Below are 57,331 nucleotides of genomic sequence, written 5' to 3' on the forward strand. Positions count from 1 at the left end.
CGCCTCACGCCTGACGCCTGACGCCTGACGCCTGACGCCTGACGCCTGACGCCTGACGCCTGACGCCTGACGCCTGACGCCTGACGCCTGACGCCTGACGCCGCGAGGTGATCGACGCTGCTCGCGGCGCGCGGACCCGCTACGCCTGCCGCGGCGCGCGCGCCGGGGCTTCGAGGAGGCCGTCGAGCACTCGCCCGAACATCCGCCGGCCCGCTGCCGCGAGCAGGGGATCGATCCAACGCCCCGGAAGGAACAGCCGGATGTCCTCCACCCACACCACGTGGGAACCGGTCTGCGCCGGCATCACGTCGATCGACGCCCGACCCCGGACCGTCCGCCCGCGTTTCTCCAGACGGCAGAGCCCCGCACGACCCGCCTCGGGCGGGGTCCAGCGGACCACTTCCATGGGGTCGTCGAACGTGAGCGGGCCGACTCCGGTCCGCGCGACGAAGACCGTGCCGACACCGGTCCGCGTGCCGGCCGGGACGAGGACCGAGGTGAGCGGCACATGCGCACCGTGCCGCTCCCAGTCGGTCACCCGGCGCCAGGCCTCGGTGGGGGGAAGGGACGTGAATCGTTCGATCCGGAAGACGGCCACCGTCCGATCCTAAGCAGGTGGGCCGCCGGATGCGACGCGTAACGGAATCCCCGGCGACGAGCCGCTGCCCCATTCGTACACTCTCCCGGTCCGCGACCTGCCGTACGAGCGGTCCCTGACGTGACTCGGCCGGGAAGCGCCACGATCCCCGACGGAGTCACGCTCGGATGCTGTCCGGCCCGTCGTCGGGATCCGTCGCTCCCGCCGGACCCGCGACCAGGAGGCGGCCCGGCAGCAGTTCCTCGATCTCCGCCCGTGCCTGCGCCGGCAGCCCGGCATCCGTCACGAAGGCGTCCACCTCGTCGAGCGTCGCGAAGGAACTCAGCCCGACCGTGCCCCACTTGGTGTGGTCGGCCACCACCACGACCCGGCGCGCGGCCGACACGAACCGCCGGTTCGTCTCGGCCTCCGCCAGATTCGGCGTGGAGAGCCCTGCCTCCTCGGAGATGCCGTGCACCCCGAGGAAGAGCACGTCGAAGTGGAGCGAACCGATGGCGCGGTCCGCCACCGGACCCACGAGCGAGTCGGAGGGGGTCCGCACCCCGCCCGTCAGCACCACCGTGGCCGCGCCCGCGCGGGTCGCGCCGGAGGAGGACGGGCGGTGGGCGTCGTGGAACACGTCGGCCACCCGCACCGAGTTGGTCACCACGGTCAGGTCCGGTACGTCGACCAGCCGCTGCGCCAGCGCGTAGGTCGTCGTGCCCCCCGAGAGCGCGATGGCGCTGCCCGGCGCGGCCAGCGCCGCCGCGGCGCGCGCGATGTCCTCCTTGGCGCCCGGCTCCAGGGCCGACTTCGCCTCGAAACCGGGCTCGTGAGTGCTCGTCCCGACGACCGGCACCGCGCCGCCGTGCACCTTCTCGATGACACCCTGGCGGGCCAGCGCGTCCAGATCACGCCGGATCGTCATGTCGGACACGTTGAGGCGGCGGGTCAGCTCGTTGACGCGGACACCGCCGCGTTTGCGGACCTCGTCGAGGATCAGGGCGCGGCGTTGCTCCGCGAGCAGATTCTGATTCTCGCTCAACGCGGTGTCCGTCCTCTCCTCCGGCCGTACGGGTCCGCGGCACAGCGGAACGCCCATCCAATCCTCCCACGCGCCGCACCGGCAGGTTCACCGAGGTCCGGACGTGGGGAGATTCGGTGAGAGCCCGTCACGCGACGCCGATCTCGGCGACTCTGTCGGCACGGGTGCCGGTCCTCTCCGAGCTGCCCGGTACCACCCCTTCCACGCCCGCCGGACGGCCGGGCAGACCGGAGAGCGAGTACTCCCTTGGCTCCTGCCCCCCAGGTTTCCCGGTCCACCGGGATCGCGCTCGAACTGCTCGTCCACGGAGTCGGCGGCACCACGCCGCAGGAGATGCTCGGCGATCCGCGTACGGTGCGTGTGACCGGCGACCTCACCGCCGCGATGTACCGGCGCCCCGAGGACCTGGACGCGGAGGAGCACCCGGAGCGCTACCGCGACCAGCCCGTCGCGGAGGCCTACTGCTGGTCCAACCTGACCTCCGGCAACGGCTCCCGCGCCCTGTGGCTGCTGCTCCTGCCGTTCATGGTCGTCAACCTCGCGCACTGGATGCGACCGGCCGCGAAGGGACGCACCCGTGCGGTCCGGTTCTACGGCGTGCTGGTCCGGGTCCTCGCGCTCAGCCTCACCGTGCTGCTGACGGCGGCGGCCTGCGAGGTGGCACTCGACCTCGTGGCCTGGCAGTGCGCCGGCGTGTCCGCCTGTTCGGACCGGCGGTCCTGGCTCGGTTTCCTCTCCGCCGAACAGGGCGGCTGGTGGTCCCAGCCCGGCAGGCGGCTCGCCCTCGCGGCCGTGCTGCCCACCGCCCTCGTCACCCTGCTCTGGTACCTGTCCAACCGCACCTGGAGCGCGTACGAGTCCCAGCGTCCCTTCCTCGGCACCGACTCGCGAGGAGACTCGCGCGGAGGCCCGGACGGCGACCTGGGCGGCGGTGATCCGGACGGCGACACGCCTGAGCCGAAGGCCCCCGCCCCCGACGACACGCCCGACGCCACGCCCGCCGCGCGCCCCGCTCTCGGCCGCCCCGGCTTCTGGTACGGGCGCCGCCTGGTCGCCCGGCTGCGCGCCGCGCACACCGCCGCGGGGCTCCTCACCGTCGCCGTCTTCGTCGAGCGGGCCGCCGCCGACTACGACTGGGCCCACTCCGGTCCCGGCCCCGTACTCCTCGGCCGCCTGCTGACCACCGCACTCGCGCTCTGCGCCCTCCTCGTCCTCGCCGTCGTCTGCCGCCGGGGCCGCAGCGAACGCCGGCTCGACCACCGCCTCGACGGCGCGGTCATCACCTTCCTCCCGTCCGCCGCCCTCGTCCTGCTGGCCCTGTCCCTCGTCCACGCGGCCTGGTCGAGGCCCGGCTGGAGCTCCTCGGGCGTGCTCGTCGCGGGCGAGGACACCTTCCGGGCGCTCACCGTCGGCCAGGGCTTCCTCGTGGTCGCGCTCGCCGCCGTCGCCCTGAGCCTCCACCGCCGCGCCCCCGACGCCCGCACCTCGCTGTACGGGCTGGGCGGCCCGGCGATCGCCATGCTGGCGTGCGCGCTGGGCGGGGTGATGACCGGCGGGCTCGCCCAGCGGGTCGCCGACTGGCTCGACGGTCCGGGCACCCCCGGCATGGGAGCGGGCTCGGCCATAGGGGGTCCTCCCGTCCTGCTGAGCTGGCAGGCCTCGGTGCTCCCGGTGCTGCTCCTCGTCCTCCTGGTGCCCGTGGGCGTGCTCCTCGTCCGTACCTCCCGCCTGGCCCGCCGCACCGAGCCGGTCGTCGCCGCCGAGTACGCGCCGGAGTACGGAGGCCGCACCCCCGAGCGCGGGCGCACCCGGCAGATCGCACGGGTACGGGCCACCGCCCGGCTCACCGATGAGGCGTCCTGGATCATCGGTCTGGTGGCCGGGTCCACCCTGCTGCTGGGCGCTGTTGCGCTGGCGGGCTCCTGGGCCGGCGGACAGGTGCCAGGCCGGGCCATGGACGGAACCGGACCCTTCGTCGAATCCGCCGCCGAGGCCGCGCAGTCGACGGGGTCGTGGATGGTCGGCTTCGGCTTCATACTGTTCGTCGCCTCCGGCCGGCGGGCGTACCGCGACGCCTCGGCCCGGCGGACCATCGGCATCCTCTGGGACGTCGGGACGTACTGGCCGCGCGCCGCTCATCCCTTCGCGCCGCCCTGCTACGCGGAGCGGGCCGTGCCCGACCTCGCGTCCCGGATGTCCGCCTGGACGGCCAGGACCGGCGGCCGGCTCGTCATCTCGGGCCACTCTCAGGGCAGTGTGCTCGCGGCCTCAGCGGTCTGGCAGCTCCCGGCCGCCACCCGCCGCCGGGTCGCCCTGCTGACCTACGGATCACCTGTCGAACGCCTGTACGGTCGCTGGTTCCCGGCCTACTTCGGTCCCGCCGCACTGCGCGGGCTGCACGGATCGGTCCACTGCTGGCGCAACCTGTGGCGGGCCACCGACCCGATAGGAGGACCCGTCCGGGTCGACGAGGGCCCCGGACGCCCCGAGGTCGACCGTGGACCGCTGAAGGACCCGCTGGTGCACGGCCGTACCGCCGAACTGCCCCTGCCCGAACCCATCCTGGGCCACGGCGACTACCAGGCCGACCCGGTGTTCGCCCGGGAACGCGCCGCGCTGCTCGCCGAACTCGGCCCCGTACTGCCCCGGCAGGGCGACGGGGCCGGGCACCCGAGCGCGGAGGATCAGGGGAGCTCGGGCAGATCCTCCGGGTAGAGCAGGGTCAGGTCGTCCGTGCTCGCGTCGGCGAACTGGGCGACCCGGCCCGCGTGCCGTTCCACCATCGACTCGAAGGTCTGGCGCGCGGTACGGCCGTTGCCGAAGGCGGGGCCCTTGGGCAGCTCCGTGAAGTACTTCGTGAGAGCCTCGCCCGTGCCCTCGGCGAGGGTGTACTCGTGCTCCTCGGCCTGCTGCTGGACGATCCGCAGGAGTTCGCCCGGCTGGTAGTCGCCGAACGTGATGGTCCGCGAGAAGCGCGACGCCACCCCGGGGTTGACGGTGAGGAACCGCTCCATCTCGTGGGTGTAGCCGGCCACGATCACCACCACGGCGTCGCGGTGGTCCTCCATCAGTTTCACCAGGGTGTCGATGGCCTCCCGGCCGAAGTCCCGGCCGGAGTCCTCGGGCGAGAGGGCGTACGCCTCGTCCACGAAAAGGACTCCGCCCCGGGCGCGGTCGAACGCCTCCTGGGTGCGGATGGCGGTCGAGCCGATGTGTTCGCCGACCAGGTCCACCCGGGAGACCTCGACCAGGTGGCCGCTCTCCAGTACGCCCAGAGAGGCCAGGATCTCGCCGTACAGCCGGGCCACCGTGGTCTTGCCGGTGCCGGGGGAGCCGGTGAAGACGAGGTGGCGGCGGACGGAGGCGGCCTTCAGGCCCGCCCGTTGCCGCCGGCGCCCCACCTCGATCATGTCGGTCAGCGCCCGGACCTCCCGCTTGACGCTCTCCAGCCCCACGAGTGCGTCCAGTTCGCCGAGGACGGCGGCGGAGTCGCGCGCCGGTTCGGCCGGAGCGTCGGGCACGGGCGCGGCGGAGGGCGCCGCGGCGCGCTGCGCGGGCAGCGAGCCGAGCAGCCCCGGCGCCGCCGCCTGGGTCGCGGTGAGCACGGGGGCGGCGGGCGCGGCCGGGGTCCCGCGCAGGGCGCTCTCGTCGCTGGTGCAGTCCTCCACGACCGGTCCGGCGCCGCCCGATCCGTCGTGGGAGACGCCCTCGGGGAACTCGTAACCGCCCCGCGCGCAACGCTCGGTACGGCACCGGGTGAGGGTGGTGCGGCATCCGTCCATCACATGGAAGCCGTACCCCTCGCTGCCGGTCACCCGGCAGTCGTGGAAGGTGCCCCGGCCCTCGGCGGAGACGTAGAACCCGGCTTCGGCCGGGGAGGTGACCGTGCAGCGCTCGATGGTGGGATCGGCGCCCTTGGTCACGATGACGCCGGTCTGCGCCGCGTCGATGGTGCAGTTGTTGAGAGTGCCGCCACTGCCGTGGTCGCGGAACCAGGCGCCGGTGGACGCCTCGCGGATACGGCAGTCGTCCAGCTGCGCGGTGGCCCCGTCGCTCACCGAGACGGCGGTGTTGCGGATCTGGGTGAGATCGCTGTCCACCACGTCGGCACGGGAGCCCCGGTCGAGAACGAAGAGGGCGTCGGGCACGTCGTGGACGCGGCAGGCGTCCAGTATCACTGTGGCGCCGTCGCTGACCCAGACGGCGGGGTAGTCGCCCGTGCTGTCGTGGATCTCGCACTGGTTGGCGTCGACCCGGGTGCCGGGGTCCCACACCGAGAGCCCGTTGCGGCCGAACCGGCGGACCGCCGAGCGGGTCAGCGTCAGCACCGAGCGGGAGCGCAGGTCGATCGCGTTCTCCGGGATGTCGTGGATGTCGCAGTCGGCGAGCGTCAGCACCGCGTCCGTGTCCAGCGTGATGCCGTCGCCGGAGGTGCGGTGCACCGTGCAGTCGGTGAGATGGGCCGAGGCACGCGCGGTCACCTGGACCCCACTGCCCTTGATCTCGTACACCTCGCAGCCCACGGCCTCCAGGCCGCTGCCCTCACCGGTCACGCTCAGCCCCGAACCGGAGGAGTGGTGGACGCGGCACCGGTCGAGCCGGGGGTGGGCACCGTCGCGCACCGACACGCCGGACTGCCCCGCCGACACGACCTCGCACTCCTCGAACACACCGCCCGCCCCGTCCAGTACGGCGATCCCGACTCCCGCCGGATTGTCGACGGTGCACCGGCGCACGGTGGGACGGCCGGCGCCGCGGACCTCGATCCCGGCGGCCGAACGCGTCACTATCCGCAGGTCCACGAGGTCGGGGGCACCGCCTTCCACCAGCACCGCCGGGGCTGCCGAGTCCTGGCCCTCCACGTGCAGGTCCCGGATGATCGCGGAAGCCCGGACGGTGAGCGGCACGCCGTCCACCGGGGCGATCCGCACCGAGCCGACGGCCCCCTCGGGACCGCGCAGGGTGACCGCCCGCTGGACGACGAGGTTCTCCCGGTACGTTCCCGGAGCGATCGTGAGGACGTCGCCCTCGGCCGCCGCTTCCAGGGCCGCGCCGAGCGAGGGGTACTCGCCCGTGCGGCGCCGCCATCGCGATGTGCCGGTGTGCGTCACCTGGACCGTGCCCTGTGCCATGGCGCTGTTCTGCCCCCACCTCGTGCTGTGTGCGATCCCTCGTACCCGTACGCACGGTCGTGCGACCGCGGGGTGCCGTCGGCCTTCCGACGACGGCGCGGGCGGGTCCGCCCTGCCGAGGGGAAGGGCGGGCCGGTCCACCGTAGCGCGCGCCGGGGGCGGGAGTTGACGACTCCCGCCCCGACCTCACCGGAGCGGGGCCCCGCACAAGGCCGTCGGCCCGCTCGGCGGCACCCTGGGGGACGCCCGGGAACCCGGTCCGGACCGGCCCCCGTGCGGCGTTCGCGATGGCGTTCAGGAACCCGTTCCGGTCCTGCCCCAGTCCGGGCCCACCGCCGCCCAGGCCCGGTCCAGCCGTTCGTGCCGCCGCCGCACCATGAACCGCACGCCGGCCCGCCGCACCACCTCCACGGCTCCGGCCGTCAGCAGGAACGTGCCCGCCCCGGCCAGGCCCGCGTGGATGCGGGCGGTCGTCGCGTCCATGGGGCGGGGGGTGAGAACACCCCGGTCGTCGGTCCATATCCGCACCCGCTCGCCGGTCTTGCGCCCGCTCGCCGCGGTCGGCACCGTGCCGTGCCGCTCGCGGCCGTCCGGAGCCTTCCATCTCGCCGTCACCGTCTGCAGGGTCGCGGGGTCGGCCCCGCCCTCGGGGTCACCCGGGAACGCCGCCGGGCGTGCGGACACGCTGACCACGACCGCGCTCACCCGGTGGCGGTGCTCCTGCTGCTTCCGGATCGCGTCGCGCAGGGCGGAGTCGGCGTACGAGCCGCAGAGACAGCCGACGGCGGGCGCGACGACCAGCACGAGGGCGAGTGCCCACAGAGCCAGCCACGCCTCGCGGCGGTCGGTGACCCGGCACAGAGGATTGTGCCGCCAGCGCCAGACCCCTACGACCGCTCGCACAGTTGCCGCCCCCTTGCCTCTCTCCCCCGCGCCGCCGCCCGTCCGGAGCGCACACACTCCCGCGAAGCGCCCCCGCCCCCGGGGGAGCGCGGAGAGCGGCCTCATCATCCCCAACGCCCGTCCGCCACCCGACCGTTCCCGGGCGGCTGCGGGCTGCCGCCGCGGGCGTGCGGCTCATTCCAGGACGCGAACCGGGTCCCCGACCCGGACGGCCCCCGTGCCCTCGGGCACGAGGTGCATGCCGAAGAGCAGCTTCGCCCCCGTCCTGCGATGCAGGGCGAGCGTGCGCAGCGGTTCCTTGCCGCGTCGTGCCGTCGACTGGTCGATGGTGGTGATCGCGCATCTCTGGCACGGCTTCGCCACCCGGAAGGCGACCGGTCCGATCGCGACCCGCCGCCAACCGTCCTCCTCCCACGCGCCGGTGCCGTCCACCACGGCGTTGGGCCGGAACCGGTTCATGGGCAGCGGGCCCTCCTGCGGGTGATCGCCGCCCGCGATCAGCGCGTTGAGGGCGTCCAGCGAAGCGACGGTGGTCAGCAGCAGCGGGTAACCGTCCGCAAGACTGACCGTCTCCCCGGGCCGCGCGTACGCCGGGTCGATGGGCCTCCGGAACGACGGCTCGTCCTGATGGACGAGCCGGACCTCCGTACCGAGAAACCCACTCAGCCAGACCCGCGCGGCCGATGCCGCCTCGACCGCCTCGAACCTCTTGCCGAACAGCTCCACCACGACCCTGTCCGCGGGCCCCGGCACCGCCACCCTCAGCGGCTGCCCCCCGAGGGCGGAGAGCTCCACCCCGCCGTCGGGCAGTGGTGTCGCGGAGATCCCTGCCAGGCGGGGTTCCTGACGCTGTGTGACCGCTGTGCCCGCCCCGTCCACCAGCATCCAGCGACGGTCGCCGGCGAGTCCCCACGGCTCGACGACGGCGCCGTCGACGGTCAGTGCCGCCAGCGACTTGACGGGATGGAGATGGAGGGAGCGCAGAACGGGATGGACCATACGCCCATTTTGTCAGCGACCTCCGAGGCCTCCCGCACGCACCCGTCCGCGGCCACGACCAGGGCCGTTCCCTCCGGACCGGGGGCGGTCAGTACCCCCGGCCCTGGTACGGCTGGTCGTACGGGTCCTCGTACGACGAAGGCGCCGGGGCGGGGCGTGGTGCCGCCGGCCGCATCGCCTCGTAACCCGTGGCGGGCGCGGGCCGCGGCGGCTGTTGCTGCTGCGGGTAGCCGCCGCGCCCCGGCGCCTGCTGCTGGGGGAAGCCGCGCGCCGGGGTCTGCTGCGCCGGGAACCCCCGTGCGGGCGTCTGCTGCTGCGGGTATCCCCGCGCGGGGGAGGGCTGCTGCGGGATGTACGGCGCGGGGGCGTGCTGCAGCTGTGCGGGCTGCATCTGCGCGGGGTGCATCGGAGCCTGCGGCTGGTACGGCTGAGCCATCGGCTGCTGGTAGCCATAAGAGCCGACGGGCTGGGAAGGAGCAGCGGGAAGGGCCGGCAGCGAGGAGGGCAGCGCGGGGAGGTAGCTGTTGCCGGTCTCGTAGGCGGCGGGCACCCGGATCGGCGCGATCTGAGGCGTGCCTCGCTCCGCGACCAGGGAGTCGTAGATCGGAGTGTCGGCGAACGACGGTGCGGCGTAGTAGCCGCTTCCGTAGCTGGAGCGGGGGGAGGTCATGCCACCTAAGTTAAGCCCACGATGTGCTAGTTGGGGAGGCCGCCCAGAAGGTTGTTTCCCGAGTTGTGTGTCGGCTGAGTTCACCAATGCGAGCGAACTTCCCATAAAGGGTCACCGTGGTGTGTAGTGATCGTGTAAAGGGCACAATGTCGGGCGGCCGTAAGGTCCTGTCGCGTCCCGGTTTGGGCGTGCGGGCAGGACGTGGTGCGAGTGGCGGGGAACGGGACGCCGGCCGTCCTCGGAACATGCCTCCGGCCACCGCCGCCCCCGCGAAGGACAGCCCGCGCCCCGCGCTGAAAGCCACATAGCCCCCGCCAGACGCCGTGCCGGGGCGAGGGCCAGCAGCTCATACGCCCGGTGTCCGGCGTCATGGCGCTCGGCGCACGGACTGGGGGTGGGCGAGGTCTGCGCCTTCGCCGTCGCTCCGAAGCAGCGGTTCAGGGGCGACGACACCGACGGTGTGCCGGGCGAGCTGCCTTCGTCCGCCTACTGCTCCGGTGCGGTCTCCGGCCGTGGATAGGTACGCCCCTTCCAGGCGGCGCCCCGACCCCGGTAGTGCTGGACCGCCGAGTCGACGGTCATCAGCAGATACAGAAGGGCGGTGAAGGGGAGCAGCGGCGCGAGCCAGAGCGACTGGCGGTAATAGGCCAGCATCGGCAGATACGTCACCGTCATCACCGTCCACGCCAGCCCCCCGGCCCACGAGGCCGCAGGATCGACCAGGGCCGAACCGGCCACCAGCGTCACCGGCGGCGCGAGATAGACGAGGGCGAGCCCCGGCACCGTCCCCGCGAGCAGCAGCGGACTGTGCCGCAACTGCGCGTACGCGCTCCGCGAGACCATTCGCCACAGCTCCCCGAGCCCCGGGTAGGGGCGGACACTGTCCACCCGTTCCGCGAGACCCAGCCAGATCCGGCCGCCGGTGCGCTTGACCACCCGCGCCAGCGACACGTCGTCGATCACCGCCTGCCGGATGGACTCCGGGATCCCGGCCCGCACCGCGGCCTCGTCGCGCAGCAGCACACAGCCCCCGGCCGCCGCGGCGGTCCGGGAACCCGGCCGGTTCACCCGGCGGAAGGGGAAGAGCTGCCCGAAGAAGTAGACGAAGGCCGGCACCACGAGCCGCTCCCAGCAGCTCTCCACCCGGAGCCGGGCCATCTGGGAGACCAGGGCGTAGCCGTCCGGGCCCCCCGGCCCGGCCGCCGCCACCAGCTCCCGCAGGCTGTCCGGCTCGTGGGCGATGTCCGCGTCGGTCAGCAGCAGGAACTCGGGGCCGCGCCGCCGCGCCACCGCGATCCCGTGCCGTACCGCCCACAGCTTGCCCGTCCACCCCGGCTCCGGTTCGCCCGGCGTGACGACCTGGAGCTCCAGCCCGCCGCACCGCTGTGCCAGCTCCCGCGCGAGCTCCCCGGTGCCGTCCGTACTGCAGTCGTCGACGAGGACCACGAAGACCTCCCCCGGATAGTCCTGCGCCAGCAGGGAGGGAAGGCTCACCGGAAGGATCGGGGCCTCGTCCCTGGCCGGCACGACGACGGCGACCGAGGGCCAGCGCGCCGGCTCGGACCGTACCGGCAACCGCTGGTCCGTACGCCAGTAGAACCCCTGGCCGAGAAGCAGCCACACCCACGCGATCAGGGAACCCACGGCGATCCAGGCGACTGCGCTCATCCGCCGAGTCTGCCCCACTCCGACCGGCCGCGGAGGGGGGTGGCATAAGGTGACCGGGTGAAGATCGCGCTCATGGATTCAGGAATCGGACTGCTGGCCGCCGCCGCCGAGGTGCGCAGACTGCGTCCCGACGCCGATCTGGTGCTCTCCTCCGACCCCGGCACCATGCCCTGGGGACCGCGCGGGCCCGAGGAGGTCACCGCGCTCGCGCTCGCGGTGGCCCGCGCCGCCGCGACACGGCGGCCGGACGCGCTGGTCGTCGCCTGCAACACGGCGTCCGTGCGCGCGCTGCCCGCGCTGCGCGCCGAGCTGGAGCCCGCGCTGCCGGTCATCGGCACCGTACCGGCGATCAAGCCCGCGGCCGCCGGTGGCGGTCCGTTCGCCATCTGGGCCACCCCCGCCACCACCGGCAGCCCCTACCAGCGGGGGCTGATCAGGGAGTTCGCTGCCGACGTGGACGTCACCGAGGTGCCCTGCCCGGGTCTGGCCGACGCGATCGAGTACGCGGACGAGACCGCGATCGACCGCGCCGTGGCCGCTGCCGCCGCCCTCACCCCCGCCGACGTCCGCACCGTGGTCCTCGGCTGCACCCACTACGAGCTGGTCGCCGACCGCGTCGCCGACGCCCTGCGGCGGCCGGGCCGCCCTCCGGTCGTCCTGCACGGCTCCGCCGGGGCCGTCGCCGCCCAGGCGCTCCGCCGCATCGGCGCCGAACCCGCTCCGTCGGCCGAACCGACCGGCACTCTCACCGTCCTCCTCGGCGGGCGCGAGGCCGAGCTTCCGGACGCCGCTCTCACCTACGCCGAAGGCAGGCTGCTGCGGGGCGTGGCCGCCTCCCGCTGACCTCGGCCACCGCCCGATCGGCCTTCCGGCAGCCGCCCCGCGGGTGCGGGTCATGGGTACGCTGCTGAGCATGACGGACCACCCCGGCCGTGCGGCGCACGGCTCGACCCAGGCGCCGTCCACCATGTGGACCGGCAAGGCGACCAACCGGGCGCAGTGGCTGCTGGCCTTCGTGGGTGCGGCGTGCCTCGCCCTCGGGATCGAGATCGCCCTCGACTCCAACTGGACCTCCGGGGTCGCCCCCCTCGTCATGTCGGTGGTCGGCTGCGTCGCCGCCGGACTCCTGATGCTCTACGGCACCCTCGCCTTCGTCCACGTCGCGGTGAAGGTGGACGGCGACGCCCTGGAGGTCCGCTGCGGCCACATGGGGCTGCCGCGCCGCCGCATCCTGCTCACCCATGTCGTGGGCGCCGAGTTCGTGCCCCGCGTGACCCCGCGCCAATGGGGCGGGTGGGGCTACCGCTGGCGCCCCGACCAGGGCACCGCCGTCGTGGTGCGCCGGGGCGAGGCACTGCTGCTCCGGCTCGGCGACGGCATGTCCTTCACGGTCACCGTGGACAACGCGGAGGCCGCCGTACGGTTCATCCGCGACCGGCTCCGCCTCCCGGCGGCCGGCAAGCCGTCCGAGGCCTGATCCCCGGCATCCGGCCGCCGGCCGGTGCTCCGTGACGCGGCAGTCCCGAACCTCCGAGCCGACGCCCGAGTCTCCCCACTGCCGCGCGCACAGCCGCCGCCCGTAGACTCCCGCAGGTGAGCGCCACCATCACCTCCGTCGACGAACCGTCGCCCGTTCCCGAGTCACGTCCCCGCGGGCGGTGGCTCACGTGGGCACGGCCGGCCGCGGCCGTGCTCTCCGGAGCGCTGCTGTACGTGAGTTTCCCGCCCCGGCCCCTGTGGTGGCTGGTGCTGCCCGGCTTCGCCCTGCTGGGCTGGGTCCTGTACGAACGCCGCCTGCGCGCCGCGTTCGGCCTGGGCCTGCTGGCCGGGATCGGCTTCATGCTGCCGCTTCTGCACTGGACCGGCGAGGACGTCGGTCCGGTCCCGTGGCTGGCCCTGGCCGTGGCCGAGGCGCTCTTCGTCGCGGTGGGCTGCGTCGGCATCGCCGCCGTGACCAGGCTGGCGTACTGGCCGTTCTGGGCGGCAGCCGTCTGGACCCTCGACGAGGCGGCCCGGGCCCGCGTGCCGTTCGGCGGATTCCCCTGGGGCAAGATCGCCTTCGGTCAGGCCGAAGGCGTCTTCCTGCCGATCGTCGCGCTGGGCGGTACGCCGCTCCTCTCCTTCGCGGTGGTCCTCTGCGGGTTCGGCCTCTTCGAGGTGGTCCGGCGGGTCCGCGCGTACCGCTCGACCGGAGACCTCCCGCGCGCGGCGACCGCGATGGCCGCCGCGGCGGTGCTGGTTCCCGTCGCGGGCGCCTTCGGCTCGCTCCCGCTGGTCGACAACTCCGCGGAGGACGGCACCGCGACCGTCGCCGCGATCCAGGGCAACGTGCCGCGCCTCGGCCTGGACTTCAACTCCCAGCGGCGCGCCGTGCTCGACAACCACGTCCGGGTCACCGAGCAGCTCGCGGCGGACGTGAAGGCGGGCAAGGAGCCCCGGCCCGACTTCGTCCTCTGGCCGGAGAACTCCTCCGACCTCGACCCCTACCGCAACGCCGACGCCTGGGACGTCATCGACCGGGCGGTCCGTGCCATCGGCGTCCCCACCGTGGTCGGCGCGGTCGTCGAACCCGACACCGGGAAGCTGCGCAACACCCTGATCCAGTGGGACCCGGACGAGGGACCCGTGGACACCTACGACAAGCGGCACATCCAGCCGTTCGGCGAGTACATGCCGATGCGCTCGGTCGCCCGCGTCTTCAGCAAGGACGTCGACCGCGTCCAGCGTGACTTCGGCTCCGGCACCAAGGTCGGCGTGTTCGACCTCGCCGGGACGAAGGTCGGCTTCGTCACCTGCTACGAGGCCGCGTTCGACGACGCCGTGCGCGACACCGTGAAGGCCGGTGGCCGGCTGATCGCCGTACCGAGCAACAACGCCACGTTCGGGCGGACCGAGATGACCTACCAGCAGCTCGCCATGTCGCAGGTGCGGGCGGTGGAGCACGGACGCGCCGTCGTCGTACCGGTCACCAGCGGGGTCAGCGCGGTCATCCGCCCGGACGGCACGATCGTTGAGAAGTCCGGGTTCTTCACCCCCGCGGCCCTGGTGGACGAAGTGCCGTTGCGGTCCTCGCTGACCCCCGCCACCCGGATGGGCGCACTCCCCGAAGGGATCATCGCCCTCTTCGCCGCCGCCGGCATCGTGCTCGCCGCCGTCCGCTCCCGCAGGGGCCGCCGCACCGCCTGAAGACCGGGATAGGCTCGTCCGCATGGCTACACCCGACTTCATCCGTGCGATCAGGTCCACCGCCGGCCACCAGCTGCTCCTGCTGCCGGGGGTGAGCGCGGTCGTCTTCGACGAAGACGGCCGGGTCCTCCTCGGCAGGCGGGCCGACACCGGCAAGTGGTCGATCATCGGCGGGATCCCCGAACCCGGCGAGGAGCCCGCGCGGACCGCGGTGCGCGAGGTGTACGAGGAGACGGCCGTGCACTGCGTGGCCGAACGCGTGGTGCTCACCGAGGCACTGAAGCCCGTGGAGTACCCGAACGGGGACCACTGCCAGTACCTCGACATCACCTTCCGGTGCCGGGCCACCGGCGGTGAGCCGCGCGTCAACGACGACGAGTCGCTGGAGGTGGCCTGGTTCGCCCTGGACGCGCTGCCGCCGCTGGCGGAGTTCGCGCACTTCCGGATCAAGCAGTCCCTCACCGACGGCCCCACCTGGTTCCGGGCCGCCGAGGGAGAGGGAGACGACCTCGTCTGAGCCGGCGGACTCAGAGCTTCACACAGATCCGCCGGTTCTTCGTCCAGTCGGTGAACCAGTCGCTCAGCGAAACCGGGAAGCACCATTCGGCCGGTCCCGGCGCGGCGGACGGATCCACCGGGAGCGGGCGGTTGTCGTCACTGAGGAAGGACCGGTAGAGCTTCGACGCCTCCGGATTCCCCTCGCACCCCCACACCCCGTGCGGGCAGTAGTCCGTGATCGTCTGGTAGACGGGCGGGTGGAGATCCATCCATTCGAGCATGCGGCGCATGTACTCGGAGTTGTCGCCGTTGCGGAAGAGACCCCACTCCGGGTAGGAGATCGGCTTCCCGTGCCCGGCGGCGAAGTCCACGTGCTTCTGCAGCCCGTACTCGCCGTACACCTGGTCGTCGAAGTTCTCGCCCGGCGGCTGGTCGTAGGAGTCCATGCCGACGATGTCCACGAAGTCGTCACCGGGATAGCAGTCGGTCCAGGGAACGGCGTCCCGTCCCCGGCTGGGCGCGAAGTCGAAGCGGAACCGCTGGCCCTCGACCGACCGCATGGCGGTGACGATCCGCTGCCAGTACGCCTTCCAGGCCGCCGGGTCCGGCCCGCAGCGGTGGGCGTAGGTGGTGCCGTTCATCTCCCAGCCGAGCACGATCACGGTGTCCGGAAGGCCCAGCCCCACCAGCCGCTCGGCGAGCTTGCGGAAATGCCGGTCGTACAGGCCCGCCGCGCCCGACCGCAGCCGCAGGCGCACGGTGGAGTCCGAAACCCGCACTTCGTTCCGCTCCAGCATCGGCGTGTTGAGGACGAACATCCGGTCGTTCTGCGCCTGCCGCCACTGCGCCCACGCGGTCAGGAAGTCGACGGAGCCCTCGATGTTCACCCAGAGGTCCCCGGGGAGGTAGCTGTGCCCGACGCGCAGCTCCTTGCCACCGAGCCACCGGGACATCTCCGTCATGCGTGCCACGCCGTCGGGGCCGTAGTCCAAGTAGGCACCGACGGCCGTGCTGCGCGGGTCGACATGTGGTCCGGCGCCGTCGGCCGGACCCGCCTCGGTGACCCGGAAGCCGGAGGCACCGCTGACCGCGAGTACGCCGGCCGCGAGCGTGCCCACACAGAGATTGACGACACGGCGACCAGGGGACACGGCTGCTCCTCGGTTACGGTGGACGTCCGGCCGGTCCGGTGACGGCTCGGATCCACGGGCGGACACCACCTACGGCGTCGGGACGGAATCGAAGGTCAGCGCCAGGCCGCGGACCCGGTTGTCGAAGTTGGAGTCCACCAGCTCCGGTTCACCGAGCGCCCGCGCGGTGTCGGTCCGGGTGAGCACCTCCGTGAAAAGCGCCCGCATCTCCAGGCGGGCGAGGTGAGCCCCGAGGCAGTGGTGCGGACCGCCGCCCCCGTACCCCAGGTGCGGGTTGGGCGAGCGGGTGATGTCGAAGCGGTCCGGGTCCACGAACACGGAGGCGTCGCGGTTGGCGGAGGCGTAGAAGAGCACGGCCTTGTCGCCCGGCCGGAAGGTGCGCCCGCCGAGCTCGTGCTCGGTGGTGACGGTCCGCCGGAACTGGATGATCGGCGTCGAGTGCCGGACGATCTCCTCCACCGCCCCGTCGATGTGCCGGTCGAGGTCGGACACCAGCAGTGAACGCTGGTCGGGGAAGCGCGAGAGCAACGCCATCCCGTGCGCCAGCGCGTTCCTGGTCGTCTCGACACCCGCGACCAGCAGAGTCGAGAAGAAGGCACCGAGTTCACGGGCGCCGAGCGACTGCCCGTCCACGTCGGCCCGGACCAGGGCCGAGATCAGGTCACCCGTGGGCCGGCGGCGGCGCTCGTGCGCGATGCGCGCCATCACGAGCTGCATCCGGGCGAGGGACCGCAGCCCGCGGCCGGGCACCCGGATCCGGGCCAGTCCACGCCGCTCCACGCCGACGTGGCTCGACGCGTGGTCGATCTGGGCGGCGATCCACGGCCGGTACGTCCCCGGAATGCCCATCAGGTCACAGATGACCTCGAACGGCAGACGCGCGGGCGCCGACCGCATGAAGTCGGTGGAGCGGCCGGCCACCGCCTCGTCCACCAGCCGGCGCGTGACCCGGGAGATGTTCTCCTGCGCCTCCGTGAGCAGCCTGGGGGTGAAGGCGCGGGAGACGATCCGGCGGAGTCCCGTATGGTCGGCGCCGTCCATGTTGACCATGGAGTTGCCGAAGACGGCCTTCGCCCAGCGGGCGGGCTCCGGGACGGTGACCCCCGGTGCGCTCGCGAAGACGTCGGCCCGGCGGCTCGCCGCTCGGACGTCCGCGTGCTTCACCAAGGCGTAGAAGGAGAGCCCCGCCTCCCGGCCGCTGCGCGCGGTGAACCGCACCGGAGCGTCGAGCTCGCGCAGCATCTCGAACGCCCGTAGCCGCTCGGTGCGTGGTAGCCGCCAGAACGCAGGGTCCGCCAGATCGACGTCCCTCGGCCGCTCCGTACGGACACCGGGGACCTGTCCGGGAACGCTCATGTCCACCACCTTCGGCAGTCGGGACTCCCATGCTGACCCGGCCATGCACACCCGGGGCCCGACGTGGCCGCGAACGGCCCGGATTTCCCACGGTTGAGGGATTGACCGGCGGTACGGCGAGCCGTTACGGGCCAGAGTGCGGCGCGCACCGTCTGATGGGCGTCGGCGCCAGCCGCACCGACAAGCGGCTCCACCGACAAGCAGCTTCACCGACAAGCTCACCGGAATGGCAGGGAGGCGGACGCAGATGGGTTCGAGCAGGAAGGCCCGATGCCCGGCGGGCGGACGGAGCGCGGCCACCCGCAGGGGGGTGCTGCGCTCCGTCTTCGCCGTCGGGGTCGTGGCCGGAACAGGGGCGGCCTGGGAGCCGATCGTCGCCGCCCGCGGCCCGGAGAGCCGCGACGCCACCGAAGCCGCGAGGCCGGGGGAGATCACCGAGACGTACCGGGGGCGGACGATCCGGGTGCGCGCGGACGCCTCCCCGGGCGGCACGGCCGAGTCCGGCGTGCGGACCGTGAGCGCCGGCCTCCACCCCGAGGCCAGCATCGACGGCGCTGCCCTGCACCTCATGCGCCGGGCCGACGGGAGCTACCTCAGCGCGGTCACCCACTACGAGTCGCATCCGACACCCCTCGCTGCCGCGCGCGCCGCGGTCGACGTCCTGGGCACGGCCCGGCTGTCCGCCGCGCCCCACAGCATCTGACCGAAGGACAGGTGGAAGGTGTACACGCGAAAGAACCAGCGCGATCTCACCCGGAGCGAACGGAAGCGGTTCGTCGACGCGGTGCTCACGCTCAAGCGCTCCGGGCGGTACGACGACTTCGTGGCGACGCACCGCGAGTTCTACGTCACCGACGGGGAGGACCGGCCGCGCGCGGCACACATGACCCCGTCGTTCTTCCCCTGGCACCGCCAGTACCTGCTGGAGTTCGAGCGGGCACTGCGGGAGGCCGACCCGACGGTCTCCGTGCCTTACTGGGACTGGACCCTGGACCGCTCGCCGGGAGGACCGCCGTGGACGCCCGACTTTCTCGGCGGCAACGGGCGGGAGGGGGACCGGCAGGTCACCACGGGCCCCTTCGCGTACCGGGAGGGGAACTGGCCCGTCAGCAACGGCGTCACCGACGACCTGTTCCTGACCCGTGACTTCGGCCGGCCGTCCGATCCGGTGGCCCTGCCCACCGCGAACGACGTGCGACGAGCGCTGAACGACCCGCTGTACGACGCCGAGCCGTGGAACAGCGTCAGCCGCACCGGCTTCCGCAACCGGGTGGAGGGATGGGGCATCCGGGGGGCGCGTGCGATCAGCAACCACAACCAGGTGCACCGCTGGGTCGGCGGCGTGATGGCGGGGGCCGGCTCACCGAACGACCCGGTCTTCTGGCTGCACCACGCGTTCATCGACCGGCTCTGGGGCCGCTGGCAGAAGGCCCATCCGGGTTCCGGCTATCTGCCCGCCCGGGAGCTCACCGGCGACGATCCGCAGCGCGGCCGGGTGTTCGCCCGCAATGAGCCGCTGCCGCCCTGGGGGGTCGCGCCGTCCGGGCTGCTCGACCACAGCCGCGTCTACCGCTACGCCTGACCCGGACGTTCTCCGGCGGGCGCCGCCGGACCGCACGGCGGCCGGTCTCCCCTCCGGGGATGAGGAGGGGAGACCGGCCGCCGTGTTCGGGTTCGGTCAGTGACCGTACGCGTCGTGGTCGCCCTCGTAGGCGTCCTCGTGCTGGAGCGGCTGCGGGGCCGAGCCGTTGACGCAGGTGTTGCCGAAGGCCGGGTTGAGCAGGCCGATGACGTTGATCGTGTTGCCGCAGACGTTGACCGGGACGTGCACGGGCACCGAGATGATGTTGCCCGAGACGACACCGGGGGAACCCGCGGCGACCGCGCCGGCACCGGCGTCGGCCGAGGCGAGGCCGGCGCCGCCGGCGATGAGGGCGCCGGTTCCCGCCAGGACGGCGGCGACCTTCGTGATACGCGACATCAAGAACTCCTATGGAAGAGCGTTTCGTTGTGGAGCTGCGGAGCCTTCCGGCCCCGCACTGACTGACAAACGCCGGGAGCGGCGGGCGGTAACGGATCAGTACGGAAGTTCTGGGTACGGCTCCGCCGGATGGCTCAGCGCCCCGCCCCCGTCAGCGCGGTGAACCGCTCGTGCCAGTCCCGCGCCGCGGGGAAACGTGCCTTCACCGTCCTGGCCGCCCGGTCCCGCGTGGCCACCTGGGCCGCGCGCAGCCGCAGCACCGGTTCGAGCCCCGGCCGGGACAGCAGCAGCCGCTGGTTGACCACCGGGACCGGCTGCCAGTAGCTCTTGTACTGCTCCGAGCCGCGCAGCAGACTCAGCGTCCGCCGCCCGTCGGCAGCAGCCTGCCGCGAGACCTCGCGCAGCAGCAGGGTCGCCACGTCCACCTTCCGCTCCCGCAGCAGCGGGTGGGCGCCGTACAGGTAGCAGCCGGTCAGCGGACCCGCGTGCAGCGACAGGTTCGCCGCCAGCACCTCCCCGTCCAGCAGGAACTCCGTCAGCGTGGCCCCGCCGTCGCGGACCATCCGCCCCGCGGCGTGCGTCAGATGAGCCGCGAAACGGGGACGCAGATGCTCGGGGTTGCCCCCCCGCCCGCTCCACTGCAACGCGTGCAGCCGCAGCAGATCGCCCACGGTCGCCGGAACCCGCTCGACCGGCACCTCCCGGCACACGACGCCCAGCGCCTCCACCTTCCGGAGCTTGGCCCGCACCCGCTGGGCCCGGGAGCCCGACATCTCCTGGGCCAGCGTGGCGAGCGGCGCGGCCGGCAGCTCCATGCAGGTGGAGTCCGTGAGCCGGACGCGGGGTCCGCTCCACCCGGTGAACAGCCGCTGCGCCAGGGCGTCGGGGCGTACCTCGCGCAGGTCGACCACGCTGGAGCGGGCGGCCCGGTGGAGCCCCCGAGCCAGGGCGTCGACCACCGATCCGGTCTCCGCCTCCCCGGACTCCTCGTCGACGAGGATGTCGAAGAAGTCCGAGATCGCGCCGCCCATCGGCATCAGCACCGGCATCGGCCGGTGGGCGAGCAGCAGCGCCGCGGCACCGGCCAGCCGGCCGCCGCGCCGCACCAGGACGACCCGGAGATTCGTGTCCTGCCCGTACGACAGCCACCAGGAGTGCAGCCAGGCGTGGCTCTGGAACGGGGTGGCCGACGGGCAGCGGCGGTGCAGGGCGTCCCACTCGGGCCCGAGCGCGGCGAACTCCCGGCCGTCCCGGCAGAGGGTCACGCTCAGGGAGCCCTTCGGCAGGGGCGTCATCGCGCGGGCTCCCGCTCCTCGGGCAGGAGGGACTCGGCCTCGTGCGCGGGCCCGGGTACCGGGGCGGCCTGAGCCGGCGCCGGGTGCTCCTCGGGGCGACGACGGACGAGGAGCAGCAACCCGCCGACGAGCCCGCCTGCGCTGCCGCCCACGGCCGCGGCGAGCGGCACGGAGGGCGAGACCGGGTCGCTCGGCGCGACGGCGTGGGTGAACTGGATCAGCTTCACCCCGGTGTCCTTGGAGACGTGGCCCCCGCTGACGATGAGGGCCTCGACGACGGCGTCAGCGATCTCCGCCGCCTGCCGGGCATGCCCGGCGGTGCCGGTGACCGCGATCATCGGCGAGTCCGGAGAGGTCTCCGCCCGCACGTGCCCCCGCAGCTTCCGCAGGGGTTCGCCCGCCGCGCCCTGCGCGTAACCGAGGGTCGCGTCGCCGGTGGCCAGCCGGCCGTACGACTGCGCGTACCCGAGCGCCGCCGCCGGGTCGGTGGTCTTCGTCGCCGCGACGGTCATCGCGTACCCGGTGGCCTCGTAGGACTTCGGCGTGAACAGACCGTAGGAGATCCCGCAGGCGGCACCCAGCAGGGCGCAGGCGGGCAGCGGCCACCAGACGGGCGTACGCAAAGCGGAGCGGAGCCTGCGGATCCGTCCGGGAGCGGCCTGGTTCTGGGCGGGGGTTTCGGTCATGACTCTGCTCTTTCCGGGGGACGGGACGTGGCGAGGACGTGGCGGTACACGTCCATGAGGTGGTGACTGCTGCGCCGGATGTCGTACGCGGCGACGGCGGCTGGCGGAGGAAGGCGCTGGGGGCCGAGATCCGCCAGACTCCGCAGGGCAAAGGCGAGTTCGGTGGGATCGCCGGAGATCCGGCGGGCGCCGGGGGCACTGCCGGCGGGCAGGTCGTCGAGGGCGGGACAGGCCTGGTGCAGCACGTGCAGGCCGGACGCGAGCGCCTCCACGGCGGCCAGCCCGAACGACTCCTCGCGGGAGGCGGAGACGAACACGTCGACCGCGCCGAGCACCGCCGGCACGTCGGGGCCGGGTCCCGAGGCGCCGCACGCTCCGAGGAACCGGACGCGGTCCGCCGCGCCGAGCTGCCCGGCCAGGGCCCGCAGCGACGCGAGTTCCGGCCCCTCCCCGGCGAGCACCAGCCGCACGCCGGGCAACGCCGCGACGGCCCGCACGAGGACGTCGAACCGCTTGCCCGGCACCAGCCGCCCCACGCCCCCGACCACGAAGGCGTCCTGGGGGAGGCCGAGACGGGCGCGGGTGGCGCGCCGGGACTCCGCGTCGAACCGGAACGCCCGCGCGTCGATGCCGTTCGGCACCAGGTGGATGCGTTCCTCGGGCACGCCCCACTGCCGCAGCCGGTCGGCCACGGTGGGGGAGACGGCGACCGTCGCGGATCCCAGCCGTTCCGTACCCAGGTAGAGCGCGCGGGTGCCGGCGGTCAGCGGGCGGCCCTCGATCTCCGCGCGCCCCAGGGAGTGTTCGGTGGACACACCGGCGCGGACCCCGGCCAGCCTCGCGGCGATCCTCCCGTAGACGCAGGCCCGGTAGAGATGGGTGTGCACGAGGTCGTACGCCCCCTGACGTACGAGCCGGGTGAGGCGGCCCACCGCTCTCAGATCGCGGTTGCCCGCCATGCCGAGGTGCGTGACGCGCACCCCGTCGGCGCGCAGCCCTTCGGCCACCGCCCCGGGATTGGTGAGCGTCACCACGTCGCAATGGGCCGGCAGGTGACGGAGCATCAGGCGCAATTGCTGTTCCGCGCCGCCGATTCCCAGACCCGTGATGACATGCAGGACCTTCATCGGCGGACCTCCGCGGGCGGGCCCGAGGGCACCGGTCCCGAAGGCGTGCGGCCCGCCCGGTGGCGCATGTGGTGCCGCAGCTCCTTCGCGCGCAGCCGCAAGCCGTGGTCGGCTTGGCCGACATGGGTGCGTGGCAGAGCGAACTCCCCCACCAGCGCGCCGGGTCGCAGGGCGCAGGCATACGCGTAGCCCGCCTCGCGCACCGAGTCGAGCACCCGCTGGTCGGCGTAGCCGTACGGGTGGCAGAAGCCCTGGGGAAAAGTCCCGGTGAGCTCCCGGACGAGCTCGCGGCTGCGCCGGGTCTCCGCGTGGAGCTCCTCGTCGGGCAGTGCCGTCAGGTCCCGGTGGTAGAGGCCGTGGGAACCGATCTCCATCCCGGTGCGCGCGAGCCGGCCGATCTGCGCGTGGGTGAGGAGCGGCTTGCGCGGGCCCTCCGGGTCCCACTCGTTGGTTCCGCCGTCGCGTCCGGGCAGGACGAAAACGGTGGCGGTGAAGCCGTACCGGCGAAGGACCGGCAGGGCCTCGTCCACGAAGTCCGCGTAGCCGTCGTCGAAGGTGAGGCCCACCAGTCCGCGCCTGCCCTCGGCGTGCGCGCGCAGCAAAGTCCCCACCGGCACACCCGTCAGCCGGCGGCTTCGCAGCCAGGCCAGTTGGGCGTCCAGTCGTTCGGGGGAGACGGTGATCCCGTACGGGTCGTCCGTGGGGTCGCCCACCGAGTGGTAGGTCCAGATCCACGGCCGGGCGGCGGCCGGGCGGGGGCGGGCGGAGCGGGGCGCGGCGACTCGCGCCGACGGGTCAGTTGCCATGGATGAACCTCTGTCGGGTCAGGGCCAGCAGATGGACGACTTCGGGAACCCGGCACACGCGTCCGGTGAGGAGAAAGACGGCGGGTACGAGCACGCATCCCGCCGCGAGGTCCAGGAGGGGGTCGACCACGACGCCCGCCGAGGCCCAGCCGGCCGCGGCGGCGACGGCGGCCGGTACTGCCAGGCGCAGGAGGGAGAGGCTCACGGCCCGTACCTCGATGGCGACAACCCGGGAACCGAGCCCCTGGAGGAGGAGCGCCGCCGTGACGGTGATCCCCACCGCGTTCGCGGCGGCGATGCCGAGAACGCCGTAGGAGTACGTCACGGCGAACCCGGTACCGGTCGTCACGACCAGTCCGGTCGCCATCGCGAAACCGGGGTACCAGGTGGGGCGCCCGGAGGAGAAGAACGGCCGGCCGAGCGCGCCGACCAGGCAGTGGCCGAGGAGGCCGAGCGCGTAGACCCGCATCACCTCGGCGGTGGCCCGGGTGTCCTCGGCGCCGAACGCCCCGCGCTGAAAAAGGACTTCGATGATCTGCGGGGCGTACCCGATGACCATCGCGGAGCCGAGCAGAACCACCAGCGCGGCCAGCGCCAGATCACGTTCGACCCGCAGCCGGGCGCTCTCCCGGTCGCCGTCCGCCATCGCCTGCGCGACCACCGGGAAGGTCACCGTGCAGATCATCAACGACAGCACCATCGGCATCTGTGCGACCTTCTGCGCGTAGTTCAGATGCGAGATGGATCCGGCGGGCAGGGTGGAGGCGAGGAACCGCTCGACCAGGACCTGCGCCTGACGGCTCACCACGAAGAGCAGCACGGGTGCGAGCACGGCGGCGCCGGGCAGTCGCGGGGCGGGGCGGGGAGCGCCGGACACGGCGGTGCCGTCGGCCTCCGGGAGCTTCGCGGGCTTCGAGCGCCCGCCGCGCTCGCGGGTGAGCACCCGGGAGCAGAAGGAGGGGCCCTGGACCACGACCATCAGTACGCTGCCGGCCGCCACCCCCACCGCCGCGGCCCGCACCCCCCACACCGAGTGCAGCCCCAGGGTCATCGCGATGATGCCGACGTTGTACGCGACGTAGACGGCGGCCGGAGGACCGAAGCTCCCGTGTGCCCGCAGCGCCGCACTGAAGTATCCGGTGACTCCGAAGGTGAGCACGGTGACGGCGGTCAGCCGGGTGCAGTCCACGGCCAGCCCGGGATCCGCCAGGCCCGGGGCCAGCATCCCGACCACCCAGGGAGCGCCCGCGAACAGCAGCGCGGCACCCCCGGCCAGCAGGGTGAAGAGCTTCGGGAGCGTTGCCGCCACGAAGGCGCGGACCGGTTCCTCGGGGGGGCCGAACGGCCCGGCGGTCCCGGCCGGGACCGCGCGGCGGGCGAGCACCTGGCTGAACGCCGGGACCAGCAGCAGCGCCATCCCGTCCTCGATCAGCAGCGTCGCCGCCATCTCCGGGACGGTCCAGGCGACCAGGAACGCGTCGCTGTCGCCGCCCGCACCGAAGAAGTGGGCGACGGTCTGGTCGCGCAGCAGCCCCAGCACGGCACCGATCAGCGTCAGCCCGGCCGTCGCGGCGGCGGCGCGTGCCAGGAACCGCGGCAGTACCGCGGAGGTCCGACGCGGTGCCGCCTCCGCGGTGACGACGGCGTCACCCGTCGACCCCCCGGTCACCGGCACCCCCGGCTCCGGATGGGGTGCCCGGCGCTGCGCCGCCACTCCGGGCCCGCCCACTCCGGGCCCGCCCGCTCCGGGCCCGCCCGCTCCGGGCCCGCCCGCTCCGGGCGGCGGCCCGGCGGAGGGGCCGGCGCCGGTCGTGGTGTCGCTCACGCGCCGGCCGCCTCGTCCGGGACGCTCAGCGCCCACCACGCGCCCAGTCCCAGCACGACTCCCGTGAGCACGGTCGTGGGCCCGCCGATGTCCGCGTACAGGAAGTCGATGGTCTGCCACACCACCAGCCCCACCGCCACCAGCCCGCAGTCGATCGCGCCGGCCCGCCGGCGGCGGGCGAGGAAGAGGGCGCGCACCGACGCCACGAGCACCGCCAGCCAGCCGCCCACGACGGTGACGAACCCGATCAGCCCCTGCTCTCCGAGGACCAGCAGATACATGTTGTGCGGGGACAGCAGAGCCTGCCTGCGGAACTTCTGCCCGGCCCCCTCCGTGTCGCTGCCGGAGGACAGACCGATCGAGGCGTGGCCGTCGCGGAACTCCGGGAATGCCTTGAGCCCGACGCCGGTCGCCGGCCGCTCACGCCACATGCTCCCGGCGGCCTCCCACAGGGCGTACCGGTCATTGACCGAGCGGTCGGGGGCCCGCGCCACGTCGGTGACGCTGGAGAGCCGTTCCCGGACCATGTCGGAACCGATGCCGAATCCACCGACGACGACCACCGACAGCGCGCCCAGGACGAGCAGCGACCGGGTCGCCGTGCGCCGCCCGGTCAGCGCCACGACCGTGAGCGCGGCCAGCGCCGTCGCGATCCACGAACCCCGGCTGAAGGAGACGGCGAGGGCCACGACCAGTCCGGCGGTGACGAGGAGCGTGCAGGGACGCAGCCAGCGGCGCGCCGGGGCGGGCGGGCAGAGCGCGTACGGTACGGCGGCGAGCATTCCGTACGCGACGACGGTCGCCATGCCCATGATGTCGCCGGGGCCGAACGTCCCGACCGCGCGGACCTCCTCGCCCATGTAGGAGGCGCCGGTGCCGGTGGCGAACTGGCGGACTCCGACGAAACCCTGGATCACGGCGAGCAGGACGAGCGCCGCGGTCAGGAACCGGAAGCCGCGGGCATCGCGGATCGTCAGGCACACGGCGAGCGGCACGAGGACGAAGACCTGGAGGTAGCGGACGAAGCCGGGGAGCGCCGTCACCGGGTCCGAGGCGGTGACGGTCGCCACGGCGAACCCGGTGACCGCCAGTCCGGCCACGAGCACCGCGCCCGCAGGCAGGGGGCGTACCCGACGTGCCAGCAGCCGCCCCAGGCAGCACAGCACGGCCACGCCCGACGCCAGGTCGGCCGGAAGCGCCCCCCGGGAATCGGGAGTTCCGGCGCCGGGCACGGGGAGGGCGAGCAGCAGGACGGTCGCCACCAGCGGCAGCAGGGTCCAGAGGTCCAGCGCCCCCGCGGCGGGCCGGACGGGCGGTGCCGTCTTCGCCGAGGGGGCCGGGGGCGCGGCGGGCGCGTGCGACGCGGCGGGGGCGGGTGCGACCGGGGCGCCGGTCGTGGGGGGTGTCATGCTCAGCTGCCTCCGCACCGGAAGAGGGAGAGGACGGTGCGGGCGAGCACGCACACGTCCTGCCAGAGTGACCAGGTCTCGATGTAGCGGTTGTCGAAGCGGGCGCGGTCCTCGATCGAGGTGTCGCCGCGCAGACCGTTCACCTGGGCGAGCCCGGTGATGCCCACGGGCATGCGGTGGCGCGCCTGGTAACCAGGGTGGATGGTGCTGAACTGGGCCGCGAAGAAGGGGCGTTCGGGGCGAGGGCCGACCAGGCTCATGTCCCCGCGCAGCACGTTCCACAGCTGCGGCAGCTCGTCCAGGGAGGTGCGGCGGAGCGCCTTGCCGACCGTACTCATCCGCCGGTCGCCCGCGACGTTCCACCGGGTCGCCGACTCGTGGGCGTCGGCGGCCCGGAGCGTACGGAACTTCAGAAGGGTGAACGGCCTTCCGTGCAGGCCGAGTCGCTCCTGCCGGAAGAGCACCCCCGGCCCGTCGCAGAGCCGTACCGCGCACGCGCAGGCCAACAGCGCGGGGGAGGCCGCGAGCAGGGCGACGGAGGCGAGGGAGATGTCCATCGCGCGCTTGACCGCGTGGGAGAGGGGGCGCCGGCGTGCGGCCAGCAGGCGGTGCGCGGAGTACCCCCACAGATGGTCCGGACGCGCGGGCCGGTGCTCCGGCATCGCGCCGGTCGCCGGAGGCTCGATCAGCCACATGCGGCAGCCGTGCCCGGTGAGGAAGGCGAAGAGGTCGGTGCCCTCTGGGGTCGCCGCCGGGTGCTCGGTGAACAGCACGTGCCCCACCCGCTTGCGTACGACGGTCCGGCCCACCTCCTCGCGCGTGCGCAGCACCGGAGTCCTGCCCGCCGCTCCGTCGTCCGCCGCCGGGCCCGCGTCCGCCGCGCGCAGCGCGACCCGGCCCACGGTCCGCAGGCCGTACTCGGTGCGGTCCCGCAGGGCGGTCGCGGCACTCCGGGCGAGCGGCCCGGACCCCACGACGAGGGTCGGCCGGGGGTGGCGCGCCGCGGCGCGCGCACCGGCCCGGTACAGCACACCGCGTGCGACGCAGCAGAAGAGCGTCTGCACCCCCACCGCGCAGAGCAGCGTGGTCCAGCCGATCGCGTAGCGGGTGTCGTACGTGGTGAGGGTCTCGGCGGTCACGAACCACTGGAGCAGCGTCAGCCCGAGGACCGCCGGGAACTCGGACGCCGCGGAGCGGGACAGCCGGGGCCGGTACAGGCCGCGGGAGGAGTGGAGCAGCAACTGGGCGGTGGCCTGGACCGCGAGGACGGCGACCGGCCAGTGCGGAGCGGGACCCACCGCAGGGGCGAGGCACGCGACGAGCCCGTCCGCACCCACGAGCAGCACGGTCAGCCGGTGCCGGCAGACCTGCCGGACGACCGGCTCGGAGTAGCGCCGGACCGGTCCGCCGCGTGGCCGATGGACGGTGGAAGAAGCAGGGGGCAGCGTGGTCCCCCGGGCAGTGCCCGGGAGTGATGCACTCTCCGTCGTCATCGCTCGGTGCGCTCTCTCGTCATGGTGCCGGACGGGTGGACAAGTTCCTGATAGAGGCGGGTGACCTCCGAGGCGGTCCTGCGCACGTCGAAGACCGCACGCGCGTGGAGCTGGGCGGCGCTGCCGAGTCCCGTACGGAGCGCGGGGTCGGACAGCAGTGCGGTGAGGGCGGCGGCCAGGGCCGCCGGGTCGTCCGGCGGGACGAGGCAGTGGGCGTCCTGCCCGGGCGGCAGGCTCTCCCGGGCGCCGGCCACGTCGGTCATCACCACCGGTCTGCCGCACGCCATCGCCTCCAGCGGCGCGAGGGCCATGCCCTCCCACCGCGAGGGCAGAACGACGACGTCGGCCGCGTGGATCCAGGGGCGGACATCCTCCGCCGCTCCGGCGAACAGCACGTCCGCCGGGGCCGCTCCGCGCAGCCGGGCCTCCTCGGGTCCGCTGCCCACCAGGGCGAGACGACCCGCCCCGGGGCGCATCGCGCGCCACGCCTCCAGCAGGACGTCCTGGCCCTTCTGCCGGCTCAGCCGGCCGACGCAGACCAGCAGGGGCGGCCCGTCGGGGAGACCGAGGGCCCTTCGGGCGGCGCCCCGCTCCCTGAGCCCGGCCGGCCGGAAGCGGCTGAGATCGATGCCGTTGTGGATGACCGACCAGTGGGCCGCGATGCCCGCCCGCTCGCCCGCCCGGCGCTCGCAGTCGCTGACGCAGAGCACCCTGTCCGCCCAACGGGCCCCGAAACGCTCCCACTTCACCGCGGAGGCCGCGGTCCCTCCACGTACCGCCTCGAACGACCAGGCGTGCGGCTGGAACACGGTCGGAATCCGGCCGCGTACCGCCATCCGGCCCGCGAGGCCGGCCTTCGCGCTGTGCGCGTGCACCAGGTGCGGGCGGTGCTCCCGGACCAGGGACCGGGCTCCGGCGATCTCGCGGGCCAGCCCGAGGCCGGGGTCGCGTACGGCCCGCCATCCGTGGACCTCCGCCCCCGCGGCGGACGCCAGCGCGGCCAGCGGTCCGTCCGGAGGACACCCGACGACGGGCCGGAGCCCGGCGCGGACCTGCGCCCGCACGAGATCGACGACGACCCGGGCGACGCCGCCCTCCACAGGCTGAACGAGATGAAGAATCTTCAACAGAATTGCTCCGGGGTGACGTTCTCGCGGCGCCTTCGGCAGTTTTCGTACGCACCCCCCACATGGCCGGCCGGAAAAGCCGTATGGCCGATCGAGAAGGTGTGTACGTGCGTTCTGTGTGGTTTCCGGCGAGCGGTCCTGAGCGCGCTCACCCTTCCGGGCAGGGTGGTTCGTGTCGCGCTTTCGCGCGAGAGTGGAAAATGGGTTAAACCGAACTGCACTTTGACAGACTGTCAGCCGCAATGCGTGGATGACTCGCTCGTGCGACAGGCCGCGCCGGACCCGAATGCCGCACGTCGCCGACCCGTCCGCATGCTCGGAGCGCCGGGATCCCGCATGCGCGGAAACGTTCCGGCGTGATGCGGGGCGGTGCTTCCTCACCCTTTCGCCCGAAGGGTGTTCCGCTTGTCCGCCCGGCCTTTTTCGTGCAGGGCCTTTCCGGCGATGCCCTTTCCGTGAGAGGGATGCGGAAAAGGGTTCGTGCACGGCGTGCTGTTCGCACTCGTGACGCCGACTGTGCCGCGTGGAGTGGAGCCGGTCCATTCGGTCGAACGTCCCGGACGCCGATTCGGGAAAGTGCTGTCACGGTTTCACCCTGCACGGCCGGGCGCCGTTCACGGCGGAGCACCGGCCCGGCGGAACCGGAAGGAGCCGGGCCGCGTCGTCCTCCGGTGGGACCCGCGACCGGAGGCGGGAGCCCCACGCCGGACCGGGACACTCCGGCACCCCGCTCGCGGCGTTGGCGATCTCGTACGGACCGAGGAGAACGATGCGACCGGCAGAGACCCCCGCGCCCCCGGGCGTTCCGCAGGCCGTCGTCCCGACCGCCCCGGCCTGCCGGAGGTGGTACGGCCCGGGGCGCGGGAAGACGGGCGCCGTGCTCGCCGCGGTGGTGGCCGCGCTGCTCGCCGCGCCCCGGCTGGTACCCAACACGCCTGGCCGGATGGGAAGTCTGCTGGAGACCCTGCTGCCCTGGCTCGGCCTCGCGGTGCCGGTACTCCTCTGTGCCGGGCTGCTGAGAAGAGAGCCGGTGGCCGTGGTCGCCGCGCTGCTGCCCGCCCTCGTCTGGGGCGTCCGGTTCGGCGGTCCCTTCCTCACGGGGACCGACGACTCCGGCGACCTGGTCGTGGTCCAGCACAACGTCAGTGACGAGAACGCCGACCCGGCGGGGACGGCGGCGGCCCTGAGCCGCAGCGGGGCGGGGATCGTCGCGCTGGAGGAACTCACCCCGCAGGCCCTGCCGGTGTACGCGCGGGCGCTCGCGTCACGCTTCCCGTACCACGGAGCGAGTGGCACCGTGGGGCTCTGGTCGGCCCATCCCCTGACGGACGTGCACCCCGTGGACATCCGGCCGCACGGCATCGCCGAGGGCTGGAACCGGGGCCTGAGGGCCACCGCGCACACCCCGTGCGGCGACCTCGCCGTGTACGTCGCCCATGTGCCGTCCATCCGCCTCGGCGCGACCGGCCTGCGCTCCGGTCCCCGGGACGAGAGCGTCGCCCTCCTCGCCACCGCGATCCGGGACGAACCGCAGGCGCGGGTCCTCCTGCTCGGCGACCTCAACAGCACCGTGGACGACCGGGGGCTGAGCCCGCTCCGCGCACACCTGGACGCCCCCGGCTCCGGAGTCGCGTTCAGCTGGCCCGCGTCCTTCCCGGTGGCCCGTATCGACCAGGTCCTCGCGCGGTCCGTCCACGTCACCGGCATCCGGACCCTTCCCGCGACCGGCAGCGACCACCTGCCCGTGGCCGCGTACGTCGACTTCGGGGGCGCGGGCGCTGAGTAGCCGTACCCATGCGGACGGAAGCCGCCCCGCGCAACCATGACGGGTCATCGGGTGGGCGTGGACGCACGCCGGAGGGCGGCCATGAGGAAGTCCTTGGGCGGAAGGCCGTGGGCGCGCTCGTCGCCGTCGCCGTTCCGGCGGTTTCGGTGGCGCTGCGTACGCCATCGGCATACCGCTCACCACCGTCCTGGGGGTGGGGGCCGGGATCGTCTGCCTGTTCCGGCTGCTCCACCTGCCGACGCCCCCTGGAACCTCTCCTTCCGTGCCCGCTCCGTCCTCACCGAGATCGTCGAGATCGCCGAGATCGCCGTCAGCCGGGACAAGGGCCTGCTGATCAATCAGGTCCGGGGTCTCTTCGCCCTGCTGCGCGAGCGCCTCGGCCCCCTCCGCAAGGACGTCACCCTCCCGCGCGAGATGGTGTCAGGACATCGCCCGAATGCCGTCCTCGCTGAGTACACGGTCGCCCCTGACTGAGTACGCCGGCGCATCCGAGGGCCGGACGCCGCTGGTCGGATGGGACCATGCCCACCGCATCGCACCCCCGCCCCCGTGTCCGCGTCCGCCACGTCACCGTGGCCGGTTCCGCCCTGGCCGGGGCTCTCCTGCCGCTCGTCGCCGGTGTCCTGCTGGCGAAGGCGGCCGCAGGGGATCCGATGACCTCGGTCAACGCCCTGTTCACCCGCACCGGACCCGGCAGCCCGGTCCCGCCCTCGCAGTGGCGCGGCTGCGGCCGTGCGGTGCTGCGCGGGAGCGGTGAGGGCCGCGCGGTGAGCGGTGCCGTCCGGCTCGCACGCGCGGTGCGGCCCGGACGCGGCTGACGCTGGACCCGGGTGCTGCGAGCGAGGGGCAGGCGACGGCAGCTCTCCCACATCCTCGGCAAGCTGCTGAACCCCGCTCCCCGGTCCAAGGGGCGCCGCTGACCGGGACCGGAGACGCGGGACGACCTCATCGTCTAGGGTGACGAGCGGGTCGTGACTGGCGTTCAGGTGGAGTACCACCGGGGAGCGGCCTGACACTTTGTCGCTGCCGTACGCCTGGGCACCCCGCCGTGAAGCTCAGGAGCAACACGTGGCCCGGACACAGACAGCACGCCTCATGGACGGCACCGGCCTCGCCCGGCGCACCGTCGAAGCGGCCTCGGCCTCGGCGGACGCCATCCGGCGGCAGACGGGGTCGGCGCCCTGCCTCGCGACGGTACTCGTCGGCGAGGACCCCGCGTCGGTGACCTACGTGCGGATGAAGCGCGCCCGGTGCGAGAAGGCCGGCATCGAGTCGCGCCATGTGGCCCTGCCCTCCTCGATCTCCACCGCCGGGCTGGTCGAGGCGGTCACGGAGCTCTCCGAGGACCCGGAGGTGCACGGCATCCTGCTGCAGCATCCGGTGGGCCCCCACATCGACGAGCGTGCCGCGTTCGAGGCGATCGCACCGGAGAAGGACGTCGACGGCGTCACCATGCACTCCTTCGCCGCCATGGGATTCGGCCTGCCCGGCTTCGTCTCCTGCACCCCCGGTGGGATCATGCGGCTGCTCGACGCGTACGAGGTCGATCTCGCCGGCAAGCACGCCGTCGTCGTGGGGCGGAGCGCGATCCTCGGCAAGCCCGCCGGCCTGCTGCTGCTCGGCCGGGACGCGACGGTGACGTACTGCCACTCGCGTACCGCCGACCTCTCGTCGCACCTGCGGGAAGCCGATGTGCTGATCGCCGCGGTCGGCAGACCGCGCTTCGTCGCAGGGGCGGACATCAAACCCGGGGCCGTGGTGATCGACGCGGGGTACAACCCGGGCAACGTCGGCGACGTCGACTTCGAGTCCGCCGCCGAACGGGCCGGGCTGATCACGCCGGTGCCCGGTGGTGTCGGCCCCATGACGATCGCCGTGCTGCTCGAACAGACGGTCCGGGCGGCGACGCACCAGCTCGGCCTGGGCTGACGGGCGGGCTTCCGGGCCGTACGCCCGGAAGCCCGCCGGCGTACGCCCGGTCACCCCACCGCGTGCGGCGCGGTGTCCGGGCGCTCGAACTGGGTGCGGTACAGCTCCTCGTACCGCCCTCCGGCGGCGAGGAGTTCCTCGTGGGTGCCGCGTTCGACGATCCGTCCGGTCTCGACGACCAGGATCTGGTCGGCCGCGCGCACGGTCGAGAGCCGGTGGGCGATCACCAGCGCCGTCCGGCCCTCCAGGGCTTCGGCCAGCGCCTCCTGGACCGACGCCTCCGAGGTGGAGTCGAGGTGCGCGGTCGCTTCGTCGAGGATCACCACGCGCTGACGGGCCAGCAGCAGCCGGGCGATGGTCAGCCGCTGCCGTTCGCCTCCCGAGAGCCGGTAGCCGCGCTCCCCGACCACCGTGTCCAGACCGTCCGGGAGCGAGGCCACCAGCCCGTCGAGCCGTGAGCGGCGCAGGGCGTCCCAGATCTCGTCCTCGGTTGCCTCCGGCCGCGCCAGCAGCAGGTTGGCGCGGACCGACTCGTGGAACAGGTGTCCGTCCTGGGTGACCATGCCGATCGTCGCGCGCAACGAGTCGGCGGTCAGGTCACGGACGTCCACACCGTTGAGCCGGACGGCTCCCGCGTCGGCGTCGTACAGCCGGGGGAGCAGCTGCGCGATCGTCGACTTGCCCGCCCCCGACGAGCCGACCAGGGCGATCATCCGGCCCGGCCGCGCCGTGAAGGAAACGTCGTGCAGCACCTGGGCGCCGCCCCGGTCGTCGAGCGTGGCGACCGCCTCCAGCGACGCGAGGGAGACCTTGTCGGCGGAGGGATAACCGAACGAGACGCCGTCGAACTCCACCGACACCGGCCCGTCCGGCACCCGTCGCGCGTCCGGCTTCTCGGCGATCAGCGGCTTCAGGTCGAGGATCTCGAAGACGCGCTCAAAACTGACCAGGGCGCTCATCACCTCCACCCGCGCGCCGGCGAGCGAGGTGAGCGGGGCGTACAGGCGGGTCAGCAGGAGGGCCAGTGAGACGACGGCACCGGGTTCGAGCGTGCCCTGCTGGGCGTAGTGGCCCCCGAGCCCGTAGACCAGCGCGAGCGCCAGCGCGGAGACCAGCGTGAGGGCGGTGATGAAGCCGGACTGCGCCATCGCCGTCCGGACGCCGATGTCCCGCACCCGCAGGGCCCGGGCGGCGAACTCGGCGGACTCGTCGGCGGGCCTCCCGAACAGTTTCACGAGGGTGGCGCCCGGTGCCGAGAAGCGCTCCGTCATCTGCGTCGCCATCGCCGCGTTGTGCGCGGCCGCCTCCCGCTGCAGCGACGCCATCCGGGCGCCCCGGCGACGGGCCGGTACGACGAACACCGGCAGCAGCACCAGGGCGAGCAGCGTGATCCGCCAGGAGATGCCGAGCATCACGGCGAGCGTCAGGACCAGGGTCACGACGTTGGCGACCACGCCCGAGAGGGTGTTGCTGAACGCCCGCTGCGCCCCGATGACGTCGCTGTTCAGCCGGCTCACCAGAGCCCCCGTACGCGTACGGGTGAAGAAGGCCACCGGCATCCGCTGGACGTGGTCGAAGACGGCCGTCCGCAGGTCCAGGATGAGGCCCTCGCCCAGGTTGGACGACAGCCAGCGGGTGAGCAGCCCGAGGGCCGCGTCGGCCAGCGCGATGAGCGCGATGAGCAGCGCGAGACGGACGACGGTGTCGCTCCGGCCGCCCTGTACGATCGCGTCGACGACCTTGCCCGCCAGGACCGGCGTCGCCACCGCGAGCAGGGCTCCCGCCACACTGGCGGCCAGGAACCGCACCAGTCGGCGCCGGTGCGGGCGGGCGAATCCGAGGATGCGGCGCAGGGTCTCCCGGGAGAACGGCCGGCGGTCGCGCTCGGCGTTCATCACACTGTGCAGCGACGACCAGGCGGTGAATTCCATGTCCATGCAAGGGCTCCGGGTTCTTCCGACCGACGGACGGCCCGCAGGGGGCCCGTAGGACAGGAACATAGGACCTCAATCATTGTTGAGGTCAAGCGGGTTCATCGTCGCGCCCGCCGCCGGTCCCTGTCGCGCGGACGCGCCGCGCCCCGCTCCGGAAGCGGTCCGCCCGGCGCGGTGCGACGGTGGACGCGGTGCCGCTCCGGCACCCGAACCGGCGGAAGGAACCACGAGGTGCGTATCGACCTGACGGGTAAGAAGGCCGTCGTCACCGGATCGTCGCAGGGGATCGGCCTCGCGATCGCCTCCGGCCTCGCCGCCGCGGGTGCCGCGGTGGTGCTGACCGGACGCGACGCGGACCGGCTGGAGTCGGCGACGCGGACCCTGCGCGACGGGGTGCCGGACGCCGACGTCGAGAGCGTGGCCTGCGACCTGGTCACCGAGGAAGGGGCAGACCGGCTCCAGCAGGCCGTTCCGGAGGCCGACGTGCTCGTCAACAACCTCGGCATCTTCGGCGCCCGCCCGCCGCTGGAGATCACCGACGACGAGTGGCGGACCTACTTCGACACGAACGTCCTCAGCGCGGTCCGGCTGATCCGCCGCTATCTGCCGGGAATGACCCGCCGGGGCTGGGGACGCGTGCAGAACATCGCGAGCGACTCCGCGCTCGTCATCCCCGCCGAGATGATCCACTACGGGATGTCCAAGACCGCGTTGCTCGCGGTCTCCCGGGGCTTCGCCAAGGAGGCGGCGGGAAGCGGGGTGACGGTCAACTCGGTGATCGCCGGGCCGACCCACACCGGAGGCGTCGAGAAGTTCGTGTATGAACTCGTGGACGAGGACCTGCCCTGGGACGAGGCGCAGCGGGCGTTCATGCGCGTGCACCGGCCGCAGTCACTGCTCCAGCGCCTCATCGAACCCGAGGAGATCGCCGGCCTGGTGGTCTACCTCAGCTCGCCCCAGGCCTCCGCCACCACCGGTGCGGCGGTGCGGGTGGACGGCGGGTACGTCGACTCGATCGTGCCCTGACCACCGCAGAGGCCGGTCGGGGTGCGGTACGCGCGGCCGGAGCCGTCCTCGGGGGCTGGCATGATCGGGGGTATGGACGAGAGCATCATCGCCGCGTGTGACGGGGCATCGAAGGGCAACCCCGGGCCTGCCGCCTGGGCGTGGGTGGTCGCGGACGCGCAGGGGCGCCCGCAGCGCTGGGAGGCGGGACCGCTGGGCACCGCCACCAACAACGTCGCCGAGCTGACCGCCCTGCGCTCGCTGCTGGAGTCGACCGACCCCTCGGTGCCGGTCGAGGTGCGCATGGACTCGCAGTACGCGATGAACGCCGTGACCAAGTGGCTGCCGGGCTGGAAACGCAACGGCTGGAAGACCTCGGGCGGCAAGCCGGTCGCCAACAAGGAGTTGGTCGTCCGCATCGACGAGCTGCTCTCCGGCCGCGCGGTGCGCTTCCAGTACGTTCCCGCCCACCAGGTCGGCGGGGACCCGCTCAACGCGCTGGCGGACCAGGCCGCGAGCGAGGCGGCGGTGTCGCAGCTGCCCGCCGGTACGGCCCACGGGACGGCCGCCCTGCCCGACCCGGCCCCGTCCCGCGCGGTGAAGAGCGCGCCCGGGAAGACGGCGAAGGCCTCCACCGGCGGAGCTCGTAGCGGGGCCACGATCCGGGCGAAGTTCGCCGGGCGGTGCCGCTGCGGCAAGCCGTACGCGGCGCAGGAGATGATCGCGAAGAACCCGGTGGGCTGGGGCCACCCGGAGTGCCGCACGGAAGCGGTCTGATCCGTGCCCCGGCCCGGCGGCCCGCCGCCGGGCCGCCGGGCGGTGCAGGGGCCGCCTGTCGGGCGCCTTGAGCTGCGTGGCCCCTGACCTGCCTGGCCCCCGCCCGGCGTTGCGTCTGTGCCGGGGCGCGGCTACTCCGCGCACTTCGCCTGGTCGGCCGTGGACTTGGTGACCTCCGGCGGCTTCACCGGAGCGGTGAGGGAGACCCCCGCGCCCTTGAAGTCCTTGCCGAGGGTCAGCGTCATGGCGGGCACTCCCTGCGCGTTGACGACGCTCTCGCCCGGCTTCATCGCCGACCCGGACAGGCCCATCAGCGCGGCGAGCTTGCGGGCCTGGTCCGCCTGGTCGGGGGCGTACTCCAGCGTTGTCTTCGCGAGCTTCTCCGGGGCGTTGGCCCCGTTCTCGGACTTGGCCACGCCCACTTCGTTCTGCAGCCACTCCACGGTCTTCCCGGCGGAGCCGCCCTCGGCGCCGCCGTTGAGGACCCGCACCCGCACGTCGGCGGCCGCGGACTGGGCGCCCTTGAGGCGTGCGGCGACCGAGGCGGCCTCTTCCTTCTTCTTCTGCTTCACCTCGGTGAGGGAGACGTCGTCGGAGACGGCCTGGAAGACCTGAGGCGCGGCCGCCTCATTGACGATCACCGTCACGGGGGGGTGCTCGTCCGGGTTGTCGAGCACCGGCACCGTGGTGAAGGAGATGTTCTTCGGCGGGACCTTCTTCAGCTCCAGCGCCATGTCCTTGAGCGTGCTGGGCTTGCCGATGCCGGTGTCCACGGTCAGCGCGTTGGTGGTCGCCTCCGCGAGCTTCACCAGCTTGGTGGGGCTGGTGAGCGTGTCGCTGGAGGACATCTTCCGCATCAGCGAGCCGAGGAACTGCTGCTGGACCGCGATGCGGTCGAGGTCGCCCTTGTTGCCGAAGCTGTGCCGGGTGCGGAGGAAGGCCAACGCCTGCTCGCCCTGGATGGTGTGCGTCCCCTTGCTGAGCTTCAGATGCGAGTCGGGGTCGTCGACGTCCTTGGCGAGGCACACGTCGACGCCTTCGACCGCGGTCGTCAGCGTCTTCACCGCGTTGAAGTCGGCCATCATGAAGTGGTCCACCGTGATGCCGGTGGTCTCCTTGACCGTACGCATGGTGCAGCCCGGGTCGCGGCCGTCCTGGCCGAGGCTGGTGTTGAAGCGGACGTGCTGCGTCCCCGGCACGATCTTCTCGGTGCCGTCCTCCTGCTTGGTCGGGCAGTCGGGCACGTCGACGATGAGGTCGCGCGGGATGCTCAGCGCCGTCGCGTTCGTCCGGTCCTCGGAGACGTGCAGCAGGATGTTGGTGTCGGCGTGGCCGACGCTGCCGGTGTCGCCGTAACCCTCGTTGCCGGCGCCGGTCCGCTTGTCGGTGCCGATGATCAGTATGTTGAAGGCCTTGTCCTTGCTGAAGCCCGCGGCCCCGGCGTCGCCCACGTCCGTGGTCGTGACGTTGCCCTCCAGGTGCTTGAGGTAGGCGTAACCCGCGGCGGAGACGGCCACCAGGAGGAACGCCATCGTGCCGCCGGTCCAGAGCAGAACGCGCTTGGTCCTCGGCTTCCGCTTGTTCCGCGCCCCCCGACGCCCGGGAGGCTCCGCGGGAGCTCCCCGGCGCCTGCTGGGTGACGGAAGACCGGTGGGCGACTCCGTACGGCCAGGGGCCCGGGCGTCCCGCTCCGGCCCGGTCCGTGTCCGGCCGGAGCCGCCACCCTCACCCCCGACCGGCCCCCGCGGGCTCGGAACACCCGTTCTGCCCGGTTGCGGTGCGGAAGGGGTCAATCGCAGTTCGTATTCGCCGGTACTCGGGTTGAGCACCCACTGGTCTGCGGGGTCGATGTCGTCCGCCCGCCCACGGCCTTGCGCGTCCACGGTTGTCCGAATCCTCCGTCGGGGCCACGCGGCGCCTTCCCCCTGAAGACGCTCGGGTCTCGTACAAGGTGTCACCAGACCCATGACTTCGGGATTGCCCCCGTGGCCGGTGCACCGGATCGCTCACCCTATCCGCCTGGATCGACGCTGGGCCAAGACGGGGAAAGTCTTGACGCTCCCGTATCCGGGCAATTCATCTGAAATCATCCGATGAGTTCGCGCCGCCTTGGCCATTGCCCTACGTAGAGCGCCGATCCCGGCATGATCCAGACGGAAGGCCCCAGCCCCGCACGGCACCGCCCGATCGCGTCCCGCCGGGATGCGGACCGAAGGCGGGGCGTGCAGCGTGGGGGAGTGGTGCAGTCGAGGAGTGTGCTGTGGATCCCCGCCGGCGTCATCGTGCTGGCGGTCGTCGTCGACCTGCTCACCCCGCACGAGGTGACTTCGGCGCCGTTGCTCATCGCCGCACCCGTGGTCGCGGGACCGCTGCTGCAGCCCCGGGGCATCGTCCTGACCGGGCTCGTGGCGATGGCCGTGCACGCGGTCCTCGCCCGCGTCGACGGCACCTTCGGCTGGCGCCGAGGGGTGGCCAACCAGCTCACCCTGGTGGCCGTGACCGTGCTGGCTCTCTTCATCAACCGGAGGCTGGAGCGGCAGTACGCGCACACCCTGCGGGCCAGACAAGTGGCGGCAGTCGCCCAGCGCGCCGTCCTTCCGGACCCGCCCGAACGCATCGGTTCCCTGAGGGTCGCGGCACGCTACGTCCCCGCAGAGGACGAAGCCCTCATCGGAGGCGATCTCTACGTCGTCCAGGCCACCGCCCACGGCGTCCGCGCCCTGATCGGAGACGTCCGGGGCAAGGGGCTCGGCGCGGTGAGCGCCGTCTGCTCCGACCTCGGCGCCTTCCGGTACGCAGCCGACGAGGCAGAGGACCTCGCCGCCCTGGTCCGCGCCATGGAACGGGCCCTCACCCGGGAGGGCGACCGCCGCGGCGGACTGGAACGGGCCGAGGGGTTCACCACGGGCCTGTTCGCCGAGTTCGCGGCAGACCTGTCGTCCGTACGCCTCGTCAACCGGGGGCACCCGCCGCCGGTGCTGCTCGACGTGGAGGGCACCGCCACCCTGCTCGAACCCTCCGAGGAAGCGCCCCCGCTGGGCATCGGCGCGCTGCGGGACTGGACCGCGCCCATCGACACCTTCGCCTTTCCGCCCGGCGCCACCCTGGTCCTCTACACCGACGGCGTCAGCGAGTCGCGCGACAGCACGGGGACGTTCTACGACGCCGCCCAGCGGCTGCCCGTCCTGGCCCGGCGCCGCATCGCTCTGGGCGACCCGGTCGCCCCGGGACAGATCCTCGACGCACTGATCCGCGACGTCCGCCGTCACACGGGCGACCGGCCTCAGGACGACCAGGCCCTGCTTGCCCTGCACCGCCCCCCGGAGACAACTTTTCGGTGGTAGCCGGTTTCGGTCCCCGGCTGCCGGTCACCCGACAACGGGAGACGAAAACACGCAACCGGCCACCGGAAGTGGGAACCATGGAGAACTGGCGCACACGAGCGGCCTGCCGCGAGGAGGACCCGGACCTCTTCTTCCCGATCGGGAGCACCGGGCCCGCACTCGTCCAGACCGAGGACGCCAAGGCGGTCTGCCGCACCTGCCCCGTACGGGAGCAGTGTCTGCGATGGGCCCTCGACAACAACCAGGACGCGGGGGTGTGGGGCGGCCTCGCGGAGGACGAACGGCGTGCGCTCAAGCGCCGCGACCGCCGGAAGGCCGGGCAGCGCGCCTGAGGATCGGGCCGAGGGGGCGGGCCGGGGGACCTGGCTGCTACCGTCCGGATGTCGTGCGCGGCCCCCGAGCGGGTACACGATGAGCCATGGACCTCACCGCTTGGCTCGTCATCGGCGCCGTCGCCGCGCTGCTCACCATGGGTGTCGCCGCCGTCCTGCTCGTACGCGTGGTGCGTGCCCGCAAGCTCCTCACGGACGCGGGGATCCCGCTCCGGTCCAAGGCCCTGTTCTGGGCCTCGGTGATCTACACGATCTCACCGGTCGACCTGATCCCCGACCCCGTCTACCTCGACGACATCGGCTTCCTCCTCGTCGCCCTCCGCTCCCTGCACTCGGCCGCGAGCGCGGCCGGCGTGGGGGCGCGGGCGAGCCGTGCCGGGCGGCTGAGCTCCGAGAAGACCCTGCCGAGGGCGACGCCCGACGGCGGCTGAGCGTGCGGGGCGGCGCGGACGGCTCGCGCGGCGGCCCTCGGAGGGCGGCCACCGGCGGCCGAAGACGGCGCGGGAGGCGGCAACCTTTCTGAGGCCGGGGGCGACTGACGTACGCAACCCGTCACCCGCCCCCGGCCGAAAGTGCGAACCGTGAACCCCACATCCGCTTCAGCCCGTTCCCCCCACCCTCGAGGCAGGCGCCGCCGGACCGCGCGGACCCGCGCGCTGATCAGCTCGCTGACCGCCGGTCTGCTGGCCGCCGCCGGCCTCGTCGCCGCGGGCCAGACCTCGCACGCCGCGACCCTGCGACAGGCCGAGGCACTGGACCGGGGCGTCGTCAGCGTCCACACCGACAGCGGCAACCTGATCAGCTGGCGGTGGCTCGGCACGGACCCCGACGCCGTCGCGTTCAACGTCTACCGGGCCGGCACCAAGGTCAACGCCTCGCCCATCACCGGCTCGACCAATTACTTCCACGCCGGCGCACCCGCCACCGCGGACTACACCGTCCGTGCCGTGGTCGGCGGCGCCGAACAGGCCGACTCCGTCCACGCCATCCAGTTCCGCGCCGGGTACAAGGACGTGCCCATCACCCCACCCGCCGGCGGTACCACCCCGGACGGCGTCGCCTATACCTACGAGGCCAACGACGCTTCCGTGGGCGACCTGGACGGCGACGGAGCCCTCGACTTCGTCCTCAAGTGGCAGCCCACCAACGCCAAGGACAACTCGCAGTCCGGTTACACCGGCAACACCATCGTCGACGGCATCAAACTCGACGGCACCCGGCTGTGGCGCGTCGACCTCGGACGCAACATCCGCTCGGGCGCGCACTACACGCAGTTCCAGGTGTACGACTACGACGGCGACGGCGGGGCCGAGGTCGCCATGAAGACGGCGGACGGCACCGTCGACGGCAAGGGCACCACCATCGGCAGCGCCTCCGCCGACTACCGCAACTCCTCGGGCTACGTCCTCACCGGCCCCGAATACCTGACCATGTTCAACGGCCGCACCGGCGCGGCCATGGGCTCCGTCGACTACGTACCCGCGCGGGGAACCGTCTCCTCCTGGGGCGACTCGTACGGCAACCGGGTCGACCGCTTCCTCGCCGGAACCGCCTACCTCGACGGCTCCCGGCCCTCCCTGATCATGGCGCGCGGCTACTACACGCGTACGGTCATCGCCGCCTGGGACTGGCGCGGCGGTGCCTTCACCCGGCGGTGGACCTTCGACACCACCAGCTCCACCAACACCGGCCGGGGCTACGACGGCCAGGGCAACCACCAGCTCTCCGTGGCCGACGTCGACGCCGACGGCAAGGACGAGATCGTGTACGGCTCCATGGCCGTGGACGACAACGGGGCCTCCCTGTGGACCACCAAGAACGGCCACGGCGACGCCCAGCACGTCGGCGACCTCGACCCCTCCCGGGCAGGTCTGGAGGAGTTCAAGGTGGACGAGGACGCCTCCAAACCGTCGTCCTGGATGGCCGATGCACGCACCGGACAGATCCTGTGGTCGACCCCGGCCTCGGGGGACAACGGGCGGGGCGTCTCGGGCGACATCTGGTCCGGCAGTCCCGGCGCCGAATCCTGGTCCTCGGCCGCCGACGGCGTACGCAGCCCCACCGGTGCGGTGGTCGCCTCCCGCAAGCCGTCCAGCACCAACTTCCTGACCTGGTGGGACGGCGACACCACCCGCGAACTGCTCGACTCCACCCACATCGACAAGTACGGCACCTCGTCCGACACCCGGCTGCTCACCGGCGCCTCCGTACACGCCAACAACGGCACGAAGGCCACCCCCGCGATCTCCGGAGACCTCTTCGGCGACTGGCGCGAGGAGGTCGTCTGGCCGACGACCGACAACACCGCGCTGCGCATCTACTCCACGCCCTACGAGACCACGACCCGGATCACCACGCTGCTCCACGACACCCAGTACCGCACCGCGCTTGCGTGGCAGAACACCGCCTACAACCAGCCGCCGCACCCGAGCTTCGCCATCGGCAGTGGGATGCCGACGGCCCCGCGGCCGGCCATCACCACGCCGTAGTTGGCAAATCGTGATTCCGGCACATGAAAAATGGCGGCTGCCGGGGAACCTCTCGCAGCCGCCGTTCTCATACCCTCAGGCCCGCCGGGGAGAATCCGGGGAGATCCACAGGGAGGCGGGAGTCGGGACCGTCTCGTGACGCCCGGCCGTGGTCGGACCGCTTCCGCGCATCGGTGCAGTCGTGGCTGTCGGCAGTCCGCCTGACGACCGTGCAGCGGCAGGATCGGAAAGCTCCGCGGCCGGGCGACGGGAATGCGCCGGGGCCGGGCTACGGGCAGCTCTCCTCGAACTTCACCGCGGTGAACTCGACAGGCCGCCCGTTCAGGGCGGCCCCGGGTGAGGGAGCCTGGGTGCACACCTGCCAGTTGCTCTCCATCAGGACCATGCGGTCCTCCAGCGCGTCCGTCACCGTGACCGAGGTGCCCGAACCGAGCGCCCCGCGGGCGGCCTTGACGGACTCACCGGCCAGGTCCGGCATGCTGTCACCGGCCTGCGCGGGCGCCTCGGCGTCACTGGCGGGGCACTCCTCCTCCAGCTTCACCGCCCCGAAGTCGAGCTCCGTGTCGAGGGGTATCTTCTTGCCGGCGGCGAAGTTCTGTGAGCAGACCTTCCAGTTCCGGTCCAGGGCCTGCATCCGGTCACGACCGGACCAACCGTGCTCGGGATTCCCGACCGTGTCGCAGACCTCTTCGGCGACCGGGGCATCCGGGACGAGTTGGAACAGGCCTTCGAGGCCGCCGAGTGTTTCCGTCAAGCCGGCGGGCGGCGGAAGGCGGGACGCACTACGGGCCGGCCTCCGCCTCCCGCTCCTTCTCTCCGAACGGCGCGGGGCCGCTACCCCGGATCTCCACGCTTCCGGATCCGGCGTCACCGGACGTGGCAACGAACTCGCCCTCGCGGCCGTCCGGCAGTCGCAGGGTCGCGGGACCGTCGTCGTACCAGTCGACGGACGGGTCGGCTTCGAGCGAACCGGCCCACGACCGGAGGCCGCGGCCCACCTGGACGGCGAGGTCTGCGGTGACGGGGATTTCGTCGCAGCCGATGAACGCGACTGCGGGGCCTTGGTAGGTGGTCATGCGGTGCAGTGTGCCCGGGAGCTCCGACATCGAACGGAGCGGCAGCGGGTGAGGTTCCCTCGAGTGCTCTGCCGCGGCCGGTGACAGCGGCCCCCGCCCAGAGGTGGGGTGGGGGCCGCTGGCACCCCGGCCCTGGCCGACCCACGGGAATCCGGCGCCGACGCCGAGTCACCGCATCACCGGGCCGTGGTAGCGCCACGGCGGGAGTGCCGCGCCGTCACGGACGCCAGACGGCGAGGTAGTCCGGGTGGCCGGAGTGGGGCAGCGCCAAGTGGCGTACGGCCAACAGGAGGGCACCGCGCTCCGCGGCCGCCGAGAGGCGGTTCGCCGAGTCCGGCAGCGCGTCGCTCGACCCGGGCTCCTCGTAGCGCCTCAGGAGTTGCCGTACCGCTTCGATCTCCCGCAGGGCGTGCGCCGGGTCGTGCAGCGCGATGTGTTCGGCGAGAGCGGCATCCTCGTCCGACCCGCCGACTTCCGGGCCGGTCGTGGCGAGCGGCGGGACGTCGTCCGCGAGTGAGGCGGCGGCGGAGTACACACCCGTACCCAGGGCCCGCCACGAGGAGTCGTCGCCCCCGCCTCCGGCCGCGAGCGCCGCCGTTTCGCGCTCGGTGAGACGGGCCCGGAGAAAGGCCACCAGAGCTTCGGGCATGGTTCGGTTCCTCGCTGTCGCGGATGTGGGGCCGTGCGGGCGGACGATCGTCCCGCCGCGCCCGACGGATGGCTCAAGGATGCGGTACTGCCCGGGGTGCGACCGAGGAGGTGTGCTGATACGGCCGGGCCGGTCGGCGGTTGCGGCCGGTCGGGCGCTGATACGGATTCGGGCGGCAGGGCGTTGGCAGTGGCCGGTGGCGGGATCACCGCCATGGGACTCGTACGCACTACGCCACCACGGCCGGTCGAGGTGACGGCGGTCTTCCCCGAACTGGCTCCACTGGCACGTCCTGCGATGCGGGTGCGTCCGCGCCCGGGTGCGCCTTCGGTCAGGGACAGCTCGGTCGGCGGCCCGGTGCTGTGGCCGGCGAGGGAGCCGTGGCCGCACTGTGACGACGTGCACCTGCACGTGGACAGTGGGTTCCGCCGGTCACCGACCGAAGTGCGGCTCGACAGACGCCTGCAGTCGCGGTGGCGCCCCGACGGCCCGGCCGGCACGCTCACGCCGGAGAAGGAGGCGCTCAAGGAGCGCGATGCCGCGTGGCTCGCCGAGCGGCTCGACGCCGGTCCTCCCGGGCCCGCAGAGTGCCCGGTCCCGGTGCTGCCGGTGGCTCACCTCCCGGCAGTTTCCAGGACTTCCGGTACCGGTCGTGGGCGAGCAGCACCCTGCCGCCGCACCAGAGCGCCGGCAGCGCCGCGGGCATGGGGTGGTGCGCCGTGGTGAGGGCGTGCTCGGGGCCTTGGACGAAGGAGACCAGCGCCTGACCGTCGGCGTCGACGGCGAGTGGCCGACGGTCGGGACCCGTCGCCCGCGCACCCGCCGGCCGCGCCGTCGGGAGTGGGTGGGCTCGTGAGGCCGTGGGGCACGGGTGCGCGCGTCGAGTCTTCGGGCGGGCGCGCTCGCGGTGTTGTCGGGCGTGGGCCGAAAGTGCCCACCCGTTCCGCCTCCGACGCGTGCGGTGAGGGGTCTGTGCGCGGCCCGGCGCGGCCGGTCCTCGGGTACGCGCCTCAGCGGGCCACCGTCGCCACGACGACCTTCCCGCCGCCCTCCCGGCTCCGCACCTGCACGTCGTGGGCGAGTCGCCGGATCATCGGCCAGCCGAAGCCGCCGGTGCGGCCCGTGAGATCGGGCGTGCGGTCCTGGGGGTGCGCGGAGCTGTGGTCGGAGACCCGGATCTGCAGGACCCGGCGATCGGCGGCGAGCCGGAGCGCACAGACGCCACCCGCGTGACGGATCGCGTTGGTCACCAGCTCCGACACGAGGAGGAGCAGGTTCTGGACCGCGTCGGCCCGGGGCGGTGGATCGAGCTGTTCGAGGAAGGCGGCGATCGCGTCCCGGGCCTCGGCGGCGCGCTGCGGCTTGCAGACGAATTCGACACGTGAGTCACGGGAGGTCGAATCCTTGGTCAGAACCTGGTGGTGGTGCATATGAATTACCCCGTCAAGAGAATTCGGTGGTCCCTCCTCATATACCCCGAAGGGAAGAGTTCAAGAACGGAGCCCGTCGACCGGTTGCGGAGAGTGTGCGAAAGTGTGCGGGGCGCGTGAAGTCCCTTCGTGTGCGCGCGGTGCGCTCGGGCGTGCGGGAGTGCGTCGTAGCTGGTCACGGTGGCCAGGACGCGGGTGCGCGACGGTCGGCGGAAGCCTCTCGGGCGAGGAAGGTGTGTTCTTCGGAAGGGCGGGCACATGAAAGGCCGGAGGTTGATAATCATGGTCCCGCTTCTTCTCGTCCTGCTTCTCGCTCTCGTTCTCTTCGGCGCCGGATTCGCGCTGAAGGCATTGTGGTGGATCGCCGTGATCGTACTGGTGGTGTGGCTGCTGGGCTTCTTCGTGCGCCCGGCTTCCAGCGGCCGGAAGGGACGCTGGTACCGCTGGTGAATCCGGCCCGCAATTCTTGACGGGACGGATTCTTGACCCACTGCCGGTCTGCGGGTGGCCCCGGTGACGCGACGTCGCCGGGGCCACCCGCGTTCCGTTCAGGACCGACGGAGGGCCGGTCAGCCGGATGGCTGAACGGCGGGGCGCAGGCGCTCAGGAGGCCGGGGCGAGCAGGTCCGAGAGGTGCGCGGCGAAAGGCGGTGACACGGTCGAGGTCCGGTCCGCTCCGGCACGCAGGATGTTCCGGCCGTGGAGATCGCCGTGGACGACAGTGTCCGGCTGGGTCCGGCTGGGTCCGGTCGAACTCCCGGACGGTCGACCCTGCATGGTCGACCACCCGGCCCGGTACCGCGTGCGGCATCCGTACGGCGTGGGCACGCAGCTCCTCCTCCCGGAGGTCCGCCCGCTCCCAGAGGTCCGGCTCCTCCCGGAGGTCCGTCCCCTCCCGGAGGTCCGCCTCCTCCCGGAGGTCCGCCTCCTCCCGGAGCCGGGGCAGGCCGGCCGGTGGGGGACGGCGAGCCTGTGGCTGAGGGGCCCGGTGGCGGCGGCGGGGATGTCACCGTCCGCCGACTCCGCGAGCGTGGACGCATCCACCCGTTCGAGGAGCATGGCGAACCGCACGTCGTCCCGTTCGTGCGGCAGTACGGCGCCGCGACCGCCCCACACCGAGAGGCCGTCCGGTACAGGGACGTTGCCCGGAGGGAAGGGAGGGCACCTTGATCACAGCCGGCTCCCCGGGGCGCCGCCGGACCGGTACGACGATCCCGACGCCGCCGTGGGTGACCTGCCCGTCCGGGACGCAACCCCACCGGTCGAGCGCGCCGTCGACGCGCGGGGATGGTTCGTCGAGCCATGCTCTTCCGCGCACGCCCTCGCGACCGACGGTGGCACGGGCGAAGGCGTCCGGAATCTCGATCATCCACTGAGGTCGGACGGATCCGGCTCGCCGCTCCCGGGACCCGTGGACGGCTCTGCGGGCGGATCGTGGTCCGGCCCGGAAACCTTGCGAAGATGAACGGGCGGGCGTCGCTCCGCACGGTGGCGCCTCCATTTCCCGCACGCCGACACTGCGGCAACTTCATTGTCACGCATAGGGTTTGGCCTGGTGGCGGGCGCTTCGCGGCCGCCTGCCCGCCCGCTCCGTCCGAAGCCGTCGGTCGATCTCTGCTGCATCTATTGACGGTCCAGGGGCCTCCTCCTACGGTATGCGCCGGGAGAGCGCTCTCTCCGAGTTCTCCTCTCTGCATCAGTTCTGATGGACCCTCACGCACTCTGACGGGCGGGGTGTGCGGCTGGGTGAGAGAGCGCTCTCCCGTAGGGTGGTCCGCCGGTCGGCGGGCTGCGGTGTGCGTTCCGAGAAGGAGCAGCGACATATGAGATTCAGACCAGGCCGAGCCGCGGCGGCAGTGGTGGCGGGCATCCTCGCCATCCCCGTCCTGGGAGCACCGGCCTTCGGCGCGGACACGCCGGTCCTGCTGTCGCAGGGCAGGACCGTGACGGCATCCTCCGAGGAGAACGGCGGCACCACGGCCGCGAAGGCGGTCGACGGCGACACCGGCACCCGCTGGTCCAGCGCCGCATCGGACAACCAGTGGCTCCAGGTGGACCTCGGCACGTCGTCCAGCATCAGCAAGGTGGTGCTGAACTGGGAGGCCGCGTACGCGAAGGGGTACCGCATCCAGGTCTCCGGGGACGGTTCGAACTGGACCGACCTGCGCACGGTGTCGGACGGGGACGGCGGCATCGACACGCTCGACGTCAGCGGTACCGGCCGCTACGTACGGGTCCAGGGCACCGTGCGGGCGACGGGCTACGGCTACTCCCTCTGGGAGTTCCAGGTCTACGGCTCCGCGTCCGGGACCACGAACCCGGGTACGGGCTCGGGCCAGTGCGGTACGGCCAACGCGGCGCTCAACCGTACGGCCACCGCCTCCTCAGCGGAGGGCGTCGGCACCCCGGCCTCCTCCGCCTTCGACGGCTACGGCGCCACCCGCTGGTCCAGCCTGGCGACCGACCCCCAGTGGATCCAGGTCGACCTCGGCGCGGTCAAGAACATCTGCCAGGTGGACCTCTCCTGGGAGGCGGCCTACGGCAAGGACTTCGCCATCCAGGCGTCCACCGACGGCACCACCTTCACCGACCTGAAGAAGGTCACCGGCGCCACCGGCGGCAACTCCTCCTACCAGGTGCAGGGTTCGGGGCGTTACCTCCGCATCGCGGGCACGGCCCGGGGTACCGCGTACGGCTACTCCCTCTGGGAAGCGGCCGTCCACGTGCAGGACGGTTCCACGACGACACCGATCCAGGGCGGCGGTGACCTCGGCCCCAACGTCAAGGTCTTCGATCCGTCCATGTCGGCCGCCACCATCCAGCAGCAGATCGACACGATCTACCAGCAGCAGGAGTCGGCACAGTTCGGCGAGGGCCGCTACGCGCTGGCCTTCAAGCCCGGCAGCTACGACGTCAACGTCAACACCGGCTTCTACACCTCGGTCCTCGGCCTCGGGCGCAACCCCGACGACGTGACCGTCAAGGGAGTCAGTGTCGACGCCGGATGGTTCAACGGCAACGCGACGCAGAACTTCTGGCGCTCCACGGAAAACCTCTCCATCGCCCCGTACGACGGCACCAACCGCTGGGCGGTGGCCCAGGCCGCGCCGTTCCGCCGGATGCACGTCAAGGGCGGGCTCAACCTCGCCCCGTCCGGCTACGGTTGGGCGAGCGGCGGGTACATCGCCGACTCCAAGATCGACGGCACGGTCGGCCCGTACTCGCAGCAGCAGTGGTACACCCGCGACAGCTCCATCGGCGGCTGGACCAACTCGGTCTGGAACATGGTCTTCTCGGGCACCGAGGGCGCCCCGGCGACCTCCTTCCCGGAGCCCCGGTACACGACCCTGGACACCACCCCGGTCAGCCGTGAGAAGCCGTACCTCTACCTCGACGGCTCCACCTACAAGGTGTTCGTGCCCTCCAAGCGGGTCAACGCCCGCGGCGTGAGCTGGGCCAACGGTTCGACTCCCGGAACGTCGATCGGCCTCGACCAGTTCTACGTGGCCAAGCCGGGCGTCTCGGCCGCCACCATCAACCAGGCGCTCGCGCAGGGCCTCCACCTGCTCTTCACCCCGGGCGTCTACCACCTCGACCGCACGATCGAGGTCAACCGCGCCGACACGGTGGTCCTGGGCCTCGGCCTCGCCACCATCGTCCCTGACAACGGCGTCACCGCGATGAAGGTCGCCGACGTCGACGGTGTCAAGCTCGCCGGCTTCCTGATCGACGCGGGTACCACCAACTCGCCCACCCTGCTGGAGATCGGCAAGCAGGGCGTGCACACCGACCACGCCAACAACCCGACCTCGATGCAGGACGTGTTCGTGCGGGTGGGCGGCCAGTTCGCGGGCAAGGCCACGACGGCCGTCGAGATCTACAGCGACGACACGATCATCGACCACACCTGGATCTGGCGGGCCGACCACGGCTCCGGCGTCGGCTGGAACGTCAACGCCTCCGACAACGGCTTGCTGGTCCACGGCGACGACGTCCTCGCGACCGGGCTCTTCGTCGAGCACTTCAAGAAGTACGACGTCGAGTGGTTCGGCGAGCGGGGACGAACGATCTTCTTCCAGAACGAGAAGGCGTACGACGTACCCAGTCAGGCCGAGTGGATGGACGGCAGCAGCAAGGGGTACGCGGCGTACAAGGTCGACCCCGCCGTCAACACCCACGAGGCCTGGGGCGTGGGAAGCTACTGCGCCTTCACCTTGACGAGCATCGAGACGGACCGGGGCTTCCAGGTCCCCGTGAAGTCCGGCGTGAAGTTCCACAGCATCCTGGCCGTCTCGCTCGGTGGGGCCGGGCGCTACAACCACGTCATCAACGACACGGGTGCCCCCGCGTTCGGGACGGACACCGTTCCGTCCACGGTGACGAACTTCTCCGGCTGATTCCGGGGTAGTCGACGGGTCACACCGGCCTTCGGGCCGGTGTGACCCGGCGAGGCGGGTGCCGGACGGCGGTCCGGTACCCGCCTTCGTCGTTCCGGGCCGAGGCGGCTTCTCGTCGGCCCCGAGGGTCAGCCCGCGCTGCAGGAGACCGTCGGCCAGGTCGTGGCGCCGTTGGTCTGGATCGTCACTCCCCAGTTGTTGCCGCTGCCGTTGGGCTTGGCGGTCAGTACCTGGGCGCTGGGGTAGGCCGCGGCGATGTTCCACGTCGCGATGATCTTCTCGGGGGAGGGGACGTTCATGGTGACGGTCCAGTTGGCGGAACCGGTGACCGAGACGTTGAGGTTGTAGCGGTCGCTCCACTGCTGGCCCGCGGACAGGGTCGCGGAGCAGCCGCCGCCGGTGCCGCCCCCGCCGCCCGTGCTGCCTCCGTCAGGGGCGACGGCGCGTCCGGTCTGCGGCGAGATCATCCCCGCGCACAGTCCGCGGGCCGCCAGCCCCTGGGCGATGCGCGGGATCGCCGCCAGGGTGGCGGCGGGCCACTCGTGCATGAGGATGACCTGGCCGTTGGTGAGTCGCCCGGCGGCCTGGACGACCGCGTCGGTGCTCGCGCCGTTCCAGTCCTGCGAATCGACGTCCCAGATCACCTGCGTCAGACCGTACTTGGCCTCGACGGCCTGCAGCGTCGCATTGGTCTCACCGTACGGAGGTCGAAAGAGTTTCGGTGTTCCGCCGCCCGCCGCCGCGATGGCCTGCTGGGTCCGGGATACCTCCGAGTCCATCTGCGCCTGGCTCTGCTGGATCAGGTGCGGGTGGGTGTAGCTGTGATTGCCGACCCACATGCCGGCGTCGACCTCCGCCTTCACCTGGGCCGGGTAGGAGGCCGCGAACTGGCCCTCGTTGAACATGGTCGCCCGCAACCCGTTCTGCTTGAGGGCGTTGAGCACGGCGGGAGTGTGGTCGTTCGAGGGGCCGTCGTCGAAGGTGAGCCCGACGTAGCCGTTGCACGTGGCGGCGTACGACGGGGAGGCGACTGTCGTGAGGGCGGCGACGGTGGTCACCGTCGTCATGATCGCCGCGAGGCCGGCGGCCAGGGACCGCGGCGAGAAGACCGAAGGTGTTCGCATGTGTTCCTCCTAGGGAAGGCGACTGCGGCCGGACCGTGTCGGCCGGCGTTCCCGCAGTGCGGTGGGACTCGTCAAGTCCGGTCCTGTGATTCGGAGTTCGAGTACGGAGGCCGGGTCGACGCGTCAGGGGTTCCGGGTCGGCGATCAGTGTTGACGTGCCTCCATGGGCTGTCAATGGTTTCGGTCGCGACAGCGAAAGCTTCGAAGTAGTTTTTCCGACGGGTGTCGGGAAGGTCAGCAGTTCATGGGCGTGTGTCGGCCGCAGCTCTTCTGAGGCGTGTGGAGAAGTGGACGGGGGTGCGTCGGTGTGGGCCTGCTGCGGCCGAAAGTTTCGAAAGCATCTTGCCGACACCCGCGCCGAGTTGGCGGTTGGCGGCACGCTCCCGTCGGCCCCGGGGCGGAGCCGTGGCGTGGCCGATCCGTGCCTGCGTGTGCTCCGGTGGCGGGCTCCAGGCCGGTCGGCCGCACGGCAGGCGTCCCCCGTCCGGTGCCGGCCGACTCGCGGCCCCTCTTGCGGGCCGGAGACCAGTAGGGGGCGGGCCAGGGGGCGAGGGGCGATGAGCGTCGGAGGATGAGCGGCGCCAAGCCTTCGTCGACTGACCAGGGTTGACGGAACGTCAGCTGCCGACGGGCCCGTGGTCGTGCCCGGACAGCGCCCCGTCGCCTACCGGGGGTCTGCAGTGCGTCCGCCCCAACGCCCTCGCCCGCAGGTGGACCTCGGGAACGGGGCGCTTGCTACAATCCACGAGTCAGCCTTCGGTGCCCCCGGCTTGGGTGCACGCGAAGGCTTTTTTCATGCCTTCTGACACATCTGCCTCCGGCAAACCGCCCAGCACCTACCGCCACCTGCTCCGCAACCGTGAATTCGTCGGCCTGTACGCCAGCCTCACCCTCACGGCCGCCGCGAGCACCTTGTCGGGCTTCGCGCTCGGCACGCTGGTCGACCAGCAGACCAAGTCCCCGTTCCTGACCGCTGTAAGCATGTACGGCGCCACCTTCGCCACGGTGTTCGGTGCGCTGACGCTGATGTCGGTCGCGGACGGAAGCCGTCCCCGCCGGACCCTCGTCGCGCTCGAGTGTGTCGCGCTCGTGGGTAATGCCGCGCAGGCGGTTCCAGGGCTGCCGCTTGCCGCCCGGTTCGGTCTGCTCCTGGTACTGGGCTTCTTCCAGTCGCTGGGAACCGGGGCACGGATGGGGCTGCTCGCCGAGGTGGTGCCGACCTCCGCCTACGCACTGGCACGTTCGCTGATGAACATCACCTCGGGAGGCATGGCCGTGCTCGGCTACGCCATCGGCGCCGTACTGCTGCAGTACCTGAGCCCGCAGGAGGTCTTCGCCATCGCGGCAGCCCTGACCGGCGGTGCATCGATCATCGTGGCGGTGACGGTCCGGGAACGCTCGATCCGTCCGACCCGTCGCCCTGGACTGCGTCAGACCTGGACGACGAACATCGAGCTCTTCTCCCGCTCCGGGCAACGCGCGCTCCTGCTGAACCTGTGGATCCCCAATGGCCTGATCGTCGGCTGCGAGGCCCTGTTCATCTCCTACGCCCCCCATCACGCCGGCGTTTTCCTTGCCGCCGGATCGGCAGGCATGCTCCTCGGTGACCTTGCGATCGGGCGGCTGTTCACCGCCGAACGGCGACGCCGCTGCGCATTCGCCCTGCGACTACTGCTCGCTGCCCCCTACCTCCTGTTCGCCGTCCACCCGCCCGTGCTGGCGGCGACCGCCGCGGTGTTCGCCGCCGGCGCCGGCTTTGCTGCCACCCTGCCGCTCCAGGAGCAGCTTCTGGAGCTGACCCCCGATCCGGTCCGCGGCCAGGTCCAGGGGGTCGAGTCTGCCGGCCGGATGACGTGGCAGGGTATCGGAGCCGCGATCGCCGGTGGCATCGCCCAGCACTTCACCGCCGGCACGGCCTTCGCCTGCATGGCCGCCGCCTCCATCGCCATCACCGTCCTCTCCCGGCCCTTCGTGGTCCGCGCCCGAGCCGTCCGCGTCCAGGCGGCGAACGCATAGGGTTCCCCCGGCGGTGCGAGTGGCGGGCGCGCCCGGATACGCCCGCCACGTCTCGTGGCTCCTCGACAGCGTCCGGGGCGGAAAGGTCGTGTTCCGCGGGGCAGCCCGGGGAGTTGGAAGGAGTGCCGGCCCATCGCCGGTATTCGGTCCGGTACTCCTCATCCGCCGAACGTCGGGCCGCCTTTGGGTCGCCCCCGGTCGGGCCGGATCGCAGCCCGGTCGGGCCGGATCGCCGGGCGACCCCAGGTGAGGGGATTGGCTCAAAAGCTCCTTGCGGGCCGTGTCCGCGAGGAGGAGATGGGGCGTCCGGGCGGCGGTGAGGCGGAGGCGAAACCTCCTCGGCCGCGTGCCCCGTGCAACGCCCCAGCGTGTCACCGGTCTGTTGGGCCCGTTTCCGTCGTGTGAACGGTACGCCCTCGGGTCACAAATTTCTATCGTTGAAAATTTTCTGTGCACGACCGTTGTGACAGGGCTGGGGGCTGTGGCTCAATGATCGACCATGTGCTGTGCCTCGCTCGTTCGAGGCACTCAGCTCCTTCGTGAGGACGATGCCATGAGACGACAACTACCGCGCCGACGTGCGGCTTTGACGACGCTCGCCTGTACGGCGGCCCTGGCGATGCCCCTCGGCATCACCATGGTTCCGGCGGCTGCCGCGGCACCTGCCGCCCACTCGTCGTCCGGTGCCACGGCGCCGGCGTTCGTATCCGAGAACCCGGCCACTCTGGTCCACGGGCTCAAGGGTGAGTACTACGCGATGTCCGCCCCCGGGGCACGGGACTTCGCCAAGCTCGGTGCCACCGCCCTGGACCCGGAGGTCAACTTCGGGGATCTCACGGGTGCTTTCCAGTCGGCCACGGGTCAGACCGAGAACACCACCGCGCGTTGGACTGGCCAGATCCAGGCCCCGGCGACCGGTGACTACACCTTCTCGGCGAGCGGCGACAACGGCTTCCGGCTGCTGATCGACGGCGTTCCGGTCATCGACCACTGGGTGGGCGACTGGGACGTCGAGCAGACGAGCAAGCCGGTTCACCTGGTCGCGGGCGTGCAGCACGACTTCAAGCTGGAGATGTTCCAGGACATCGGTGGCGCCAACATGTTCCTGCGCTGGTCGAGCCCGGCGCTCGCCAAGCAGATCATCCCCGAGTCGGCGTTCACCCCGCCCGCGGACTACGAGGTCTACCCGGTCGCCCTGACCGTCGCCGAGGACGGCAAGCGCCTCCAGGCCACGTTCGACGACAAGGTCGGCAACCTGGCCGCCGTGAAGGACCACCTCGTCATCGAGGCGGACACCACGCCGATGCCGATCAAGTCCGTCGTCAAGACGTCGGGCAAGGGCAATTCGCTCATCGTGACCCTGTCCGAGGCCATCCAGAAGGGCCAGCAGGTCAAGGTCACCTACGGCGCCGAGGGTGGGCTCACGGTGGGCGGCGAGACCGTCCCCGACATCAGCCGCAGCGCCAGGAACCTGTCGACCGAGCGCCTCACCACGGTCTGGGGCGACAAGCTCGACCGCAACAACCCGCTGCCCGAGTACCCCCGGCCGCAGCAGGTCCGCTCCCAGTGGAAGAACCTCAACGGCACCTGGGAGTTCGCCGGTGCCGCCGCGGGCGAGCAGCCCGTCTTCGGCAAGAAGCTCGGCGAGAAGATCACCGTGCCTTTCGCGGTGGAGTCCCAGCTCTCCGGTCTGGAGCGCCACGAGGACCACATGTTCTACCGCAAGCTCGTGACGGTTCCCAAGAACTGGAAGGTGGGCAAGTCCGGCAAGGACAAGCGGCTGAAGCTCAACTTCGGCGCGGTCGACTACAACGCGACCGTCTTCGTCAACGGCAAGAAGGTCGCCGAGCACACCGGCGGCTACACCGCCTTCGACGCTGACATCACCGACGCCCTCAAGGGCACCGGTCAGCAGGAGATCGTGGTCGCCGTCACCGACACCACCGGGGACAACCAGCCCAAGGGCAAGCAGTCCTCCAACCCCGGCGGCATCGAGTACACCGCCACCTCCGGCATCTGGCAGACCGTCTGGATGGAGCCGGTCTCCACCGCCTCCATCGACTCGCTGACCACCACCCCGGACATCGACAAGGGCCGGCTCGCCGTCACCGTCAACTCCGACGACGCTTCCGCCGGCGCCCGCATCACGGCCGTCGCCCGGGACAAGAAGGGCAAGGTCGTCGGTACCGTCTCCGGTCCCGCCAACCGTGAGCTCAGCCTGCCGGTGGCCAAGGAGCACCTCTGGTCGCCCGACGACCCGTACCTCTACGACCTCGACGTCACGCTGACCGACGGCCGTGCCACCGACAAGGTGGGCAGCTACTTCGGTATGCGCTCGCTCAAGGTCGAGAAGGTGGGCGGCTACCAGAAGCTCACCCTCAACGGGAAGCCGTTCTTCTCGCTCGCCCAGCTGGACCAGGGCTTCTACCCCGACGGTCTCTACACCCAGCCCAGCGACGACGCCCTCGTCTTCGACCTGAAGGCGCAGAAGGACCTCGGCTTCAACGCCGTGCGCAAGCACATCAAGGTCGAGTCGCCCCGCTGGTACTACCACGCCGACCAGCTCGGACTCCTCGTCTGGCAGGACTTCGTCTCCGCCGGCATCAACAACGAAGCCGGCCGGCAGGCCTTCGTCTCCCAGGCCCAGGAGGAGATGAAGCAGCTGCACAACTACCCCTCCATCGGTGGCTGGATCGTCTTCAACGAGGGCTGGGGCGAGTGGGACCGCACCGCGACCGGCAAGCTCACCGAGGCCGTCAAGGCCGCCGACCCCTCGCGCGTCGTGAACGCCCACAGTGGCGTGAACTGCTGCAACTCGAAGGGTGACTCGGGCGCCGGCGACATCATCGACCACCACGACTACGGCAACACCGACCCCGCCTTCCCGGACGCCACCCGGGCGGCGATGGACGGCGAGCACGGCGGCTTCACGCTGCGCTCTCCCGGACACATGTGGCCGGGCACCCCGACCGTGATCTACAGCGGGGTCGGCGACAAGGCCGCGCTCACCGCCAAGTACGTCGAGAACACCGAGAAGTACTACCTCGAAGCGGCCGGCGCCGAGCTCTCCGGCTCCGTGTACACCCAGGTCACCGACCTGGAGCACGAGCTGAACGGTCTCTGGACGTACGACCGTCGTGAGGCCAAGGTCGACATCGCGGCGGTGCGTGCGATCAACGAGAAGGTCATCGCAGCCGGTGCCGCGGCCGGGAAGCGTGACGAGGTGAAGGGCGGAGCAGCCTGGAGCCTGGACGAGAACAAGGGCACCAAGGCCGCCGACAGTGGCCCGAACCACGCTTCGCTCACCCTGACCGGTGGCGCCTCGTGGACGCAGGGTGTCTCGGGCTCCGCGCTGAAGTTCTCGGGCGACGCCCAGTACGCGCAGACCACCGGTCCGGTCGTGGACACCACGAAGGACTATTCGGTCTCCGCGTGGGTCACGCTGGACCAGCTGCCCAGCAACTACGCCTCGGCGGTCAGCCAGGACGGCCGACGCACCGAGAACCCGTTCTATCTCCAGTACGGACAGGGCGCGTTCGCCTTCTCCCTGCCGGGCGGCAACCGTGCCCGCGCGGTGGCCACTCCCGAACTGGGCAAGTGGTACCACCTCGTGGGCGTGCGCCAGGGCGACACCATCTCGATCTACCTGGACGGCAAGCTCGCCGCGAGCGCCCCGGCCGGCGGTGCCGGTGACGTGAGCACCGGTCCGCTCTCCCTGGGCCGTGCCAAGTGGAACGGAAACCCGACCGACTTCTGGAACGGTTCGGTCGACCAGGTCCAGGTCTTCGACAAGGCGCTCGGCGCCGCCGACGTGAGCGCGCTGTACACCGCTCACGCTCCGAAGGCCTGATCCACGGTGGTCCGCCGGTGCGTCCATGGCGCCGGCGGGCCACTTTGCCGGCGGTACCGACCACTCCCGTGTGCTCGTCCCGCCCACTTCAACCTCACGTTCCACCACCGGTGTTGACCCCTCAGTGGGCCGCGGCGGTGCTGTCGCGCGCCCGCGTACCGCAGCGGTGCGCGGGCGCGTGCGAGCCGGGCAAAGGCCCCGTCCCTCGCCCCACGACACATTTTGGAAACGCATCCGTCGTGCTCTTGCCGTCGCGCCG

46 protein-coding genes and 1 riboswitch are annotated in these 57,331 nt (G+C 72.3%); of the genes, 21 read left to right on the forward strand and 25 right to left on the reverse strand.

Going from position 1 to position 57,331, the window contains the following annotated elements:
* Nucleotides 1-139 precede the first annotated feature (139 nt).
* Nucleotides 140-598, reverse strand: a complete 459-nt coding sequence (locus ACFZAX_RS10200; RefSeq protein WP_390960554.1) for an SRPBCC family protein — start codon at nucleotides 596-598, stop codon at nucleotides 140-142.
* A 157-nt stretch (nucleotides 599-755) separates the two neighbouring features.
* On the reverse strand, nucleotides 756-1,622 hold the full coding sequence (locus tag ACFZAX_RS10205; RefSeq protein WP_390960555.1) for a DeoR family transcriptional regulator: 867 nt from the start codon (nucleotides 1,620-1,622) through the stop codon (nucleotides 756-758).
* A 246-nt stretch (nucleotides 1,623-1,868) separates the two neighbouring features.
* On the opposite strand from ACFZAX_RS10205, the gene ACFZAX_RS10210 reads away from it, so the two are divergent.
* Complete coding sequence (locus ACFZAX_RS10210; protein WP_390960557.1) at nucleotides 1,869-4,337, forward strand: hypothetical protein; 2,469 nt, start codon at nucleotides 1,869-1,871, stop codon at nucleotides 4,335-4,337.
* Here ACFZAX_RS10210 and ACFZAX_RS10215 read toward each other — a convergent pair.
* The 5 genes from ACFZAX_RS10215 to ACFZAX_RS10235 all read right to left on the reverse strand — a co-directional run bounded on the left by ACFZAX_RS10215 (nucleotide 4,307) and on the right by ACFZAX_RS10235 (nucleotide 10,994).
* Nucleotides 4,307-6,754, reverse strand: a complete 2,448-nt coding sequence (locus tag ACFZAX_RS10215; RefSeq protein ID WP_390960558.1) for a right-handed parallel beta-helix repeat-containing protein — start codon at nucleotides 6,752-6,754, stop codon at nucleotides 4,307-4,309. The two genes, ACFZAX_RS10210 and ACFZAX_RS10215, sit on opposite strands and share 31 nt — an antisense overlap.
* Nucleotides 6,755-7,048: 294 nt before the next feature.
* Nucleotides 7,049-7,657, reverse strand: coding sequence for a hypothetical protein (locus tag ACFZAX_RS10220; protein ID WP_390960560.1), 609 nt, complete (start codon nucleotides 7,655-7,657; stop codon nucleotides 7,049-7,051).
* A gap of 174 nt (nucleotides 7,658-7,831) precedes the next feature.
* On the reverse strand, nucleotides 7,832-8,656 hold the full coding sequence (locus ACFZAX_RS10225; protein ID WP_390960561.1) for an MOSC N-terminal beta barrel domain-containing protein: 825 nt from the start codon (nucleotides 8,654-8,656) through the stop codon (nucleotides 7,832-7,834).
* 88 nt (nucleotides 8,657-8,744) lie between these two features.
* Nucleotides 8,745-9,326, reverse strand: coding sequence for a DUF6643 family protein (locus ACFZAX_RS10230; RefSeq protein WP_390960563.1), 582 nt, complete (start codon nucleotides 9,324-9,326; stop codon nucleotides 8,745-8,747).
* Nucleotides 9,327-9,812: 486 nt separating this feature from the next.
* Nucleotides 9,813-10,994 (reverse strand): glycosyltransferase, encoded by a 1,182-nt coding sequence (locus ACFZAX_RS10235; protein WP_390960565.1) that lies wholly within the window; start codon nucleotides 10,992-10,994, stop codon nucleotides 9,813-9,815.
* A 57-nt stretch (nucleotides 10,995-11,051) separates the two neighbouring features.
* Here ACFZAX_RS10235 and ACFZAX_RS10240 point away from each other — a divergent pair, with 57 nt between their 5' ends.
* The 4 genes from ACFZAX_RS10240 (at nucleotide 11,052) to ACFZAX_RS10255 (ending at nucleotide 14,697) form a co-directional block, all read left to right on the forward strand.
* The gene (locus ACFZAX_RS10240; protein WP_390960566.1) at nucleotides 11,052-11,837 is read left to right on the forward strand and encodes an aspartate/glutamate racemase family protein; all 786 of its coding nucleotides are present in this window, start codon (nucleotides 11,052-11,054) and stop codon (nucleotides 11,835-11,837) included.
* Nucleotides 11,838-11,907: 70 nt separating this feature from the next.
* Nucleotides 11,908-12,471, forward strand: coding sequence for a hypothetical protein (locus ACFZAX_RS10245; protein WP_390960567.1), 564 nt, complete (start codon nucleotides 11,908-11,910; stop codon nucleotides 12,469-12,471).
* A gap of 116 nt (nucleotides 12,472-12,587) precedes the next feature.
* Nucleotides 12,588-14,180 carry an apolipoprotein N-acyltransferase gene (gene lnt, locus ACFZAX_RS10250; RefSeq protein ID WP_390960568.1) on the forward strand — a complete coding sequence of 531 codons (1,593 nt, stop codon included), beginning with the start codon at nucleotides 12,588-12,590 and terminating at the stop codon, nucleotides 14,178-14,180.
* 22 nt (nucleotides 14,181-14,202) lie between these two features.
* On the forward strand, nucleotides 14,203-14,697 hold the full coding sequence (locus tag ACFZAX_RS10255; protein WP_390960569.1) for an NUDIX domain-containing protein: 495 nt from the start codon (nucleotides 14,203-14,205) through the stop codon (nucleotides 14,695-14,697).
* A gap of 10 nt (nucleotides 14,698-14,707) precedes the next feature.
* Here the strand turns inward: ACFZAX_RS10255 and ACFZAX_RS10260 are convergent, their stop codons facing one another.
* Both ACFZAX_RS10260 and ACFZAX_RS10265 read right to left on the reverse strand, forming a co-directional pair.
* Entirely contained in the window at nucleotides 14,708-15,829 is a 1,122-nt protein-coding gene (locus tag ACFZAX_RS10260) for a glycosyl hydrolase (protein WP_390960570.1), read from the reverse strand.
* Between the two features lie 69 nt (nucleotides 15,830-15,898).
* Nucleotides 15,899-17,185, reverse strand: a complete 1,287-nt coding sequence (locus ACFZAX_RS10265) for a cytochrome P450 (RefSeq protein WP_390960571.1) — start codon at nucleotides 17,183-17,185, stop codon at nucleotides 15,899-15,901.
* 247 nt (nucleotides 17,186-17,432) lie between these two features.
* Between ACFZAX_RS10265 and ACFZAX_RS10270 the strand changes: the two genes are divergently transcribed.
* On the forward strand, nucleotides 17,433-17,888 hold the full coding sequence (locus ACFZAX_RS10270) for a tyrosinase family oxidase copper chaperone (protein ID WP_390960573.1): 456 nt from the start codon (nucleotides 17,433-17,435) through the stop codon (nucleotides 17,886-17,888).
* Nucleotides 17,889-17,906: 18 nt separating this feature from the next.
* A complete protein-coding gene (locus tag ACFZAX_RS10275) occupies nucleotides 17,907-18,767 on the forward strand; it encodes a tyrosinase family protein (protein WP_390960575.1) in 861 nt (286 codons plus the stop codon).
* 96 nt (nucleotides 18,768-18,863) lie between these two features.
* On the opposite strand, the gene ACFZAX_RS10280 is transcribed toward ACFZAX_RS10275, so the two are convergent.
* From ACFZAX_RS10280 to ACFZAX_RS10320, 9 genes are all read right to left on the reverse strand, one after another.
* The gene (locus ACFZAX_RS10280; RefSeq protein ID WP_390960576.1) at nucleotides 18,864-19,166 is read right to left on the reverse strand and encodes a chaplin family protein; all 303 of its coding nucleotides are present in this window, start codon (nucleotides 19,164-19,166) and stop codon (nucleotides 18,864-18,866) included.
* Nucleotides 19,167-19,300: 134 nt separating this feature from the next.
* Nucleotides 19,301-20,461 (reverse strand): GNAT family N-acetyltransferase, encoded by a 1,161-nt coding sequence (locus ACFZAX_RS10285; protein WP_390960577.1) that lies wholly within the window; start codon nucleotides 20,459-20,461, stop codon nucleotides 19,301-19,303.
* Nucleotides 20,458-21,147, reverse strand: coding sequence for a lipopolysaccharide biosynthesis protein (locus tag ACFZAX_RS10290; protein WP_390960578.1), 690 nt, complete (start codon nucleotides 21,145-21,147; stop codon nucleotides 20,458-20,460). The genes ACFZAX_RS10285 and ACFZAX_RS10290 overlap by 4 nt, the downstream gene beginning before the upstream one ends.
* A complete protein-coding gene (locus ACFZAX_RS10295; protein ID WP_390960580.1) occupies nucleotides 21,144-22,274 on the reverse strand; it encodes a glycosyltransferase in 1,131 nt (376 codons plus the stop codon). The genes ACFZAX_RS10290 and ACFZAX_RS10295 overlap by 4 nt, the downstream gene beginning before the upstream one ends.
* Nucleotides 22,271-23,080 (reverse strand): polysaccharide deacetylase family protein, encoded by an 810-nt coding sequence (locus tag ACFZAX_RS10300; protein ID WP_390960581.1) that lies wholly within the window; start codon nucleotides 23,078-23,080, stop codon nucleotides 22,271-22,273. The genes ACFZAX_RS10295 and ACFZAX_RS10300 overlap by 4 nt, the downstream gene beginning before the upstream one ends.
* Nucleotides 23,070-24,905 carry a lipid II flippase MurJ gene (gene murJ / locus ACFZAX_RS10305; protein WP_390960582.1) on the reverse strand — a complete coding sequence of 612 codons (1,836 nt, stop codon included), beginning with the start codon at nucleotides 24,903-24,905 and terminating at the stop codon, nucleotides 23,070-23,072. The genes ACFZAX_RS10300 and murJ overlap by 11 nt, the downstream gene beginning before the upstream one ends.
* A complete protein-coding gene (locus tag ACFZAX_RS10310; RefSeq protein ID WP_390960583.1) occupies nucleotides 24,902-26,314 on the reverse strand; it encodes an O-antigen ligase family protein in 1,413 nt (470 codons plus the stop codon). Before ACFZAX_RS10310 ends, murJ begins: the two co-directional genes overlap by 4 nt.
* A gap of 2 nt (nucleotides 26,315-26,316) precedes the next feature.
* The gene (locus ACFZAX_RS10315; protein ID WP_390960584.1) at nucleotides 26,317-27,807 is read right to left on the reverse strand and encodes an exopolysaccharide biosynthesis polyprenyl glycosylphosphotransferase; all 1,491 of its coding nucleotides are present in this window, start codon (nucleotides 27,805-27,807) and stop codon (nucleotides 26,317-26,319) included.
* Nucleotides 27,804-28,934, reverse strand: a complete 1,131-nt coding sequence (locus ACFZAX_RS10320) for a glycosyltransferase (protein WP_390960585.1) — start codon at nucleotides 28,932-28,934, stop codon at nucleotides 27,804-27,806. Before ACFZAX_RS10320 ends, ACFZAX_RS10315 begins: the two co-directional genes overlap by 4 nt.
* 769 nt (nucleotides 28,935-29,703) lie before the next feature.
* Here ACFZAX_RS10320 and ACFZAX_RS10325 point away from each other — a divergent pair.
* The 4 genes from ACFZAX_RS10325 to ACFZAX_RS10340 all read left to right on the forward strand — a co-directional run bounded on the left by ACFZAX_RS10325 (nucleotide 29,704) and on the right by ACFZAX_RS10340 (nucleotide 32,649).
* Nucleotides 29,704-30,720, forward strand: a complete 1,017-nt coding sequence (locus tag ACFZAX_RS10325; protein ID WP_390960587.1) for an endonuclease/exonuclease/phosphatase family protein — start codon at nucleotides 29,704-29,706, stop codon at nucleotides 30,718-30,720.
* 81 nt (nucleotides 30,721-30,801) lie between these two features.
* Complete coding sequence (locus ACFZAX_RS10330; protein ID WP_390960588.1) at nucleotides 30,802-31,194, forward strand: hypothetical protein; 393 nt, start codon at nucleotides 30,802-30,804, stop codon at nucleotides 31,192-31,194.
* Between the two features lie 47 nt (nucleotides 31,195-31,241).
* Nucleotides 31,242-31,538 carry a hypothetical protein gene (locus ACFZAX_RS10335; RefSeq protein ID WP_390960590.1) on the forward strand — a complete coding sequence of 99 codons (297 nt, stop codon included), beginning with the start codon at nucleotides 31,242-31,244 and terminating at the stop codon, nucleotides 31,536-31,538.
* 143 nt (nucleotides 31,539-31,681) lie between these two features.
* A riboswitch (ZMP/ZTP riboswitch) is annotated at nucleotides 31,682-31,767 on the forward strand.
* 21 nt (nucleotides 31,768-31,788) lie between these two features.
* Complete coding sequence (locus tag ACFZAX_RS10340; protein WP_390960591.1) at nucleotides 31,789-32,649, forward strand: tetrahydrofolate dehydrogenase/cyclohydrolase catalytic domain-containing protein; 861 nt, start codon at nucleotides 31,789-31,791, stop codon at nucleotides 32,647-32,649.
* Between the two features lie 50 nt (nucleotides 32,650-32,699).
* On the opposite strand, the gene ACFZAX_RS10345 is transcribed toward ACFZAX_RS10340, so the two are convergent.
* On the reverse strand, nucleotides 32,700-34,586 hold the full coding sequence (locus ACFZAX_RS10345; protein ID WP_390960592.1) for an ABC transporter transmembrane domain-containing protein: 1,887 nt from the start codon (nucleotides 34,584-34,586) through the stop codon (nucleotides 32,700-32,702).
* A 228-nt stretch (nucleotides 34,587-34,814) separates the two neighbouring features.
* Between ACFZAX_RS10345 and ACFZAX_RS10350 the strand changes: the two genes are divergently transcribed.
* Together ACFZAX_RS10350 and ACFZAX_RS10355 are read left to right on the forward strand one after the other, a co-directional pair.
* Nucleotides 34,815-35,609: an SDR family oxidoreductase gene (locus ACFZAX_RS10350; protein ID WP_390960593.1), complete on the forward strand. Its 795-nt coding sequence runs from the start codon at nucleotides 34,815-34,817 to the stop codon at nucleotides 35,607-35,609.
* Between the two features lie 72 nt (nucleotides 35,610-35,681).
* Entirely contained in the window at nucleotides 35,682-36,365 is a 684-nt protein-coding gene (locus ACFZAX_RS10355) for an RNase H family protein (protein ID WP_390960595.1), read from the forward strand.
* Nucleotides 36,366-36,496: 131 nt separating this feature from the next.
* Here ACFZAX_RS10355 and ACFZAX_RS10360 read toward each other — a convergent pair whose 3' ends face one another.
* Complete coding sequence (locus ACFZAX_RS10360) at nucleotides 36,497-38,248, reverse strand: LCP family protein (RefSeq protein WP_390960596.1); 1,752 nt, start codon at nucleotides 38,246-38,248, stop codon at nucleotides 36,497-36,499.
* A 354-nt stretch (nucleotides 38,249-38,602) separates the two neighbouring features.
* Here ACFZAX_RS10360 and ACFZAX_RS10365 point away from each other — a divergent pair, with 354 nt between their 5' ends.
* The 4 genes from ACFZAX_RS10365 to ACFZAX_RS10380 all read left to right on the forward strand — a co-directional run bounded on the left by ACFZAX_RS10365 (nucleotide 38,603) and on the right by ACFZAX_RS10380 (nucleotide 42,530).
* Nucleotides 38,603-39,709, forward strand: coding sequence for a SpoIIE family protein phosphatase (locus ACFZAX_RS10365; protein ID WP_390960597.1), 1,107 nt, complete (start codon nucleotides 38,603-38,605; stop codon nucleotides 39,707-39,709).
* 77 nt (nucleotides 39,710-39,786) lie between these two features.
* The gene (locus ACFZAX_RS10370) at nucleotides 39,787-40,041 is read left to right on the forward strand and encodes a WhiB family transcriptional regulator (protein WP_390960598.1); all 255 of its coding nucleotides are present in this window, start codon (nucleotides 39,787-39,789) and stop codon (nucleotides 40,039-40,041) included.
* An 86-nt stretch (nucleotides 40,042-40,127) separates the two neighbouring features.
* A complete protein-coding gene (locus ACFZAX_RS10375; RefSeq protein WP_390960599.1) occupies nucleotides 40,128-40,472 on the forward strand; it encodes a DUF1232 domain-containing protein in 345 nt (114 codons plus the stop codon).
* 150 nt (nucleotides 40,473-40,622) lie between these two features.
* A complete protein-coding gene (locus tag ACFZAX_RS10380; protein WP_390960601.1) occupies nucleotides 40,623-42,530 on the forward strand; it encodes a rhamnogalacturonan lyase in 1,908 nt (635 codons plus the stop codon).
* A gap of 268 nt (nucleotides 42,531-42,798) precedes the next feature.
* Here ACFZAX_RS10380 and ACFZAX_RS10385 read toward each other — a convergent pair whose 3' ends face one another.
* The 4 genes from ACFZAX_RS10385 to ACFZAX_RS10400 all read right to left on the reverse strand — a co-directional run bounded on the left by ACFZAX_RS10385 (nucleotide 42,799) and on the right by ACFZAX_RS10400 (nucleotide 45,685).
* Nucleotides 42,799-43,284 (reverse strand): hypothetical protein, encoded by a 486-nt coding sequence (locus ACFZAX_RS10385; RefSeq protein WP_390960602.1) that lies wholly within the window; start codon nucleotides 43,282-43,284, stop codon nucleotides 42,799-42,801.
* Nucleotides 43,285-43,312: 28 nt separating this feature from the next.
* Complete coding sequence (locus ACFZAX_RS10390; protein ID WP_390960603.1) at nucleotides 43,313-43,606, reverse strand: hypothetical protein; 294 nt, start codon at nucleotides 43,604-43,606, stop codon at nucleotides 43,313-43,315.
* A gap of 217 nt (nucleotides 43,607-43,823) precedes the next feature.
* Complete coding sequence (locus ACFZAX_RS10395) at nucleotides 43,824-44,255, reverse strand: DUF6221 family protein (RefSeq protein ID WP_390960604.1); 432 nt, start codon at nucleotides 44,253-44,255, stop codon at nucleotides 43,824-43,826.
* Nucleotides 44,256-45,265: 1,010 nt separating this feature from the next.
* A complete protein-coding gene (locus ACFZAX_RS10400) occupies nucleotides 45,266-45,685 on the reverse strand; it encodes an ATP-binding protein (RefSeq protein ID WP_390960606.1) in 420 nt (139 codons plus the stop codon).
* 282 nt (nucleotides 45,686-45,967) lie between these two features.
* Between ACFZAX_RS10400 and ACFZAX_RS10405 the strand changes: the two genes are divergently transcribed.
* Together ACFZAX_RS10405 and ACFZAX_RS10410 are read left to right on the forward strand one after the other, a co-directional pair.
* Nucleotides 45,968-46,135, forward strand: coding sequence for a DUF5670 family protein (locus tag ACFZAX_RS10405; protein ID WP_386889842.1), 168 nt, complete (start codon nucleotides 45,968-45,970; stop codon nucleotides 46,133-46,135).
* Between the two features lie 1,373 nt (nucleotides 46,136-47,508).
* Complete coding sequence (locus tag ACFZAX_RS10410) at nucleotides 47,509-50,082, forward strand: discoidin domain-containing protein (RefSeq protein WP_390960607.1); 2,574 nt, start codon at nucleotides 47,509-47,511, stop codon at nucleotides 50,080-50,082.
* Nucleotides 50,083-50,210: 128 nt separating this feature from the next.
* Here ACFZAX_RS10410 and ACFZAX_RS10415 read toward each other — a convergent pair whose 3' ends face one another.
* Nucleotides 50,211-51,206: a polysaccharide deacetylase family protein gene (locus ACFZAX_RS10415; protein ID WP_390960609.1), complete on the reverse strand. Its 996-nt coding sequence runs from the start codon at nucleotides 51,204-51,206 to the stop codon at nucleotides 50,211-50,213.
* Nucleotides 51,207-52,001: 795 nt separating this feature from the next.
* On the opposite strand from ACFZAX_RS10415, the gene ACFZAX_RS10420 reads away from it, so the two are divergent.
* Nucleotides 52,002-53,222: an MFS transporter gene (locus ACFZAX_RS10420; RefSeq protein ID WP_390960611.1), complete on the forward strand. Its 1,221-nt coding sequence runs from the start codon at nucleotides 52,002-52,004 to the stop codon at nucleotides 53,220-53,222.
* Between the two features lie 553 nt (nucleotides 53,223-53,775).
* The gene (locus ACFZAX_RS10425; RefSeq protein ID WP_390960613.1) at nucleotides 53,776-57,072 is read left to right on the forward strand and encodes a LamG-like jellyroll fold domain-containing protein; all 3,297 of its coding nucleotides are present in this window, start codon (nucleotides 53,776-53,778) and stop codon (nucleotides 57,070-57,072) included.
* The last annotated feature ends 259 nt before the right edge of the window (nucleotides 57,073-57,331 follow it).

The sequence above is a fragment of the Streptomyces sp. NPDC008125 genome (assembly GCF_042957125.1).
GTDB lineage: Bacteria > Actinomycetota > Actinomycetes > Streptomycetales > Streptomycetaceae > Streptomyces.

What these genes read in the sequence shown, in the direction of transcription:
- ACFZAX_RS10345 (WP_390960592.1), bottom strand. Translation starts at nt 34,586, where the DNA reads ATGGACATGGAATTCACCGCCTGGTCGTCGCTGCACAGTGTGATGAAC.
- ACFZAX_RS10415 (WP_390960609.1), bottom strand. Translation starts at nt 51,206, where the DNA reads ATGCGAACACCTTCGGTCTTCTCGCCGCGGTCCCTGGCCGCCGGCCTC.
- ACFZAX_RS10265 (WP_390960571.1), bottom strand. Translation starts at nt 17,185, where the DNA reads ATGAGCGTTCCCGGACAGGTCCCCGGTGTCCGTACGGAGCGGCCGAGG.
- ACFZAX_RS10290 (WP_390960578.1), bottom strand. Translation starts at nt 21,147, where the DNA reads ATGACCGAAACCCCCGCCCAGAACCAGGCCGCTCCCGGACGGATCCGC.
- ACFZAX_RS10280 (WP_390960576.1), bottom strand. Translation starts at nt 19,166, where the DNA reads ATGTCGCGTATCACGAAGGTCGCCGCCGTCCTGGCGGGAACCGGCGCC.
- ACFZAX_RS10400 (WP_390960606.1), bottom strand. Translation starts at nt 45,685, where the DNA reads ATGCACCACCACCAGGTTCTGACCAAGGATTCGACCTCCCGTGACTCA.
- ACFZAX_RS10395 (WP_390960604.1), bottom strand. Translation starts at nt 44,255, where the DNA reads ATGCCCGAAGCTCTGGTGGCCTTTCTCCGGGCCCGTCTCACCGAGCGC.
- ACFZAX_RS10335 (WP_390960590.1), top strand. Translation starts at nt 31,242, where the DNA reads ATGCCCACCGCATCGCACCCCCGCCCCCGTGTCCGCGTCCGCCACGTC.
- ACFZAX_RS10285 (WP_390960577.1), bottom strand. Translation starts at nt 20,461, where the DNA reads ATGACGCCCCTGCCGAAGGGCTCCCTGAGCGTGACCCTCTGCCGGGAC.
- ACFZAX_RS10315 (WP_390960584.1), bottom strand. Translation starts at nt 27,807, where the DNA reads ATGACGACGGAGAGTGCATCACTCCCGGGCACTGCCCGGGGGACCACG.
- ACFZAX_RS10295 (WP_390960580.1), bottom strand. Translation starts at nt 22,274, where the DNA reads ATGAAGGTCCTGCATGTCATCACGGGTCTGGGAATCGGCGGCGCGGAA.
- ACFZAX_RS10270 (WP_390960573.1), top strand. Translation starts at nt 17,433, where the DNA reads ATGGGTTCGAGCAGGAAGGCCCGATGCCCGGCGGGCGGACGGAGCGCG.
- ACFZAX_RS10370 (WP_390960598.1), top strand. Translation starts at nt 39,787, where the DNA reads ATGGAGAACTGGCGCACACGAGCGGCCTGCCGCGAGGAGGACCCGGAC.
- ACFZAX_RS10420 (WP_390960611.1), top strand. Translation starts at nt 52,002, where the DNA reads ATGCCTTCTGACACATCTGCCTCCGGCAAACCGCCCAGCACCTACCGC.
- ACFZAX_RS10390 (WP_390960603.1), bottom strand. Translation starts at nt 43,606, where the DNA reads ATGACCACCTACCAAGGCCCCGCAGTCGCGTTCATCGGCTGCGACGAA.
- ACFZAX_RS10405 (WP_386889842.1), top strand. Translation starts at nt 45,968, where the DNA reads ATGGTCCCGCTTCTTCTCGTCCTGCTTCTCGCTCTCGTTCTCTTCGGC.
- ACFZAX_RS10215 (WP_390960558.1), bottom strand. Translation starts at nt 6,754, where the DNA reads ATGGCACAGGGCACGGTCCAGGTGACGCACACCGGCACATCGCGATGG.
- ACFZAX_RS10310 (WP_390960583.1), bottom strand. Translation starts at nt 26,314, where the DNA reads ATGACACCCCCCACGACCGGCGCCCCGGTCGCACCCGCCCCCGCCGCG.
- ACFZAX_RS10325 (WP_390960587.1), top strand. Translation starts at nt 29,704, where the DNA reads ATGCGACCGGCAGAGACCCCCGCGCCCCCGGGCGTTCCGCAGGCCGTC.
- ACFZAX_RS10230 (WP_390960563.1), bottom strand. Translation starts at nt 9,326, where the DNA reads ATGACCTCCCCCCGCTCCAGCTACGGAAGCGGCTACTACGCCGCACCG.
- ACFZAX_RS10375 (WP_390960599.1), top strand. Translation starts at nt 40,128, where the DNA reads ATGGACCTCACCGCTTGGCTCGTCATCGGCGCCGTCGCCGCGCTGCTC.
- ACFZAX_RS10255 (WP_390960569.1), top strand. Translation starts at nt 14,203, where the DNA reads ATGGCTACACCCGACTTCATCCGTGCGATCAGGTCCACCGCCGGCCAC.
- ACFZAX_RS10300 (WP_390960581.1), bottom strand. Translation starts at nt 23,080, where the DNA reads ATGGCAACTGACCCGTCGGCGCGAGTCGCCGCGCCCCGCTCCGCCCGC.
- ACFZAX_RS10330 (WP_390960588.1), top strand. Translation starts at nt 30,802, where the DNA reads ATGAGGAAGTCCTTGGGCGGAAGGCCGTGGGCGCGCTCGTCGCCGTCG.
- ACFZAX_RS10225 (WP_390960561.1), bottom strand. Translation starts at nt 8,656, where the DNA reads ATGGTCCATCCCGTTCTGCGCTCCCTCCATCTCCATCCCGTCAAGTCG.
- ACFZAX_RS10355 (WP_390960595.1), top strand. Translation starts at nt 35,682, where the DNA reads ATGGACGAGAGCATCATCGCCGCGTGTGACGGGGCATCGAAGGGCAAC.
- ACFZAX_RS10425 (WP_390960613.1), top strand. Translation starts at nt 53,776, where the DNA reads ATGAGACGACAACTACCGCGCCGACGTGCGGCTTTGACGACGCTCGCC.
- ACFZAX_RS10245 (WP_390960567.1), top strand. Translation starts at nt 11,908, where the DNA reads ATGACGGACCACCCCGGCCGTGCGGCGCACGGCTCGACCCAGGCGCCG.
- ACFZAX_RS10410 (WP_390960607.1), top strand. Translation starts at nt 47,509, where the DNA reads ATGAGATTCAGACCAGGCCGAGCCGCGGCGGCAGTGGTGGCGGGCATC.
- ACFZAX_RS10235 (WP_390960565.1), bottom strand. Translation starts at nt 10,994, where the DNA reads ATGAGCGCAGTCGCCTGGATCGCCGTGGGTTCCCTGATCGCGTGGGTG.